This window comes from Pseudomonas sp. BGI-2, from assembly GCF_004310295.1.
Taxonomy (GTDB): Bacteria; Pseudomonadota; Gammaproteobacteria; order Pseudomonadales; family Pseudomonadaceae; genus Aquipseudomonas.
The window spans coordinates 1-57671 of the sequence record NZ_SISB01000023.1 but is presented as its reverse complement, the minus strand read 5'-3'; the positions used below and the strand labels follow the sequence as shown (position 1 = coordinate 57671).

49 protein-coding genes and 1 pseudogene (1 of these 50 running past the window's edge) are annotated in these 57671 nt (G+C 59.2%); 17 read left to right on the top strand and 33 right to left on the bottom strand.

The annotated features are described in order from the left end of the window. The 3 genes from mupP to EYC95_RS16780 all read left to right on the top strand — a co-directional run. Positions 1–540, top strand: partial view of an N-acetylmuramic acid 6-phosphate phosphatase MupP gene (mupP, locus tag EYC95_RS16790; RefSeq protein ID WP_131061360.1) — the 3' portion only. 132 nt of this gene lie to the left of the window's left edge; only the last 540 of its 672 coding nucleotides appear in the window; the start codon falls outside the window, past its left edge; the stop codon is at positions 538–540. A 215-nt stretch (positions 541–755) separates the two neighbouring features. After that, entirely contained in the window at positions 756–1496 is a 741-nt protein-coding gene (locus EYC95_RS16785) for a YciK family oxidoreductase (RefSeq protein WP_007899713.1), read from the top strand. 373 nt (positions 1497–1869) lie between these two features. Beyond that, positions 1870–2796, top strand: coding sequence for a GGDEF domain-containing protein (locus tag EYC95_RS16780; RefSeq protein ID WP_131061359.1), 927 nt, complete (start codon positions 1870–1872; stop codon positions 2794–2796). A gap of 74 nt (positions 2797–2870) precedes the next feature. Here EYC95_RS16780 and EYC95_RS16775 read toward each other — a convergent pair whose 3' ends face one another. The 7 genes from EYC95_RS16775 to EYC95_RS16745 all read right to left on the bottom strand — a co-directional run bounded on the left by EYC95_RS16775 (position 2871) and on the right by EYC95_RS16745 (position 10847). After that, positions 2871–3632, bottom strand: coding sequence for a TenA family transcriptional regulator (locus EYC95_RS16775; protein WP_371928422.1), 762 nt, complete (start codon positions 3630–3632; stop codon positions 2871–2873). A 78-nt stretch (positions 3633–3710) separates the two neighbouring features. Continuing rightward, on the bottom strand, positions 3711–6170 hold the full coding sequence (locus EYC95_RS16770; protein ID WP_131061357.1) for an EAL domain-containing protein: 2460 nt from the start codon (positions 6168–6170) through the stop codon (positions 3711–3713). Positions 6171–6305: 135 nt separating this feature from the next. Then, on the bottom strand, positions 6306–8123 hold the full coding sequence (locus EYC95_RS16765) for an ABC transporter ATP-binding protein (protein ID WP_131061356.1): 1818 nt from the start codon (positions 8121–8123) through the stop codon (positions 6306–6308). Further along, positions 8116–8718, bottom strand: coding sequence for a DsbA family protein (locus tag EYC95_RS16760; RefSeq protein ID WP_178083841.1), 603 nt, complete (start codon positions 8716–8718; stop codon positions 8116–8118). Before EYC95_RS16760 ends, EYC95_RS16765 begins: the two co-directional genes overlap by 8 nt. A 39-nt stretch (positions 8719–8757) precedes the next feature. Next, positions 8758–9699: a rhodanese-related sulfurtransferase gene (locus EYC95_RS16755; protein WP_131061354.1), complete on the bottom strand. Its 942-nt coding sequence runs from the start codon at positions 9697–9699 to the stop codon at positions 8758–8760. Positions 9700–10010: 311 nt separating this feature from the next. Then, positions 10011–10310, bottom strand: coding sequence for a BolA family transcriptional regulator (locus tag EYC95_RS16750; protein ID WP_008151216.1), 300 nt, complete (start codon positions 10308–10310; stop codon positions 10011–10013). Positions 10311–10322: 12 nt separating this feature from the next. Continuing rightward, positions 10323–10847: a DUF2059 domain-containing protein gene (locus EYC95_RS16745; protein ID WP_109633752.1), complete on the bottom strand. Its 525-nt coding sequence runs from the start codon at positions 10845–10847 to the stop codon at positions 10323–10325. Positions 10848–11038: 191 nt separating this feature from the next. On the opposite strand from EYC95_RS16745, the gene EYC95_RS16740 reads away from it, so the two are divergent. Beyond that, positions 11039–12433 carry a class II fumarate hydratase gene (locus tag EYC95_RS16740; RefSeq protein ID WP_131061353.1) on the top strand — a complete coding sequence of 465 codons (1395 nt, stop codon included), beginning with the start codon at positions 11039–11041 and terminating at the stop codon, positions 12431–12433. Positions 12434–12549: 116 nt separating this feature from the next. Here the strand turns inward: EYC95_RS16740 and EYC95_RS16735 are convergent, their stop codons facing one another. Then, a complete protein-coding gene (locus EYC95_RS16735; RefSeq protein WP_131061352.1) occupies positions 12550–13509 on the bottom strand; it encodes a DMT family transporter in 960 nt (319 codons plus the stop codon). Positions 13510–13719: 210 nt separating this feature from the next. Here EYC95_RS16735 and EYC95_RS16730 point away from each other — a divergent pair, with 210 nt between their 5' ends. Continuing rightward, entirely contained in the window at positions 13720–13914 is a 195-nt protein-coding gene (locus EYC95_RS16730; protein ID WP_131061351.1) for a DUF6316 family protein, read from the top strand. A gap of 126 nt (positions 13915–14040) precedes the next feature. On the opposite strand, the gene EYC95_RS16725 is transcribed toward EYC95_RS16730, so the two are convergent. Further along, positions 14041–15225 carry a thiolase family protein gene (locus EYC95_RS16725; protein WP_131061350.1) on the bottom strand — a complete coding sequence of 395 codons (1185 nt, stop codon included), beginning with the start codon at positions 15223–15225 and terminating at the stop codon, positions 14041–14043. A 102-nt stretch (positions 15226–15327) separates the two neighbouring features. Then, the gene (gene pap / locus EYC95_RS16720; RefSeq protein WP_131061349.1) at positions 15328–16851 is read right to left on the bottom strand and encodes a polyphosphate:AMP phosphotransferase; all 1524 of its coding nucleotides are present in this window, start codon (positions 16849–16851) and stop codon (positions 15328–15330) included. A 276-nt stretch (positions 16852–17127) separates the two neighbouring features. Between pap and mnmC the strand changes: the two genes are divergently transcribed. Then, entirely contained in the window at positions 17128–19110 is a 1983-nt protein-coding gene (mnmC, locus tag EYC95_RS16715; protein ID WP_131061348.1) for a bifunctional tRNA (5-methylaminomethyl-2-thiouridine)(34)-methyltransferase MnmD/FAD-dependent 5-carboxymethylaminomethyl-2-thiouridine(34) oxidoreductase MnmC, read from the top strand. 5 nt (positions 19111–19115) lie between these two features. On the opposite strand, the gene EYC95_RS16710 is transcribed toward mnmC, so the two are convergent. Beyond that, positions 19116–23930 (bottom strand): NEL-type E3 ubiquitin ligase domain-containing protein, encoded by a 4815-nt coding sequence (locus EYC95_RS16710; RefSeq protein ID WP_131061347.1) that lies wholly within the window; start codon positions 23928–23930, stop codon positions 19116–19118. A 296-nt stretch (positions 23931–24226) separates the two neighbouring features. Here EYC95_RS16710 and EYC95_RS16705 point away from each other — a divergent pair, with 296 nt between their 5' ends. From EYC95_RS16705 to EYC95_RS16690, 4 genes are all read left to right on the top strand, one after another. Then, positions 24227–25999, top strand: coding sequence for an N-acetylglutaminylglutamine amidotransferase (locus EYC95_RS16705; RefSeq protein WP_131061346.1), 1773 nt, complete (start codon positions 24227–24229; stop codon positions 25997–25999). Positions 26000–26002: 3 nt separating this feature from the next. Further along, positions 26003–27751: an N-acetylglutaminylglutamine synthetase gene (ngg, locus tag EYC95_RS16700; protein ID WP_131061345.1), complete on the top strand. Its 1749-nt coding sequence runs from the start codon at positions 26003–26005 to the stop codon at positions 27749–27751. Between the two features lie 177 nt (positions 27752–27928). Continuing rightward, positions 27929–29119, top strand: a complete 1191-nt coding sequence (locus EYC95_RS16695; RefSeq protein WP_131061344.1) for an osmoprotectant NAGGN system M42 family peptidase — start codon at positions 27929–27931, stop codon at positions 29117–29119. Between the two features lie 192 nt (positions 29120–29311). Beyond that, complete coding sequence (locus EYC95_RS16690) at positions 29312–29539, top strand: YheU family protein (RefSeq protein ID WP_010461751.1); 228 nt, start codon at positions 29312–29314, stop codon at positions 29537–29539. Positions 29540–29544: 5 nt separating this feature from the next. Here EYC95_RS16690 and csrA read toward each other — a convergent pair whose 3' ends face one another. From csrA to EYC95_RS16675, 3 genes are all read right to left on the bottom strand, one after another. After that, on the bottom strand, positions 29545–29730 hold the full coding sequence (gene csrA, locus EYC95_RS16685; protein ID WP_131061343.1) for a carbon storage regulator CsrA: 186 nt from the start codon (positions 29728–29730) through the stop codon (positions 29545–29547). A 145-nt stretch (positions 29731–29875) separates the two neighbouring features. Beyond that, positions 29876–30208 carry a YnfA family protein gene (locus EYC95_RS16680; protein WP_131061342.1) on the bottom strand — a complete coding sequence of 111 codons (333 nt, stop codon included), beginning with the start codon at positions 30206–30208 and terminating at the stop codon, positions 29876–29878. A 64-nt stretch (positions 30209–30272) separates the two neighbouring features. Beyond that, on the bottom strand, positions 30273–31088 hold the full coding sequence (locus EYC95_RS16675) for an SDR family oxidoreductase (RefSeq protein WP_131061341.1): 816 nt from the start codon (positions 31086–31088) through the stop codon (positions 30273–30275). A gap of 279 nt (positions 31089–31367) precedes the next feature. Between EYC95_RS16675 and EYC95_RS16670 the strand changes: the two genes are divergently transcribed. Further along, complete coding sequence (locus tag EYC95_RS16670) at positions 31368–31526, top strand: DUF3309 family protein (protein ID WP_169858239.1); 159 nt, start codon at positions 31368–31370, stop codon at positions 31524–31526. A 60-nt stretch (positions 31527–31586) separates the two neighbouring features. Here the strand turns inward: EYC95_RS16670 and EYC95_RS16665 are convergent, their stop codons facing one another. From EYC95_RS16665 to EYC95_RS16620, 10 genes are all read right to left on the bottom strand, one after another. Continuing rightward, positions 31587–33680: an LTA synthase family protein gene (locus EYC95_RS16665; RefSeq protein WP_131061340.1), complete on the bottom strand. Its 2094-nt coding sequence runs from the start codon at positions 33678–33680 to the stop codon at positions 31587–31589. A gap of 269 nt (positions 33681–33949) precedes the next feature. Further along, positions 33950–34555, bottom strand: a complete 606-nt coding sequence (locus tag EYC95_RS16660) for an START domain-containing protein (protein WP_131061339.1) — start codon at positions 34553–34555, stop codon at positions 33950–33952. Between the two features lie 41 nt (positions 34556–34596). Beyond that, the gene (locus EYC95_RS16655) at positions 34597–34851 is read right to left on the bottom strand and encodes a YkgJ family cysteine cluster protein (protein ID WP_131061338.1); all 255 of its coding nucleotides are present in this window, start codon (positions 34849–34851) and stop codon (positions 34597–34599) included. 165 nt (positions 34852–35016) lie between these two features. Beyond that, positions 35017–35508, bottom strand: a complete 492-nt coding sequence (locus tag EYC95_RS16650) for a translation initiation factor 2 (protein ID WP_131061337.1) — start codon at positions 35506–35508, stop codon at positions 35017–35019. A gap of 89 nt (positions 35509–35597) precedes the next feature. Beyond that, positions 35598–37037: a PLP-dependent aminotransferase family protein gene (locus tag EYC95_RS16645; protein ID WP_028620632.1), complete on the bottom strand. Its 1440-nt coding sequence runs from the start codon at positions 37035–37037 to the stop codon at positions 35598–35600. 321 nt (positions 37038–37358) lie between these two features. Continuing rightward, the gene (locus tag EYC95_RS16640; protein ID WP_131061336.1) at positions 37359–38171 is read right to left on the bottom strand and encodes an OmpA family protein; all 813 of its coding nucleotides are present in this window, start codon (positions 38169–38171) and stop codon (positions 37359–37361) included. After that, positions 38168–38524, bottom strand: coding sequence for a DUF4398 domain-containing protein (locus tag EYC95_RS16635; protein WP_131061335.1), 357 nt, complete (start codon positions 38522–38524; stop codon positions 38168–38170). Before EYC95_RS16635 ends, EYC95_RS16640 begins: the two co-directional genes overlap by 4 nt. Before the next feature lie 9 nt (positions 38525–38533). Next, the gene (locus EYC95_RS16630; RefSeq protein WP_131061334.1) at positions 38534–39382 is read right to left on the bottom strand and encodes an ABC transporter substrate-binding protein; all 849 of its coding nucleotides are present in this window, start codon (positions 39380–39382) and stop codon (positions 38534–38536) included. A gap of 81 nt (positions 39383–39463) precedes the next feature. Then, the gene (locus EYC95_RS16625; RefSeq protein ID WP_131061333.1) at positions 39464–40393 is read right to left on the bottom strand and encodes an electron transfer flavoprotein subunit alpha/FixB family protein; all 930 of its coding nucleotides are present in this window, start codon (positions 40391–40393) and stop codon (positions 39464–39466) included. Positions 40394–40395: 2 nt separating this feature from the next. Then, positions 40396–41145, bottom strand: a complete 750-nt coding sequence (locus EYC95_RS16620) for an electron transfer flavoprotein subunit beta/FixA family protein (RefSeq protein ID WP_064676439.1) — start codon at positions 41143–41145, stop codon at positions 40396–40398. Between the two features lie 548 nt (positions 41146–41693). Between EYC95_RS16620 and EYC95_RS16615 the strand changes: the two genes are divergently transcribed. Continuing rightward, positions 41694–43358 (top strand): electron transfer flavoprotein-ubiquinone oxidoreductase, encoded by a 1665-nt coding sequence (locus tag EYC95_RS16615; protein WP_131061332.1) that lies wholly within the window; start codon positions 41694–41696, stop codon positions 43356–43358. Between the two features lie 185 nt (positions 43359–43543). On the opposite strand, the gene EYC95_RS16610 is transcribed toward EYC95_RS16615, so the two are convergent. Next, a complete protein-coding gene (locus tag EYC95_RS16610) occupies positions 43544–44434 on the bottom strand; it encodes an AraC family transcriptional regulator (RefSeq protein ID WP_131061331.1) in 891 nt (296 codons plus the stop codon). Between the two features lie 190 nt (positions 44435–44624). Between EYC95_RS16610 and EYC95_RS16605 the strand changes: the two genes are divergently transcribed. Beyond that, on the top strand, positions 44625–45677 hold the full coding sequence (locus EYC95_RS16605; RefSeq protein WP_131061330.1) for an NAD(P)-dependent alcohol dehydrogenase: 1053 nt from the start codon (positions 44625–44627) through the stop codon (positions 45675–45677). On the opposite strand, the gene EYC95_RS16600 is transcribed toward EYC95_RS16605, so the two are convergent. The 6 genes and pseudogenes from EYC95_RS16600 to EYC95_RS16575 form a co-directional block, all read right to left on the bottom strand. Continuing rightward, positions 45674–46477 carry an IclR family transcriptional regulator gene (locus EYC95_RS16600; protein ID WP_131061329.1) on the bottom strand — a complete coding sequence of 268 codons (804 nt, stop codon included), beginning with the start codon at positions 46475–46477 and terminating at the stop codon, positions 45674–45676. The genes EYC95_RS16605 and EYC95_RS16600 overlap by 4 nt on opposite strands. Positions 46478–46537: 60 nt before the next feature. Beyond that, positions 46538–47848, bottom strand: a complete 1311-nt coding sequence (locus EYC95_RS16595; protein ID WP_131061328.1) for an MFS transporter — start codon at positions 47846–47848, stop codon at positions 46538–46540. A gap of 197 nt (positions 47849–48045) precedes the next feature. Further along, a complete protein-coding gene (gene dgoD / locus EYC95_RS16590; protein WP_131061327.1) occupies positions 48046–49194 on the bottom strand; it encodes a galactonate dehydratase in 1149 nt (382 codons plus the stop codon). A 63-nt stretch (positions 49195–49257) separates the two neighbouring features. After that, a complete protein-coding gene (locus EYC95_RS16585) occupies positions 49258–49878 on the bottom strand; it encodes a 2-dehydro-3-deoxy-6-phosphogalactonate aldolase (RefSeq protein ID WP_131061326.1) in 621 nt (206 codons plus the stop codon). A gap of 19 nt (positions 49879–49897) precedes the next feature. Further along, positions 49898–50890 carry a 2-dehydro-3-deoxygalactonokinase gene (locus tag EYC95_RS16580; protein ID WP_131061325.1) on the bottom strand — a complete coding sequence of 331 codons (993 nt, stop codon included), beginning with the start codon at positions 50888–50890 and terminating at the stop codon, positions 49898–49900. A 239-nt stretch (positions 50891–51129) separates the two neighbouring features. Next, a pseudogene (locus tag EYC95_RS16575) lies at positions 51130–51591 on the bottom strand (N-acetyltransferase family protein); the annotation flags it as partial. 321 nt (positions 51592–51912) lie between these two features. On the opposite strand from EYC95_RS16575, the gene EYC95_RS16570 reads away from it, so the two are divergent. From EYC95_RS16570 to EYC95_RS16555, 4 genes are all read left to right on the top strand, one after another. Then, the gene (locus tag EYC95_RS16570) at positions 51913–52566 is read left to right on the top strand and encodes an HD domain-containing protein (RefSeq protein ID WP_131061324.1); all 654 of its coding nucleotides are present in this window, start codon (positions 51913–51915) and stop codon (positions 52564–52566) included. 112 nt (positions 52567–52678) lie between these two features. Further along, positions 52679–53884: an MFS transporter gene (locus tag EYC95_RS16565; protein WP_131061323.1), complete on the top strand. Its 1206-nt coding sequence runs from the start codon at positions 52679–52681 to the stop codon at positions 53882–53884. Positions 53885–53968: 84 nt separating this feature from the next. After that, entirely contained in the window at positions 53969–54307 is a 339-nt protein-coding gene (locus EYC95_RS16560) for a hypothetical protein (protein WP_131061322.1), read from the top strand. A 46-nt stretch (positions 54308–54353) separates the two neighbouring features. Next, complete coding sequence (locus EYC95_RS16555) at positions 54354–54608, top strand: hypothetical protein (protein WP_131061321.1); 255 nt, start codon at positions 54354–54356, stop codon at positions 54606–54608. Positions 54609–54795: 187 nt separating this feature from the next. On the opposite strand, the gene EYC95_RS16550 is transcribed toward EYC95_RS16555, so the two are convergent. Both EYC95_RS16550 and EYC95_RS16540 read right to left on the bottom strand, forming a co-directional pair. After that, entirely contained in the window at positions 54796–55734 is a 939-nt protein-coding gene (locus tag EYC95_RS16550; protein WP_256656963.1) for a PfkB family carbohydrate kinase, read from the bottom strand. Between the two features lie 144 nt (positions 55735–55878). Then, on the bottom strand, positions 55879–57345 hold the full coding sequence (locus EYC95_RS16540) for a cytosine permease (protein ID WP_131061320.1): 1467 nt from the start codon (positions 57343–57345) through the stop codon (positions 55879–55881). Positions 57346–57671 lie beyond the last annotated feature (326 nt).

The window sequence follows — 57671 nt, the reverse complement described above, 5'->3', positions numbered from 1 at the left end:
GAGATTTCCGGCGGCGCCAAGGCGATGGTCGCCGTGACCTTCTCCATGGACCCGCAATCCCCAGGCTTTGAAGAGCTGCGCCTGGAGTTTCTCGAGCGCTACCTCAAAGATTGCGCGGTTCACAGCAAGCTGTTCGACGGCATGGGCGAACTGTTGGCCGATATCGAGAAAGCCAACCTGATCTGGGGTGTAGTGACCAACAAGCCTGTGCGCTTCGCCGAGCCGATCATGCAACGACTGGGGCTGGCTGAACGCTCGGCGCTGCTGATCTGTCCGGACCATGTGAAGAACAGCAAGCCGGACCCTGAGCCGTTGATCCTGGCGTGCAAGATGCTCAACCTGGACCCGGCCAGCGTGCTGTTTGTGGGCGATGACTTGCGCGATATCGAGTCGGGCCGCGATGCCGGCACCAAAACGGCTGCCGTGACCTATGGGTACATTCACCCAGACGACAACCCGCGGCATTGGGGGGCGGATGTGGTGGTCGATCATCCGCTGGAGTTGCGCAAGGTTTTGGATAGCGCCCTCTGTAGCTGCTGACCCTGACTGGTTGCTGGATGCTTTTGTGGCGAGGGGATTTATCCCCGCTGGGTCGCGAAGCGACCCCAAACCGGTATTTACGGTGGGTAAGATACGCCGCGTGCAATAATTTACGACTGCTTCGCAGCCGAACGGGGATAAATCCCCTCGCCACGGCAAGCTCCCTCGCCACAGGTTCGGTGTCCGCCTTTGTGTTGAATTGTTGTGAGGTTTTTATGTTTGATTATTCCGCCCGCCCTGAATTGCTCAAGGACCGGGTCATCCTGGTCACCGGCGCAGGTCGCGGCATTGGCGCTGCGGCTGCGAAAACCTACGCAGCCCATGGTGCAACTGTACTGCTGCTGGGCAAGACCGAGGCCAACCTGACTCAGGTCTATGACGAGATCGAAGCGGCCGGGCATCCACAACCCGCGGTGATCCCGTTCAACCTCGAAACCGCGCTTCCTCATCAGTACGACGAGCTGGCCGCGATGATCGAAACAGAGTTCGGCCACCTCGACGGTTTGCTGCATAACGCGTCGATCATTGGTCCGCGCACGCCGATCGAGCAGCTGTCTGGCGAGAACTTCATGCGCGTCATGCACGTCAACGTCAACGCCATGTTCATGCTCACCAGCACCTTGCTGCCCCTGCTCAAACTGTCCCAGGACGCTTCGGTGGTGTTCACCTCTAGCAGCGTCGGTCGCAAGGGTCGTGCGTATTGGGGCGCTTATGGCGTGTCCAAGTTCGCCACCGAAGGCCTGATGCAAACCTTGGCTGACGAAGTCGACACCGTGGCACCGGTGCGTTCCAACAGCATCAACCCGGGCGCCACCCGCACCAGCATGCGCGCCCAGGCCTATCCCGGCGAAAATCCACTGAACAACCCGACGCCCGAGGAGATCATGCCGGTCTACCTCTACCTGATGGGCCCGGACAGCACGGGCATCAACGGCCAGGCTTTTAACGCCCAGTAACAACCGCACGTCGCTTTTTGTGTCGCGTCGATTTCCCGGCGCGGCACTCAAAGTACCTTCTAACTACGTCCGTTTCAGTCAAATAGCCGTCGCCCTTCCGGGCAAAAAATCATCAAACCCTCTTAAAATATTGATTTGGAACGCTTTTTGTTAGAAGGAACTCATTGGCATGACTTTCGCTCTAAATTTGCTCAGACACGCCGTGTGAAAGCAATCGGGCAGACGCCTCAGTCGATAGGTTACTAATCTTCGATAAAGCGGACTAAACTTGCGCCAAATGTCCTACGGGACTGATGGACCAGTATGACGCGCAGCCCAAAGCCGCTCTCACCCAGCCTGTAAGACAGCCTTACTGCTTAGGGGCTCACGCCATATGAAATCACCATCCCAGACCAACGCAATTGACTTCGACAGCGCCAAATTGCAACGCCTGGGCTTTGGTCAGCAACCTCCCATTCTGGAGCGGCCATTCAGCCTTGCACAATTGCGCCAGCAACTCGGCCAGCAGCTGCAAACCAGTCTTGAGCCACAACGTATTCTCGGACTTTTCTTCCGTGAGATTCAGCGCCTTGTACCGCTGGACGCGCTGAATTTTCAGCACCCGGCCAGTGGCTTGCGCCTGGAGTTCGGTCAGCGCGGCCATCATTCAGTCACCTACAGCCTCAGCCATGAAGGCGAGAACCTGGGTGAACTGGTGTTCCGCCGTAATCAGCGATTCAGCGAATACGAACAGGGCAATCTGGAGTCGTTGCTGTCCACCCTCCTGTTCCCGATGCGTAACGCCCTGCTCTATCGGGCCGCGACTCAAAGTGCACTGCGCGATCCATTGACCGACACCGGCAACCGCGTCGCCATGGATCAGACCTTGCAACGTGAAATAGAGATGTCGCGTCGCCACTTGATGCCGTTGTCACTGTTGATGCTGGACATCGATCACTTCAAAAACGTGAACGATAATTTCGGCCACAGTGCGGGTGATGACGTACTCAAGGCTGTTGCCGCCTCGATCAAGAACCAACTGCGTAATGTGGACATGGTGTTCCGGTTTGGGGGCGAAGAGTTTCTTATCCTACTGTCCAACACCAGTCGGGAAGCCGCCGCCATGGTCGGCGAACGACTGCGGTTTGCCGCGCAGGCGCAGAACTATAAGGCCGATGGCAATATGGTCGAGCTGACAGTAAGCCTGGGTTGCTCAACCCTGCTGCCCGGCGAGTCTGCCGAGAGCTTGTTGCGACGGGCCGACAGCGCGCTGTATGTCGCCAAACGCGAAGGGCGTAACCGGTTGTCCATGGCGGGTTAAAACTTCAACCGCGCTACATAAACAATGTGGGAGCAAGCCCGCTCCCACATTTTTTGGTGTGTGTTGCCTATGGATCAGCTTTCGGCCAATGCCATGCGCTCACGCGCGACCGGTGCCTTTTCCGAGAGTTCCAGTTGCATGCAGCGCTCCAGAAACAGGTACATGTAGTCGTAGCTCTTGCAGACAGCCTCGCGCAACTCCACTTGCAGGGATTTGCTCGGGTTCATGCCGGCCAGCGTGCAGATGATTTCCAGCGCTTCCCATGGATGGGCATCGTCGTACTGGGCGTGCATCTTCAACCACTTCATCGCCCGCTTGCGATCCTCCTCCGGGAACGCTGCCGCGTAGACACCATTGGAACAGACCAGTGCCGACCACTCCCCGGTCGCGCCTTCGATGGCGTAGTTGGTCGCGGCGATGGCGACAATCAGCGAATCCGCCGAACTGGTGTGCCAGCACCAATGGCTTAACGCGTGTAACTCAGGGGCAACTTGTTGTGCTTGAAGATCTTCCAGGCTGACACCATGAGCCCGACTCCAGTGCACCCAGTAATCGGCATGGTTAAGTTCGACACGAATGTTACGCATCAACCAGCGACGCGCCATGTCTTCACCTGGATGGCGGGCAAAACGAGTCTTGGTCAGGTTTTGTGCCATGTACAACGCGAACTGTTCAACTACGGGCCAGCCACCAACAAGGTACTGACGCATGGTTTTTGCGCTGAGTTTATTGTCTCGCATGCGCTGATACAGTTCGTGTTCGACAACCCGGCGCTTACTCTCGCTGCAATCCTTGATGAGCTGTTGCGCCCATACGGGATAACTTGCAGCTTCCATGAGTGGTCCGGTTCGGTTGAATGTGTCGATCACTGTCGGGCTCCTTTTGATTGTGATTGTTAGGATCAGCAAGAGATTTCAACGGAACGTGCCAGGCGCCTTGAACAACAAAGGTTGAGGCCTGGCAGGACGACTTTGCAAACTATCACAGGTAAACAGATGCGGGCGTTCAATGACATACCCTTGAGCGAAATCCACCCCGATCTCCAGCAATGCCTGCTCGATTTGGGGTGTTTCTACAAACTCGGCAATCGTACGCTTACCCATGACATGGCCGATGTGGTTGATCACTTCGACCATGGCGCGGTTAATCGGGTCGTCCAGCATATCCTTTACGAAACTTCCATCGATCTTCAAGAAGTCTACAGGTAAATGTTTCAAGTAGGCGAATGAAGACATCCCGGCGCAGAAGTCATCCAATGAAAAATGGCAGCCTAAACCTTTGAGTTCATTGATAAATCTAATTGCACTTCCCAAATTTGAAATAGCACTGGTTTCTGTAATTTCAAAACAAATCATTTCAGGTGGAATAGACCATGCAACAAACTGTTCCCTCAGGAAGTCCAGAAACGCGTCATCTCCGATAGTAGTGCCTGACAGATTAATCGCACACATGGCCAAAGGACCTTTGCGCTCTTCGGCTATACATTGGGCAATGATCTTGAAGACGTTCTGCACTACCCAACGATCAAGTGCAGTCATCAGGCCATAACGTTCGGCGGCGGGAATAAAACTGTCAGGCAATATCATGCGACCGGCTTCATCATGTAGACGCAACAGGATTTCTATATGCCCGCCGCCGTGCTCGGTATGTCCAAGGGGCGCGATTTCCTGGGAGTACAGGCAAAAGCGGTCCTCTTCCAGTGCCATGTGCAGACGTTGTACCCACGCCATTTCACCGAAACGCAGGGACAGCTCCGAATCATCGGCGTTATACACCTGAACACGGTTACGCCCCTTTTCCTTGGCCATGTAACACGCCATATCAGCGGCACGCAGCGAAGCTTCGAGGGTGGTCGGGTTCTGTGCAACATGAACCATCCCGATACTCACGGTCGTGACGAATGGCCGGCCTTTCCAGACAAAGTGCAGGTTCTGCACCGTATGACGCAGGCTCTCTGCAATTTTCTCGGCCGCTTCCGACGGACAGTTTTCCAGCAAAATGCCGAACTCGTCGCCGCCCAGCCGGGCCAGGGTGTCACCTTCGCGCAGGCCTGATTGCAGCAGCGCACAGATATGCCGCAGCAGCTCGTCACCCGCCGCATGGCCGCAGGTATCGTTGACCAGTTTGAACTGGTCCAGATCAAGGAACATCAAGGCGTGGCGCCCGGGGTAACGCGTCAGGTTGTGCAGCGCCTGCTCCAGGCGATATTCGAACTCGCGACGATTGGCCAGCCCGGTCAAGGCGTCATGGGTCGCCTGCCAGGACAGATTGGCGATGTACTGCCGCTCCTGAGTCATGTCATGCAACACCAGCACGGCGCCACTGACCTTGCCGGCATTGCGGATCGGCGCCCCGACCAGGGTGACCGAAACGGTGCTGCCATCCAGGCGCTGGATCAGTTTGGAATGTTCGCTGCCGCCGCTGAGCTGACCGCTCAAAATATGCTCGATAAGGGTAAAACCATCAGCCTGAGCGTTTTCATCCAGCAGATTGAACAAGGCTGCCAGCGGTAAACCGATGGCTTGCTCGCCTTTCCAGTGAGTCAACGCTTCGGCAGCCGGGTTCATGTAGGCGATTGCACCGTCGACATCCGTGGTGATCACCCCATCGCCGATGGATTGCAGGGTGATCTGCGCTCGCTCTTTCTCCAACTGCAAGGCCTCGGCAAAGGCATGGCGCTGCTTGAGCAGTTTGTGGGTGCGCATAAGGGCCAATGCAATCAAGCCCAGGGCCGTGGCCAGGTTCGTCACCAGCAGCAGGCGAAGAATCAAGCGCGAGCCCTCGCCCAAGGCATCGCTGAAGGCTTTGGCGGCAGGCGTCACACCATCGTTGATCTCAAATATCTGGTCCTTCCAACGCTTGATGTCGGCGTCCGAAGCCTTACTTTCGGTAATACGCTGATGCATTTCCAGGGCGACGTTATCGAGCTGCACCAGGTACGCGTCACCCACCGTCCAGCGGTCGATGGCTTTTTCCAGGTAGCTGAAATGCCGGAAATTGAGGTACAGCCAGATCAGGCTGGAGACGTCGTCGGGGTGATTGCCACCCTTGAGAATTGCCACGCGCGCGGCTTCGATATTCGGTGGCTGGTGATCCAGCGCCACGCGCAACTCATGGCCACCCTGTGGTACGGCAATGGCGTTCTGGTACTTGTGGAAAATAGCCTTATCGCGACTGTCCGCGTAGAGATTGAGGTAATAGATGGCGTCCTTCTGGCCCTTGGACCACAGGCTTTCCCCGGCAACATAGCCGCGAACCGCCGAAAGTACATAAAGACTGACCCCGCCCAACAGCGCTTGAAATAGCACTACGGCAATAAATGGCCAGACGATGCCCAATAACCTTGGGGTTCCGAGAGTCCGCTTTTGCTTCATGAGGTCCCTTGCATTAGCACTGCCAGATCATCATCCAACGTGATCGCTACAGCTAGACTAGGGTGCGTATTCGATCCCGGCAAGCCAGCGCCCACATTTGTGCGCAATCTGGCGTCAACCTGGCATGAACTGTCATTAATGCTGCTGCAAATGCCCATAAAGTTTGGCGTACAAACCACCTTCGGCTATCAGTTGCTGATGGTCGCCATCCTCGGCAATTTGCCCGCCGTCGAACACCAGCACCCGATCGGCCTGCTTCACCGCCGACAACCGATGCGCAATGATCAGCGTAGTGCGGTGGCTCAGGAACTTCGCCAGCGCCTGGTGCAGGTTGTATTCGGTGGCAGCGTCCAGCGCCGAGGTCGCCTCGTCGAGAATCACCACCTTGGGTTCGGCCAGCACCATCCGCGCAATCGCCAGCCGTTGCCGCTGGCCACCGGACAAACGCACACCCGAACGTCCGACGATGCTGTCCAAACCATCAGGCAATGCTCGAACAGTTTGGTTCAGCTGGGCGATTTCCAGCGCTTGCCAACAAGCCTCGTCGCTGCGTACACGTCCCATCGTCAGGTTGGCGCGCACAGTGTCGTTGAACAGCGCGGGGTGTTGCAGGACCACGGCGACGTTTTCGCGCACGGTCTCCAGGCCGATCTCTTGCTGGGTCGAGCCACCGAAGCGGATGGTTCCGGCAAGGGGCGTGTACAACCCCAACAGCAACTGCACCAGCGTGCTTTTGCCACCGCCGCTGGCACCAACGATCGCCACTTTTTCACCGGGGGCGATGGACAGGTCCATCTGGTTCAACACCAACTCGTCGCCGTATCCGAAACTCAAGCCCTGGACTTCAATGCCCACGGTGTCCCGTCCCTGGAACGGATCGACACCGCCGGGGTATTGCGGCTCATCGGCGCGGGCCAGCAGCTCGTTGATCCGCGACAGCGCACCGCCAGCGGCGTAATAGGCGTACTGCAAATTGAGCAACTGCTCCACTGGACCGATCATGAACCACAGGTAGCTGAACACCGCCAGCATCTGGCCGATGGACAAGTCGGAGAACAATACGGTGAGCATCGCCGCAGCGCGGAAAATATCGATGCCGAACTGGAACAGCAAGCCACTGGCGCGGTTCGACGCATCGGTCTTCCACTGAGAGTTAACGGCGTAATCGCGCACTTCCCGGGCTCGATGCCCCAGACGCCCGAGGAAAAACCCCTGACGGTTGCCGGCACGCACTTCCTGAATCGAGTCGAGGGTTTCGGTCAGGGCCTGGGTAAAACGCGAGGTGCTGTCGTTCTCGAGCTTCTTCAGGTGTTTGACCCGCTTACCCAGTTGCACCGTGGCGTAGATCACCAGCGGATTGAACAGCATGATCAGCAGCGCCAGCTTCCAGTGCATCCAGATCAGAATGCTCGCGGTGCCGACCAGTGTCAGCATCGCCACGAGGAATCGACTGAGTGTCTCGCCGACAAATTTGTCCAGCGTGTCCAGGTCCGTGACCAGGTGCGTAGTCACCGTGCCGCTGCCCAGGCTTTCGTATTCGCCCAGGGAAATGCGCTTGAGCCGTTCGATCAGCCGTATACGGATGCGATACACGATGTCTTTGGCCAGCGCCGCGAACAATTTCGCCTGCACCACGTTGAACAGCAAGGCACCACAACGCAACAACAAGGTCACCAGCAGCATCAGGCCGATGTAACCCGCTGCTTTTTGCCAGTGTTCAGGCAACGCATGGTTCATGATTTTCAGTGCGGAATCGCCGTGACCCAGCAGCACTTCGTCTACCAGCAATGGCAGCAGCAAAGGAATCGGCACGCTGCACAGGGTGGCCAACACCGCCACGCCATTGGCGATCCACAGAGATTTTTTATGGTGAAGGGCCAAGCGACGGATTTCAGCCCAACTCAGCCGATCGACACGCTTGGGAGCTGGCGTGTCATCGGGCACGTCATGCACAGGCAGCGCGCTCCAGCCAACGGCCGAGCAATGGCGACAGTTCACTCAAGGGTTGATAGCCATTGGTCAACAGCGCCAGTTGCCCATTACGTTCGGCCAACAGCGTAGGGAATCCGGCGATGCCGAGGTCCTGGACCCAGGTGAAATCGGCAGCCGTCGCGGCGTGCTGATCGGCACGGTCGAACGCGGCAGCAAACTCGATGCGCGGCAGGCCGGCCTGCTCGGCCAACTCGACCAGAACACTGGCGTGGGTGACGTCTCGGCCTTCAGCGTAGAACGCGTGCTGAATCAGCCCGAGCAGCTTCCACGCGCAATCCGGCGCCAGGTTGCGCGCAGTGACCAGAGCCCTGCACGCAGGCTCGGTGTCGTAGACAAAACCTTCAGGCAACGCGCCTTCGGTCTTGAACGGTTGGCCGGTGGCCTCGTTGACGGCCTGCCAATGCTCAAGGATATAGCGCCGGGTGGTCGGCTCCAATGCGGAGCCGCTGCCGGTGCGCAAGCCACCCACCACCAGATGCACGTCCACCCCTGCCGCCTGCGCCTGCTCGACCAGCGCGTTGGCGACCGGCGCAAAGCCCCAGCACCAGGAACACATCGGGTCCATCACATAGAGCAGACGTTGGGCAGACATGGTTCAAGCCTCTGAAGGAGTTTGCTTGTAGTTGTAGCCGATCGGGTGAGGCAGGTTGCGCGCCTTGGCCAGTTCGATCTGCTTCTGCCGATCAATGGCGCTGCGGCGGGTTTTCTCGCTGAGCGTATCCCAGCAATGCGGGCAACTGATGCCGGCCACATAATGCTCGGATGTGCGGTCTTCGACGCTGATCGGCGTACGACAGGCATGACATTGATCGTAGTCGCCTTCGCTAAGGTCGTGACGAACGGTCACGCGGTTATCGAACACGAAGCAGTCGCCCTGCCATTTGGTTTCTTCCTGCGGCACCTCTTCGAGGTACTTCAGAATACCGCCCTTGAGGTGATAAACCTCGTCGAAGCCTTGACTGAGCATATAGCTCGAGGCCTTTTCACAACGAATGCCGCCGGTGCAGAACATCGCGACTTTCTTGTGCACGGCCGGGTCGAAGTGGGCTTTGATGTAGTCGGGAAATTCGCGAAAGCTGGTGGTTTTCGGATCGATGGCGCCTTCGAAGGTGCCGATTGAGACTTCATAGTCGTTACGGGTGTCGATCAACAGCACTTCAGGATCGCTGATCAGGGCGTTCCAGTTCTCTGGATCGACGTAAGTGCCGACCTTTTTGTTCGGGTCCACGCCTTCAACGCCGAGGGTGACGATTTCTTTCTTGAGTTTGACCTTGGTGCGGTAGAACGGCTGGTCGTCGCAGTACGACTCTTTGTGGTCGATATCGTCCATGCGCGGGTCGTTCTTGAGCCAGGCCATCAGCCCGTCAATACCTTCGCGGCTGCCGGACACAGTGCCGTTGATGCCTTCTTCGGCGATCAGCAGCGTGCCTTTGATGCCGTTGTCGACCATCGCTTGCAGCAGTGGCTCGCGCAGGGCGACGTAATCTTCCAGAGTGACGAACTTATACAGTGCCGCCACGACAATCTGTTGTGTCATGGGTGATTCTCCAGGTGGCTACCCTCGTAAGGGGTGAACCGGATGCGAAAAAAAACGCGCCGGGTGAGCGGCGCGTTGCGGATTCTAGCAAAAATGGTGTGGGTTTAGGACTGGGATCTAAAAGTCTGGTGAGAACCATTGTGGCGAGGGGATTTATCCCCGCTGGGCTGCGAAGCAGACCTGAAAATATCAGCCTCACTGAGGCGTTTCAGACAAACCGAGCTGCCGGTTTTACGACTGCTTCGCAGCCGAACGGGGATGAATCCCCTCGCCACAAAGCCCTCGCCACAACAGCTCTTCAACCCGTCACATCAATGCTTGCTACCGCCAGCACAGGTCGGCGAGGCCGGAGCCGCGTCGATCTGAGCCCATTCTTCCGGCGTGTAGGTATGCAGCGCCAACGCATGGAATTCGCCCATCAGCTCGCCGAGCGTGCCGTAGACTTTTTGGTGTCGCTTGACCCGGTTGAGCCCTTCGAACTGCTGGCTGACCACCACGGCCTTGAAGTGGGTCTGCAACCCACGGCTGTGCATGTGGCTTTCATCCAGCACTTGCAGATGCTGCGGCTGCAACAGGCCCAGCGTCGATTCGATGCGTTGTTGCATGGTCATACCCAACTCCGCTTAAGGCTTTTTCTTGGCTGGAGCGGCGGCGCCTTTAGGCTCCAGCTCGGCAGTCATGTCAGCCAGCAGTTTGTTGACCACAGGCACCGCGCTTTCCAGCTTGGCTTGAGTCATCTGGGCCGATTGCTGAGTCAGCTGCGGCATTTTTTCCAGGACTTTCTTGCCCAGTGGCGACTTGTAGAACGCGACCAGGTCTTTGAGCTCGGATTCGCTGAAGTTGGTGGTGTAGAGCTTGACCATGTCCGGCTTCAGCTTGTTCCAGCCAATGGCTTGGTCCAACGCGGCGTTGGCTTTGGCCTGGTAGGTTTCCAGCAAGGCTTTTTTCGACTCAGGGGCTTTGGTCTGTTCAAAGCGCTGAGCGAACATTTGCTGCACTTGCATGTACACCGGAGTGCCCAATTTGTCAGCGTGCGCCAGGGTCAGGAAAGCTTCGGCACTGGCGTTGTGGCTGGCGGTATCGGCAAAAACAGGGCCGCTGGCGCAAACCAGTGCAACCGCGGTACAGATGGCACGAAGACGAGTCATCGAGTTTCCTTTTCTAGCAGGCGAGGTAAAACCCCAAGGGCGTCCATTCTGCGCCTAAAAAAGTGTGTCACTCAACCCCAAGCCTTGTCGGGCCTGAATTAGAGGCGTTGAGCGGTCAAAATCCAGACTAATGGAACCACGGCCGGCGATCACGGCCTAAACTGCGCTATCGACTTACAGGAGTGTGCAAGATGAGCCGTATCGAAACCGACAGCCTTGGCCAGGTGGAAGTCCCGGATGAAGCCTACTGGGGCGCTCAGACGCAACGCTCGCTGATTAATTTCGCCATTGGCAACGAACGTATGCCGTTGGCCGTGCTGCACGCATTGGCCCTGATCAAGAAAGCCGCGGCGCGGGTCAATGACCGCAACGGTGATCTGCCTGCCGACATCGCCCGCCTGATCGAACAGGCCGCCGACGAAGTGCTCGACGGCAGCCACGACGACCAGTTCCCGCTGGTGGTCTGGCAGACCGGCAGCGGCACCCAGAGCAACATGAACGTCAACGAAGTGATCGCCGGACGCGCCAATGAACTGGCCGGTAACCCTCGCGGCGGCAAATCACCGGTTCACCCTAACGATCACGTCAACCGCTCCCAAAGCTCCAATGATTGCTTCCCGACCGCCATGCACATTGCCGCCGTTCAGGCGGTGCAGCAGCATTTGCTGCCGGCGATCAGTGAGCTCTCTGGCGGGTTGGCCGAGTTGTCGGCGCGACACATGAAACTGGTCAAGACCGGCCGTACCCATATGATGGACGCCACGCCGATCACCTTCGGCCAGGAACTCTCGGCGTTCATCGCGCAACTGGATTACGCCGAACGGGCGATCCGCAGCGCACTGCCGGCGGTCTGTGAACTGGCGCAGGGCGGCACGGCGGTCGGCACCGGGCTGAACTCACCCCACGGTTTTGGCGAGGCGATCGCTGCAGAGTTGGCCGCCCTTTCCGGCTTGCCGTTCGTCACCGCACCGAACAAGTTTGCCGCGCTGGCCGGCCATGAGCCGTTGACCACCCTGTCGGGGGCGCTGAAAACCCTTGCCGTGAGCCTGATGAAAATCGCCAACGACCTGCGTCTGCTGGGTTCCGGGCCGCGCGCAGGTTTCGCCGAAGTGAAGCTGCCAGCCAACGAACCGGGCAGCTCAATCATGCCGGGCAAGGTCAATCCGACCCAGTGCGAAGCGCTGTCGATGCTGGCGTGTCAGGTTTTGGGCAATGACGTCGCCATTGGTTTTGCGGCGAGTCAGGGGCACTTGCAGCTGAACGTGTTCAAACCGGTGATTATCCACAACTTGCTGCAATCGATCCGCCTGCTGGGCGATGGCTGCAGCAACTTCCAGCAGCACTGCATCGCAGGGCTTGAGCCAGATGCGCTGAAAATGGCTGAACACCTGGAGCGTGGGTTGATGCTGGTGACGGCGCTGAACCCGCACATCGGCTACGACAAATCGGCGGAGATTGCCAAGAAGGCCTACAACGAGGGACTGACACTGCGTGAGGCGGCGTTGCAGCTGGGGTATCTGACGGATGAGCAGTTTGATGCCTGGGTGAGGCCGGAGAATATGCTGGAAGCGGGCGCCAAGGGTTAAGATTTTCAGCGCCTGACAGTCAGTCTTCGCGGGCAAGCCTCGCTCCTACAGGGACTGAAGTGCGACATAGATCTTCTGTAGGAGCGAGGCTTGCCCGCGAAGAACGATAACGCGGTTTAACTGGCCGCCATCCGCACCTTGCGCGCCTTGAGCCCGGCAATCAGCGACGGCCCCAACGCCACCAACGCTGAACCCACCACCACCAACACCGCCCCGCCATACCCCAGACCATTGATCGTCTCGGCATGCACGTACTCCGGCCACGCCCACGCCGCCACGGCCACCGCGCCAAACGTCACCAACGGCGTAATCGCCAGCGTCGCACTCACCCGCGAAGCTTCCCAATGGGCCAGCGCTTCGGCAAATGCGCCATAGGCGATCAGGGTGTTCATGCAGCACGCCAGCAACAACCAGCCTTGCAGCGGGCTCAATTGCAGTGCCTCCAGCGGATGCACCCACGGCGTCAGCAACAGCGCGCAGAACAGGTAGATCACCATCATCACCTGCAACGAGTTCCATACCGTCAGCAATTGCTTCTGCCCCAGCGCGTAAAACGTCCAGACCGTCGACGCCAACAGCACCAGCAACACGCCTGCGGTGTAATCGGTCAACGAGGTCAACAACTCGGTCAAGCGTTGATTAAAGAAGAGTGCGAAGCCAATCAGCAGCACCAGCAGACCCATCCCCTGCCCCACACTGAACCGTTCCTTGAACACAAACAAACTGGCGATCAGCAACATGATCGGGCCCATCTGCACCACCAGTTGCGCGGTGCCGGGGCTGAGCAGGTTCAAGCCCATCAGGTACAACACGTAGTTGCCGACCAGACCAAGCACCGCCATCAACACCAGCCAGCCACCGCGCGGGCCGAGGACTTTGCGGCTCGGCAGGCGTTTGGTCGCCGCCAGATAGATGAACAGGCACCCACCGGACACCGTCAGGCGAAACCAGGTCACCGTCACCGGGTCCATCACCAGCAGGACTTGTTTGAGTTTGATCGGCAGGATTCCCCACAGCAGCGCGGTCAGCAAGGCCAGGGACAGACCGTAAACCCAGCGACCGGATGATATGTGCATGCGAACCCCAAAGCCAGATGGCAAGAAACACCATTCTAGGCGCAGACCCCGGCGCGACACAGGGACAGTTGGCGACTGACCGCGAATGAAACTGTGCAGGTCGCACCATTCATTTGGCGATGTGCCGTCGATCAGTTGGTCAGGCGCCGCAAGTGGTTCATGCATAAGCTCCTTGGATCCACCAACAGGAACATCCTTCAGGAGATAGCCATGTACGGCATGCGCGCCCAGGACACCGCCCCCGCCACGCACTTTCGCTGCGACCGAGTGTGCCGTGTGAACGGGGAATTGTTTTTCAGCACCCGGGAAAACACGCTGGAGGGGCCGTTTGATAATCCGCAGTCGGCAGAGCGGGAGATTCAGGCCTACATTGCGCGGATGCAGGTTTTGGGTGCCCACCGTTGACCGAGGTGCGGCCTTCGCGAGCAAGCCCGCTCCCACACTAGACCGAGTTCCCCATAGGAATGCGGTCAACTGTGGGAGCGGGCTTGCTCGCGAAGGCGATTAAACATTCAGCACATATTGAATGGCCTATCGCACCGCTTCAAACAACCCGGTCGCCCCCATCCCGCCACCCACGCACATGGTGACGACGCCGTAACGCAAGTTGCGCCGCTGCAACTCACGCACGATGTGCCCCACCTGACGCGAGCCGGTCATGCCGAACGGGTGGCCGATGGAAATCGAGCCGCCATTGACGTTGTACTTGTCGTTATCGATCTCCAGGCGGTTGCGGCTGTACAGGCACTGAGAGGCAAACGCTTCGTTGAGTTCCCAGAGATCAATGTCGGCCACCTGCAAGCCTTTGGCCTTGAGCAATTTCGGCACCGAGAACACCGGACCGATGCCCATCTCGTCCGGCTCGCACCCGGCCACCGCGAAACCACGGAAGAACGCCTTTGGCTTGAGTCCCAGTGCCAGGGCTTTTTCCAGGCTCATGACCAGCGTCATCGAAGCGCCATCAGACAGTTGCGACGAGTTACCCGCCGTCACCGAACCGTCCTCGGCAAACACCGGTTTCAACCCGGCCAGGCTTTCAAGGGTGGTGTCCGGGCGGTTGCAGTCGTCGCGATCGACGATCCCGTCGAGGATCTGGATCTGACCGGTGGCCTTGTCTTCAACCCGGTACTTCACCGCCATCGGCACGATTTCATCATCGAACAAGCCAGCGGCCTGAGCCTGGGCAGTACGTTGCTGACTTTGCAGGGCGTACAGATCCTGCTCCTGGCGACTGATGCTGTAACGACGTGCGACGATTTCGGCGGTCTGGCCCATCGGGAAATAGATGCCCGGCACCTGCTCTTTCAGGAGCGGGTTGATCAGGTTGTCGGTGTTGACGCTTTTCATGGTCAGGCTGATGGATTCGACGCCACCGGCCACGATGATGTCGCTGCAGCCCGAGGCGATCTGGTTGGCGGCGATGGCGATGGCCTGCAAGCCCGACGAGCAGAAACGGTTGAGGGTCATACCGGCGGTGCCGGTGCCCAGACGCGACAACACCGCGACGTTGCGACCGATGTTGTAACCTTGGGCGCCTTCGTTGGAGCCCGCGCCGACGATGCAATCCTCAACGCTGGCCGGGTCGATACCGGTGCGCGCCAACAAGGCATCGACACAATGCGCCGCCATGTCATCCGGACGGGTCTGGTTGAACTTGCCGCGAAAGGATTTGGCCAAGCCGGTCCGCACGCTGTCGACGATCACCACTTCACGCATGGCATACCTCATTGTTGTTGTGGGTTGAGAGTGGACCGAGCATAAGTCCACCCCATAACCGACCGCGACAATCATTCACCCCGCGTATGCGTAACCATCGGCTCACGACTTGTGTTTTTTACCCATCCTGTCGTGCTTGTCTGATTTCTCGAACGCTTCTTCCAGCGCATGGTTGATCGTGCGCAGGACCTTGACCCGGGCCCAGCGCTTGTCATTGGCCTCTACCAAGGTCCACGGCGAGATTTCGGTGCTGGTGCGGTCAACCATATCGCCGACGGCCGCACGGTAAGCGTCCCACTTGTCCCGGTTGCGCCAGTCGTCTTCAGTGATCTTGAAACGTTTGAAGGGAATTTCTTCCCGCGCCTCGAAACGCTCCAGTTGCGTCTGTTTGTCGATGGCCAGCCAGAACTTGACCACGATGAGGCCCGACTCGGAAATCTGCTCTTCGAAATCATTGATCTCGCTGTAGGCCCGCAGCCAGTCCGCCGGTGGACAGAAGCCTTCGACACGCTCCACCAGCACACGCCCGTACCAGGAACGATCGAACACCGTGAACTTGCCCTTGGCCGGAAGGTGCCGCCAGAAGCGCCACAAATACGGTTGCGCCCGTTCCTCCTCGGTGGGCGCGGCAATCGGCACGATGCTGTATTGGCGTGGATCGAGCGCCGCCGCGACGCGACGAATCGCCCCTCCCTTGCCGGCCGCATCATTGCCTTCGAACACCGCGACCAAGGCGTGTTGGCGCATGCGCTTGTCGCGCATCAGGCCCGAGAAGCGCGCCTGCTCGGTAATCAGTTGTTCTTCGTAATCGTCCTTGTCCAGGCGCTGGCTCAAGTCGAGGCTGTCGAGCAGGCTCAACTGATCGACATGGATCGGCAGCGGCGCAGCATTGACTTTGGCGGGATGAATCCTGGATCGCTTCAAGGCACTTTGCAGACCTTCGAGGAGGATTTTGCCCACCGCCAGGCTGCGGTAATGCGCATCCACGCCTTCAATCACATGCCAGGGCGCGTAGTCGCGGCTGGTGCGGCGCAACACCCGCTCGCCGTACTTCACGAATTTGTCGTAGGTCCGCGATTGTTGCCAGTCCAGCGGGCTGATACGCCAGCTGTGCAAGGGGTCGTCGGCGAGTGCCTTGAGACGCGCCTTCATTTGCTTCTTGGAGAGGTGAAACCAGAACTTGAAGATCAGCGCGCCCTCGTCGCAGAGCATTTTTTCAAAACGCTCGGACTGGTTGATCGCTTGATCCAGCACCGCGTCCTTGAACAACCCATGGACCCGGCCCTGCAGCATCTGGCTGTACCAGTTGCCGAAGAAAATACCCATGCGCCCCTTGGCCGGGAGCATCCGCCAATACCGCCAGGCCGGAGGGCGCGCCAGCTCCTCGTCGGTCTGCTGATCGAAGGTGCGGACTTCGATCAGGCGCGGGTCCATCCACTCGTTGAGCAACTTGACCGTCTCGCCCTTGCCGGCGCCTTCGATGCCGTTGATCAGGATGATCACCGGAAAGCGCTTTTGCTGCTGAAGCTCGAACTGCGCTTCGAGCAACGCTTCACGCAGCGCCGGTTCTTCAGCTTCATAGGTTTCTTTGTCGATGGCGTGACCGATTTCAGCAGATTCGAACATGAATGGCTCCCTTCCCAGATTGAGCAAGACTAGCGGATTGACCTCGTCAGCGTGGGAGAAATCCATTTCTTCACCGCAACCACAGTTCCCTGTAGCAGCTGCCGAGGCACGAGGCTGCGTTGGGCTGCGCAGCGCGCCCTCGAGGGCGGTCCTGCGGACACGCAACGCAGCCTCGTGCCTCGGCAGCAGCTACAGGATTTTCTGCGCGTCGGCGGTCGTGCAGGCACCGCCACGTCGATCAGCTAGAATGGCCGCCTTGCCGTTGCCGAGCCTGCCATGAAACCTGTATTGCCTCACGCCCAACTTGACTGGGACGACCAGGGTCGCCCGTATTCGCGGGTGTTCGACGACGTCTATTTTTCGGACAAGTCAGGCCTTGAAGAAACCCGTTACGTATTCCTCGAACAGAACGGTTTGCGTGAACGCTTTGCCGCGTTGCCGGACGGCGGTCGATTGGTCATTGGCGAAACCGGTTTCGGCACCGGGCTTAACTTCCTCTGCGCCTGGCAGTTGTTCGAGCAGCACGCGGTGACCGGTGCGCGACTGCATTTTGTCAGCGTCGAAAAGTACCCGCTGAGCCAACCAGACTTGCAGCGGGCCTTGGCCTTATGGCCAGAGCTCAAGCCGTTTGCCGATCAATTGCTGGCGCAATACGTGGCGATCCATCAAGGCTTCCAGCGACTGGTGCTGGACAACGGTCGCGTCACCCTGACACTGCTGATCGGTGATGCGCTGGAGCAATTGCCGCAACTGGACGCACAGATTGATGCCTGGTTTCTCGACGGCTTCGCCCCGGCAAAAAACCCCGACATGTGGACCGCCGAACTGTTCGCCGAACTGGCGCGTCTGGCCGCGCCCGGATCGACCCTCAGCACTTTCACCAGTACCGGTTGGGTACGCCGTCTGCTGAACGCGGCGGGTTTCAAGATGAAGCGCACGCCCGGCATCGGCCACAAATGGGAAATCCTGCGCGGTGTGTTTCTCGGCTGGCCTGAAGACGCCCCGACAGCCGCCGCCGCCAAACCCTGGTTTGCACGCCCGACACCCTTGACCGGCGAACGTCATGCGCTGGTGATCGGCGCAGGCCTGGCCGGTTGCGCCACCGCCGCCAGCCTGGCGGCGCGGGGTTGGCGCGTCAGTTTGCTGGAGCGGCACGATGCGTTGGCGCAGGAAGCCTCGGGTAATCCACAGGGTGTTCTGTACCTCAAGCTTTCGGCCCATGGCACAGCTTTGTCACAGTTGATTGTCAGTGGTTTCGGCCACACCCGGCGCCTGCTGGAGCATTTGCAGCGCAGCGTCGACTGGGACGATTGCGGCGTGCTGCAACTGGCCTTCAACGCCAAGGAAGCGGAACGACAGGCGCAATTGGCGCAAGCGTTCCCCGCAGACTTGCTGCACACACTCGATCGAGAACACGCCGAGATTCGCGCGGGTATCGCGTTGCAATCGGGCGGTCTGTTTTACCCCGAAGGCGGCTGGGTGCATCCGCCAGCCCTGTGCGCATGGCAAGCCACGCATCCGGATATCCAGCTCCTGCCCCATCACGATGTACTGGAATTGCGTCGTGTCGAGGGGCAATGGCAAGCGTGGGATGGCAACACGTTGCTGGCCAACGCGCCGGTGGTGGTGCTGGCCGGTGCGGCCGACATCAAGCGTTTCGACTTCAGCAGCGATTTGCCGCTCAAACGTATTCGCGGACAGATCACCCGCTTGCCCCAGACACCGGCGAGCCAAAACCTGAGCACCGTGGTGTGCGCCGAGGGTTATGTTGCGCCGGCCCGCCTGGGTGAACACACCCTGGGTGCGAGTTTCGATTTCAACAACGACGACCTGACGCCCACCACCGCCGAGCACGCCGGCAACCTGCAGATGCTCGAAGAAATTTCGGTGGATCTGGTCGCTCGACTCGGTGCTGACACCTTGCAACCCGATGCACTTGAAGGTCGCGCGGCATTTCGCTGCACCAGCCCGGATTACCTGCCGATCGTCGGCCCTTTGGCTGACAGCCAGGCCTTCGCCGACGCCTACATCGCCCTGAGCAAAGATGCCCGGCAAACGCCGGACATCCCTTGCCCATGGCTGGACGGCTTGTACGTCAACAGCGGCCACGGTTCGCGAGGGCTGATTACCGCGCCGTTGTCAGGCGAGTTGCTAGCAGCCTGGCTCGACAACGAGCCGCTGCCATTGCCCAGAGCCGTGGCCGAGGCGTGTCATCCGAATCGCTTTGCCTTGCGGCGACTGATTCGAGGCAAGGCCTGAGGCGTTCAGTCCAGTGCAAAGCAAGTCCTTGACTCGTCAGCCTTCATGGCCTTCTCGGTCAGAAGCTTCAACATAGCAGTCTCGGCTTTGTTCAATTCTTCGGCGATGCCGTCGACCTGCGTTCGGTAGTTTGCGCCAAGCGTCGCCTCGTTTTCAAAGGCTGTCTCCATCCGCACGTGAAAGGGCGCCGTCAGGTCGGTGAATTGTTTGCCATGATGCTGTCGCAAAAAGTCGCTCCAGAACGTGCGGCCACGGATGTAAGTCGATAGCTCAGGTGAGATTTCTGCGGTAATGACCTTGTTGTAGGCAGCATCCAGATCCTTTGCTGTTACGCCACTTAGTGATGCATAACGCATATGCCGGGGCTGACCGACCAGTTCGAGCCTGTCGGCCAGGCCAGTGCGATAAGCCAGCTCTACTTCCACTGCATCGAGTGCAGGATTGGCTTGGGCCTTTTCCCTAGCCATTCTGGAAAGATAATCCAGACGGAACAGGCTTCGCCCAAGTCTCAGTAGCCGAGCGGCCTGATCATGGGCGTTGGCGGACTGTCGAACCACCCTGTCGATCTCGACGGTGACCTCAAGATTACTGAAGAGCGTCGCCGCGTCATCAGCGCAATTGGCTTTCACTGCCATCGACAGCAATTGGGTGCATAACGCCGAGTCCGTCCGAGTCGCCTCAATGACACTCCAGACGCGCCGGGTCATGTCTTCGTTCACAAAGCGGCTATCCGCCGAGCTCCCGACTTCTGCCAGCAATTCAAAGAATTCTTTCGATCCGGGTTCGTTCTTCAGCGCCAGCCATGCACGATTACGACTGGCATAGGTCTCTTCAACCGGCTTTGGCATCCACAGGTCTCGAGCTCTTTGATCATCGAGCACCGCAGTATCATTTGGCAGCAGCCCCATCCCGACGCCCGTATTGTTACGGTAGGTAATTAGCCTTGTACGGCTCGCCGCGGATATGGGGTTATGGCGCAAGTTGATCGCCCGAGCGAATCGCTGAGGGAGTTGGAACAGCCATTGCGGCAACTCCCGAATCTGGTTTCCTCGCAGGTCCACCAAGTCCAGATACGGCAAGCGGGCAAGCCCGACAGGCAGTTCCGTAGCGTGGGTATCGCGCAGTAACAGCTCTTTCAGATCCAGCATTTTGCTGACATCAATTGTGGCCCCCAAGCGATTGCCGCTCAGCCCCAACGTGCGCAAATTGCGCATGTCGGCCAGTTTGCGCAAGGTGTGTTCAGTCAGTTGTATCTGATTGCCCTCCAGGCTCAAATACTCAAGATCAGGCATGTGCGACAACACTTCAGGCAATCGTGTGAGTTGATTGCGGTCCAGTTTCAGGGTGACAAGTCCTTTGAACGATTTGAGGAAATACGCCAGTTCATCACCCGCCTGCATGTCCTTGACTGAAAGGCTGCGCACATGGGCGACATCCTGTTCGGTCAGCGCTGGCAATGGGCCTACAGGGTTGCGCTCCAGCGTGAGCATTGCAGAAGGCTGATTTTGCCAGGCTATCCGGCGCCAGCAGTTTTCGATGGCATTGGCCACTTGACGACGGCTGACACGGATATCGTTGAGCGACCCCGGCAGCTTCTTCATTGCCACTTCATCGTCACGCCAGGTGTGCAACACGCCGATCAGGTTTTTCAGTTGCTGTTGCAGCTCCTTGATTCGATTCACCCGCTGCATCTGGGTGCTGCCGGCGTTGTCGAGAAACGTCGAAACCTGGGCATCGGTGAACAGCGGATAGAGCTTTCTGACTTTACGAATCATGCCCCTTGCATGAGAGCCCGCAGCGGGGGGATCCGCCAGGACACAGGCAGAAAGATGTTTGGGTGTGTCACTGCGCTCCCCCCGTAGCACCCGGCCGGCATGTGCCGGATCGCCGGTGGCGGCCCTCGACAGGCGTGACCGTAGCGTCGGGATATCCAGCCTGTCGGTGCCAGTGAATCCCATGCGGGTGCGCTGGGTGGCAGACAATGCATCCAGTATCGACTCAAGCAGCGTTTCGCTCACTGCTGTGCTAAACACACTGCCATTGGTTTGGGTGACCTGATAGCCGTTGGACGTCTTGACGATTATCCCGCGTGACGGCGCATCCGCGTCGCCCACGCTGTCCAGCAAGGTGCCGGTCACTGAACCCTGTCGCACTTCAAGTCGACCGCTGTCATCCCAGCCTTGCACCCTATCCATCAACCCGATCGTCAGCTTGTCGGTGTCGGCATTGGCCAGTTGCGGGAGATGCAACCCGGTGAGCGCACGGTCCAGCCTGATCACCGCCTGTGTCTCACTGACCTGCCCGGCGAGATCCACTCCGAGGATCTTGCGGTCACGCAGAAAGCTGCGATCCCAGCCAGAAGCGTTATCCAGCAATTCCTGACACACCTGTGTGGGAAGGTCAGCGGCGTGTTCGCGCAGTATCGCCACGTCACCGGCGGCAGTGCCGTCCCAGGTTTCATAGAGCCACTGAAACAGCGGCTGGCGATCACTCTTGAGGCTTGTCGCGATCTTCTTTGCCAACAGCTGCGATTTGGATTCAGTGGTCGTGCGACCGAGCATGCCCTCCACGTCTGTCGGATAAAGGCCACTGATCACGGTATCGAGCAATTTCCCCGAATCCAGATCCGCCTGAGGAACGTGCACGCTGTTTTCGTCATCGTCGTGTGGTGCTGTCTTGGGGAAGCGGGACACGACCAGGTCCTCCTCGTCGCGTACTTCAATGAAGCGCTCCGCCGGCCAGCCGGGCAGCCTCGGCAGTGTATGCAGTTGCTCCTGAATGAAGTCCTTGTTCGCGGTCTCTCCCCGCTCCATTGCCGCGACCATCGCGGTGATGCGTCGGTCAATCCTGATGCGCTCAATACAATCATTCAGCCGCTGCGGTAACTTGAGGTGGCTTTCATGGAGCTGGTGCAACGTGTCAGGCGTCATGTCGGTCATGTCGGCAATCGCTTCCAGATCACTGCCGAGATCGCTCAGGCGCGGGTCCGTTCGTCCCAGTGCATAAGCACCGCCGCGCCACTCGTGCGCGTGTTCATAAACATGCCGCCAGCCACCTTCCACATTTCGTTCCACGGCAGGCTGAAAGGCGTCAGTGCGCACAGGATGATTGAGGGTCCATGCCGATCCCGCAGCGTTGCGGGTGGCTCGATAAGGGGCTCCTTCCATGACGATCGACGTCTGTCCGGCATGTCGGTAAAGACCTTGCGCATCAGGTTGCAGGTCGACTGGCAGAGCCGTGGTCTGTTTATAGGGTTCGAGGTCGGGTTTCCATAACCTTGCTTTGCCATCAGCGCGAGTGACGGCCTCGAAACCGTCGAAGAATGCCGCCTGCTCCTTCGCACCCTTACTGATAGCTGTCGCGACGATTTTTCCTCCGATGGCAAACGCTGCCAGCTGAGCGACGTTTTCCACAACACCGAGCAAATGGGATAACGCCTCGGTCCGCTCGCCGTGCGTCCAGTCAACCACACCTTCATACACCTCACTGACGATGTCGACGACCGCCGCAGCCAGCATCAATTGGCCGATTACGGGTATGAAAAAAGCGGCTGCGTTTAGTAGAAGAAGACCGCCATCCAGCAATGTCTGAAGGTTTTTTTCCCGTTGTTGCTCATCGACATCTTCAGTCGGCACGGCAAGAGTTCGCGCGTCTTTTTGAGTCGTGCTGACAAAAGTACTGAAGAAAAAATCGGCCAGGCAAGTGTCGGCAGGAGCAGCAGCGAGCGTACCCAAGGACTTGCCCTTGTCAAACCGGGTAAAAAACCCGGTTTTATCGTGGCCGTGCAGGTACTGCTCGGCGAACGTTTTTCTGTAGCTTTTGCTTTGCAAGTGGAGGGTAAGGTAGACCTTGAACTCATCCAGCGAGGCGTATTCATACAGCGGTCGCCGGGGTTCGTTCGGCATGTAAACCACACATCGGGCCTTCGGCTCGGTATCGATGGAGGCTTTGGTAAATACCAGCGCCCCACAGAGGCAGGTGTCATGAATCATCAAGCCCTGCCACTGCACCGGCCCGCCATCAAAAAGAGCATCCTTGGTTTGAGCCGCAGGGAGATCCTGATCGATCACACTCAGCAGCATTGTGTAAGCAGCGGGCGTGATGGCCTTCTTCAGAGAGGCCATGTGGAGGGCGACTCGCATGTCCAGCACCTTCAACCGCCGGATATCCGCGACGCTGGCCCGATTATCGACAGGCGCATCATCTGCGGGTTTGGCCGGCAATGCCAAGGCCTCGTCGATATGGCGCTGATAGCGGGCCCCCAGATCGAGTTCACGACAGAGTGCGGCGAATTTTTCAGGGGTTGTTTCAGCGTCTGATTGGGCCTGTTCGTTGATTCGTATGACCGAGTCCGCTGGAAAACCGCCGCTCCTCGTTTCCTCAGAGGTGAAGTTTTCCATGGCCGCCTGGAGCAGGCTGCGTGAGGTGGTAGTTTCTTTATCCGTGGAGCCGATGACTGGGAGCACACCTGTTGAGGTGTAGGTTTTTTTTGTGATGTCCAGCGTGTCCCGATTGACGTCGAAATCGATCGTCCATTTACCCTTGAGGAACCCGGTCAGTTGCTCTTTGCAGAACGCGTCCAACGGCTTGAGCTTTTTGAGCGCCTCTGTGACCTTGCCCTGGGCAACAAAAGACTGCTCGAACGCAACCTTCAGAGCCTGTACCACGCTCAGATCTGCAGTCGCCAACCATTGTGGAATAGACGCTTGCAGCACTTGCGCCTTGTCCAGATCGCCAGTGTGTTCCAACAACGCTTCGAGACGTTGTGCCGATGTCATTGGCACCGCTACCGGGGCGGTTTTGGCAGTCGTAGCCAGCATGAGCAATATCCTTATTGCGATAAGAGACGCTCAGTTTAGGAAGCCCGGCAGGCAATTGATAATTCGAATACCGGGTCGAACTGCAGCGCATCCAAGCAGCAACTTCTATGCATCCCAGCAATAATTACCGCCACGGCCAAAGTCATTTCTGCCGTGCCTGCCAGCCGTCCAGCAATCCCTGCTTATAACCCATCGTTCTAAAACTCCCACAACCGAGGCGGGTCAGTTTCTGAGTACCCGCCGTTTTGGCCGGGTATCGATAAACCCTCCCCAACGGAAAAACCGGTAAGGACTTTATGTGCGGATTAGCTGGCGAGTTACGCTTTGATCAACAACCTGCGGACCTCGCGGCCGTTGAACGAATCACCCATCACTTGGCCCCTCGCGGTCCGGATGCGTGGGGCTTTCACAGCCAAGGGCCGATTGCCTTGGGCCACCGTCGCCTGAAAATCATGGACCTGTCGGACGGCTCGGCTCAGCCGATGGTCGACAACCCGTTGGGCTTGTCCCTGGCCTTCAACGGCGCGATTTACAACTTCCCGGAACTGCGCACCGAGCTTGAAAGCCTCGGCTATGCCTTCTATTCCGGTGGTGACACCGAGGTGCTGCTCAAGGGCTATCACGCCTGGGGTGAAGCGCTGCTGCCGAAACTCAATGGCATGTTCGCCTTCGCCATCTGGGAGCGTGACGCCAAGCGTCTGTTTATCGCTCGTGACCGTCTCGGCGTGAAGCCGCTGTACCTGTCGCGCACCGGCCAGCGCCTGCGCTTCGCCTCGGCGTTACCGGCGTTGCTCAAGGGCGGCGACATCAACCCGATCCTCGACCCGGTGGCGCTCAATCACTATCTGAATTTCCACGCGGTGGTTCCTGCCCCGCGCACCTTGCTGGCCGGCATCGAAAAACTGCCGCCTGCAACGTGGATGCGCATCGAAGCGGACGGCAGCACCGAGCAGAAAACCTGGTGGACCCTGCCCTACGGCCCACACGCCGACGAGATGAATCTGACACTCGAAGACTGGCGTGACCGCGTACTCGACAGCACCCGCGACGCGGTGGCGATTCGTCAACGTGCGGCCGTGGACGTCGGCGTACTGCTTTCGGGCGGTGTCGATTCGAGCATGTTGGTGGGCCTGTTACGTGAAGTCGGCGTGGAGAATCTGTCGACCTTCTCCATCGGTTTTCAGGATGCCGGCGGCGAACGTGGCGATGAGTTCCAGTATTCGGACTTGATCGCCAAGCACTACAACACGCAGCACCACCAACTGCGCATCGATGAGAAAGAGATCATCGAGCAACTGCCCGCGGCGTTCCGCGCCATGAGCGAGCCGATGGTCAGCCATGACTGCATCGCCTTTTACTTGCTGTCCCGGGAAGTGGCCAAGCATTGCAAAGTGGTGCAGAGCGGCCAGGGTGCGGACGAATTGTTCGCCGGTTATCACTGGTATCCGCAAGTCGATGGCGCCGCCGATCCGTACGCGGCCTATCGCGATGCGTTCTTCGACCGCAGCTACGAGGATTACGCCGCCACCGTGCAACCGAAATGGCTGACGGCGAATGACGCAGCCGGTGACTTCGTGAAGGAGCATTTCGCACAACCCGGCGCCGATGCGGCGGTGGACAAAGCCTTGCGTCTGGACAGCACGGTGATGCTGGTGGACGACCCGGTCAAACGCGTCGACAACATGACCATGGCCTGGGGCCTGGAAGCGCGTACGCCGTTTCTTGACTATCGCCTGGTGGAACTGTCAGCCCGGGTGCCCGGCAAATTCAAACTGCCGGATGGCGGCAAGCAAGTGTTGAAAGAAGCTGCGCGACGGGTGATTCCGAGTGAAGTGATTGACCGAAAAAAAGGTTACTTCCCGGTCCCTGGCCTGAAGCATTTGCAGGGCGACACGCTGAACTGGGTGCGCGAACTGCTGCTTGATCCAAGCCAGGATCGCGGCCTGTTCAACCCGGCCATGCTCGACCGCCTGCTGACCGATCCGCAAGGCCAGTTGACCCCGTTGCGCGGCTCCAAGCTGTGGCAATTGGCGGCCCTGAACCTGTGGTTCAGTGAACAAGGAATCTGATCGATGAAACCTCACGCCACGGCGTATAGCCAACGCCTGTTGCGCGGTCAGGCGCCCTCTTATGAACGCTTGCAGGCGCGCCTGGCCGAAGACGGCAGTGAACTGGGTGCGGCGCCAATCGTCGTGCATTGCGGCTGGGGCCGATTGCTGATCGGCCACACGTTCCCCGATCCGGCGAGCCTGGCCCAGGAGCTGCTCAACGAGCAGACCGGTGAGCGCGACATCGCCTTGTACGTTGCGGCGCCCCAGCAAGTGTTGGGGCTGGAGCCGGCGCAACTGTTTCTCGACCCCTCCGACACCTTGCGTTTGTGGTTCAGCGATTACCGTCAGTCAACCCGGGTGTTTCGCGGCTTTCGTATTCGCCGGGCGCAAAGCGAGACGGACTGGCAGGCGATCAATCAGTTGTACCAGGCGCGCGGCATGTTGCCGATCGATGCGAATCTGCTGACCCCGCGCCATCAGGGCGGCCCAGTGTATTGGCTGGCCGAAGATGAAGACAGCGGCGCGATCATCGGCAGCGTCATGGGCCTCAATCATCACAAGGCGTTCAACGACCCGGAGAACGGCAGCAGTTTGTGGTGCCTGGCAGTCGATCCGCACTGTTCGCGCCCCGGCGTCGGTGAAGTGCTGGTGCGGCACTTGATCGAGCACTTTATGAGCCGTGGGCTGAGCTATCTGGACTTGTCGGTATTGCACGACAACCGGCAGGCGAAAAGTCTTTACGCCAAGCTCGGCTTTCGCAACCTGTCGACCTTTGCCATCAAGCGTAAGAACGGCATCAATCAGCCGCTGTTCCTTGGCCCTGGCCCTGAAGCCGAGTTCAACCCGTATGCACGGATCATTGTCGAGGAAGCCCATCGACGTGGGATAGATGTGCACGTCGATGACGCCGACGCCGGGATGTTCACCCTCAGTCATGGCGGGCGCCGGGTGCGTTGCCGCGAATCCCTGAGCGACCTGACCAGCGCCATCAGCATGAGCCTGTGCCAGGACAAAAGCCTGACGCACAAAGTGCTCAAGGCCGCCGGTTTGAACCTGCCCTCGCAGCAACTTGCCGGCAACGCCGATGACAATCTGGCGTTTCTCGACGAGCACGAGCGGGTGGTGGTCAAGCCACTGGATGGCGAACAGGGCCAAGGTGTCGCGGTGGATTTGCGGAGCATCGAAGAGGTCCAGCAAGCGATCGAAGCCGCCCGACAATTCGACAGCCGCGTACTGCTGGAAAGCTTTCACGAAGGTCTTGATTTGCGGATTGTGGTGATCGGTTTCGAGGTGGTCGCCGCGGCGATCCGCCGGCCTGCCGAAGTGGTGGGCGATGGTCAGCATTCCATCGGCGCCTTGATCGAAGCGCAGAGCCGACGCCGGCAGGCTGCCACCAGCGGTGAAAGCAAAATCCCGCAGGACCACGAGACCGAGCGCACGTTGCAGGCGGCGGGCTATGACTACAGCAGCATTCTGCCGGCCGGTGAGCATCTGTTCGTACGGCGTACGGCGAATCTTCATACCGGAGGCGTTCTTGAAGATGTCACGGCGATTTTGCATCCGACCCTGGTCGATGCCGCCGTACGGGCTGCGCGGGCGCTGGATATTCCAATGGTCGGGCTCGACCTGATGGTGCCTGCCGCCGATCAACCGGAGTACGTGTTTATCGAAGCCAACGAACGCGCCGGGCTGGCCAACCATGAACCGCAGCCGACGGCCGAGCGGTTTGTAGATTTGTTGTTTCCGCATAGTCAGCCGGCGGTTTCCTAGTCATGTGTCGTCTGGACTGACGCCTTCGCGAGCAAGTCGAATCGTCGCACCGCCGCTCCCACAGGGGAATGCATTTCAAAATGTGGGAGCGGGCTTGCTCGCGAAGGCGTCAGGTAAGGCACCCAATCCTTTCTCCTCATCGAAACCATCGATGCCCTCAACTCATCAGGAGTTTCCATGACCAGCAAAATCCCGGAACCCGATCTCAACTACCTGCAAAAAGTCCTGCTGGAAATGCTCGCCATTCCCAGCCCGACCGGGTTTACCGACACCATCGTGCGTTACGTCGCCGAACGCCTTGGAGAGCTGGGCATTCCTTTTGAGATGACCCGGCGCGGCACGATCCGCGCGACCCTCAAGGGCAAGAAAAACAGCCCGGACCGTGCGGTCTCCGCTCACCTCGACACCATCGGCGCGGCGGTTCGCGCGGTGAAAGACAACGGACGCCTGACTCTCGCCCCGGTCGGTTGCTGGTCCAGCCGTTTTGCCGAGGGCAGCCGCGTCAGCCTGTTCACCGACAACGGGGTGATTCGCGGCAGCGTGTTGCCGTTGATGGCCTCGGGGCACGCGTTCAACACCGCCGTGGATGAAATGCCAATCAGCTGGGATCACGTCGAATTGCGTCTTGACGCTTACTGCGCCACCCGCGCCGACTGCGATTCCCTGGGGATCAGCGTTGGCGATTTCGTCGCCTTTGACCCGTTGCCGGAGTTCACTGAAAGCGGTCACATCAGCGCCCGTCACCTTGACGACAAAGCCGGTGTTGCGGCGCTGCTGGCGGCAATGAAAGCGATCGTCGACAGCGGTGAAGAGTTGATGATCGATTGTCATCCCCTGTTCACCATCACCGAGGAAACCGGCAGCGGCGCGGCGGCCGCCTTACCTTGGGACGTCAGCGAATTCGTCGGCATCGACATCGCGCCGGTTGCGCCCGGCCAGCATTCCAGCGAACACGCGGTGAGCGTGGCAATGCAGGATTCCGGCGGTCCTTACGACTATCACCTATCGCGGCACCTGCTGAGATTGGCCAGTGACAACGAGTTGCCGGTGCGCCGCGATCTGTTTCGCTATTACTTCAGCGATGCGCATTCGGCGGTCACTGCCGGGCACGACATTCGCACCGCCCTGCTCGCCTTCGGCTGCGATGCCACTCACGGTTACGAACGTACGCACATCGACAGCCTGGCGGCCTTGAGCCGTCTGCTCGGCGCCTACATTCTGAGCCCGCCGGTGTTTGCCAGTGATGCTCAGCCTGCGAAGGGCTCGCTGGACCGGTTCAGTCATCAGATCGAACATGACACGCAGATGGAAAGCGATACGCGGGTGCCGTCGGTGGATAGTCTGGTTGGGCAGCGAACAGATAGCTGACCATGGCTTTTTCATCGTTTGAGGGATCGCCTTCGCGGGCAAGCCTCGCTCCTACAGGTTTCGCGTATTAACACATAACTGTAGGAGCGAGGCTTGCCCGCGAAGGCGGCAGATCAGGCAACACATCAGGTCCGGGCTAGCCGCAACCGATCATTCGCCGTAGCATCGCGACATTGTTTAGCCGAGGTGCCTATGCTGATTCCGTACGACCAACTTGAAGTCGACACCCTGACCCGCCTGATCGAGGATTTCGTGACCCGCGACGGTACGGACAACGGTGATGACACGCCGCTGGAAACCCGCGTACTGCGTGTTCGCCAGGCATTGACCAAGGGGCAGGCGCTGATTGTTTTCGATCCGGACAGCGAGCAGTGCCAGTTGATGCTCAAGCATGATGTGCCCAAGCACCTGTTCGACTGAGGCGCTCAGCGACCTTTGGTTTTGGCCAGTTTGATCTGAATGCGATCATAGACCTCGGCCCGATGCACATTGACGTTTTGTGGCGCTTCGACGCCGAAGCGCACGCTGCCTCCGTTGACGGCGATGATGCGCACTGAAATGTTGTCACCGATGGAAATCATCTCGCCCACAACGCGACTGAGTACAAGCATGGCATTCATCCTTCAGGGTTAACGGCCCTTGAAGATGCCTGTCGCACAGCCGCTCTTCAATGCAACGACGGCAAATCAGTCCCGCCCTACAGCGCAGGACGATCACTCCTGACGGAAACGTCTGACAAACCCTTTGAATGCCACTTCAGGACGCGGAGAAACGCGGGCCGAACAGAATCACGCTGGCCCCGATCACGCACAGCGCCACCCCCAGCCAGTCCGAACCCAGGGGACGAATGCGCTCGACCACCGCCAGCCAACCGATCGACGCAACGATATAAATGCCCCCATAGGCGGCATAGGCACGACCGGCGTAAGTCGCCTCGACACGGGTCAGTAACAGTGCGAACAACGTCAGGCTGAGCAGCGCCGGCACAACCCACCAAACGCTTTTACCTTGACGCAGCCACATCCAGAAGGCGAAGCAGCCGGCGATTTCGAACAGCGCCGCGAGGAAAAACCACAGGTAATTGAGCATGCAGACGTCTCGTGAGGATGGCCGGTTGCGGCCACCCTAACGACGGTGTTGCGCACGGGCAAGTTCAGCCTGCGTTTTTTTTGGCCTTGGCGCGCATTTTGTCGGCCATGGTGGTCATTTCGTTGTAGAGCAGTTGCGGGTTTTTCTGCTTGAGCGCCCAGGCCATGCGGCCCTGTTCGTGGGGCAGGATCATGAATTCACCAGCAGCGACGTGCTCATAGATGTAATCGGCAATGTCGGTCGCGGTGATCGGCGAGCTTTCCAGCAACTTACCGACCTGGGCTTTCATGGCCGGCGTCGGGCCGCGGAAGGAGTCCAGCAAGTTGGTCTGGAAAAACGACGGGCAAACCACGTGCACGCCCACTTCCTGCTGCGCCAGTTCGACCAGCAGGCTTTCGGACAACGCCACCACGCCGGCCTTGGCCACGTTGTAGTTGCTCATGGCCGGGCCTTGCATCAGGGCGGCCATCGACGCGATGTTGATGATCTTGCCTTTGCTTTTTTCCAGCAGCGGCAGGAAGGCCTTGCAGCCCTTGACCACGCCCATCAGGTTGATTGCGATCTGCCAGTCCCAGTCTTCCAGGGACAGTTCACTGAAGAACCCGCCCGAGGCCACGCCAGCGTTATTTACGATGACATCGATGCCGCCAAGTTTCTCTTCGCACGCTTGGGCGAAGGCCGTCAGCTGGCTGTAATCGCGTACATCGCAACGCTGGATAAAACCGTCGCCGCCCGCTTCACGAACCAGCTTCAGGGTTTCCTGCAGACCAGGCTCGCTGACATCCGACAAGGCCAGCTGCCAGCCTTCACGCGCCCAGCGCAGCGCAATTTCGCGACCCAAGCCTGAGCCCGCGCCAGTGATCATCATGCGATTTTGCATAGCAAACAGCCTTGTTGTTCCGGGAAAGATGCGCTGAGTGTAGCGAAGGACATTGCGCGACCCACGCTCCATCAGATTGCTGAATGGTCCGAGCAAACCGCGGGAGCGCCTGAATCAACTAACGCTGCAAAAACGAAATAAGGCTTTCTTCGAAAAACATTAAAAAAACTTGGAATTTTCTGACACTCGCGAGAGTCGGATTTTGTAAGCAGCTCGGGATTACTACAGTCCAGCTGACAGTTAAAAGCTAGGTCATTCCAGAACACTTCCAACAAGGAAATAGACATGGGCACAATTCTTATCGTAATTCTGATTCTCCTGCTGGTAGGTGGTTTGCCGGTCTTTCCACACTCAAGAAGTTGGGGTTATGGCCCGTCGGGTATCATCGGCGTGGTGTTGGTGGTGCTGTTGATTCTGCTGTTACTTGGCAAGATATAAAAATCCAGGTCAAAAAAAGAGGCCCTTGAAAAAGGGCCTCTTTTTTATTGCGCCGAAAACTTAGTCCGGCTTGCCGTCAACCACACCGGCGGTGTTGTCGATCAGGCTCTTGGTGGCCGTCTGGATGAACGACTCAAGCTTTTGCTTCAGTGCCGCTTCGTCAGCCGACGCCGGAATCACTTCACCTTTCGGATTGACGCCCAGTTCGTACTGATACAGCTTGGGCGGCATTTCCTTAGGCAGCACCAACACGCGATCCGCGGTCAGCAACGCTACGGTTTGATCGCTACCCGATGGCTTGATCACGCCAAAGCCCTTGTCGCCTTCCGGCAGGTTCAGCAAGTCACGACCCCAGCACTGGTGAAGCACGTCGCCGCCGATGCGACCCATGATGGTCGGCACGATGTCGATCTGCGTGCCCACAGTGTGGTCGACCTGACCGAATTTTTCCTGAACGCCCGGCCCGATCAGCAACATCGGTACGTTGAAACGGCCCAGGTCCATTTCGGTGATCTGCTGCTCGTTGCCGAAACCATGGTCGCCGACCACCACGAACAGGGTTTCCTTGAAGTACGGCTCTTTACGCGCCTTCTCGAAGAACTGACCCAGCGCCCAGTCAGAGTAACGCATGGCGGTCAAATGTTCGTTGAGGCTGCCACGGTCGGTCACGCGCTCGACCGGCAAAGGCGTCGGCAAGGCGTACGGCGTGTGGTTGGACAGGGTTTGCAGCAAGGCATAAAACGGTTTTTTGTCCTTGCCATCGCGGGCTTTCAACTCTTCCAGACCGCGGTTGAACATGTCCTGGTCGGACACGCCCCAAGTCGGGTCGGAGAATACCGGGTTAACGAAGTCCTTACGCCCGATGAAGTTGGTCATGCCCTGGTTGCTGAAGAAACCCGACTGGTTGTCCCAGGCGAAGTCACCGTTGTAAACGTACACATCGTCGTAGTCACGGGCGCTGAGCAACTGTGGCAGGCCGGACAGTTTGTGGCTGCCTTCCGGGGTCTGCATCAGGTATTCGAAACCTGGCAGGTTCGGGAAGCAGGCCATGGTGGCAAACATACCCTGGTGGGTGTGAGTACCGTTGGAGAAGAAACGGTCGAACAGCAGACCTTCTTTCGACAGTTTGTCGAAGTACGGTGTGACATTACCCGGACGACCCAGCGCGCCCACCGAGTGTCCGGCGAAGCTTTCCATCAGGATCACGACGACGTTCTTGATCGGCAGGGTCTTGTCAGCGGCCGGGGAGTAGTTACGACGCACGGCCGCGGTTTCACCATCCACCAGTTTGTCGCTTGGGGTCAGCAACATATCGCGCACGGTCTGCTGAGCCAGTGGCTGTTCCACTGTGGCTTTCCAGATGTTGTCGCGATCTTCGGACATCCGGCTCTTGGCCGCCGCGATCAGCGACAGGGTGCCGTTGAGGCCCAACTGGTTGGCGAAGTTCGAATCGGTGGTGTAAACGTCACCCCAACGCATTGGCGGGCCCTGCCGCAGGGGGCCACGAGCGGCGACCACGCAGACCAGCAGGCAGACTACGAATACGACGCTGCGCGCATACCACGGGGCGATCTGGCGCGTGCCGATGCTGCCGCCGCTGAACGGACCGCGTGGACGGGTCGCACGGTCGGCGCCCTTGAATGCGAGAGTCAGGATCAACGTGCCGAACGCCCAGGCCAGCAGGTAGCGAACCACTGGAAAACCGTACCAGAGCATGCTCATCACGGTTTTCGGGTCTTCCTTCACGTACTGGAAGACCAGGCCGTTGAGGCGCTGGTGGAACTCGCGGTAGAAATCCATCTCCATCAGGCCGAGGAACAGCGCGATGCTCGAGGCTATGGTCAGCCAGAAGCGGAAGAACCCGCGAGCGGCCATGGCCCGGGCGCTGAACAACGCCAGAATCAACGGAATGCTGAGGTAGACCACCAGGCGCAGGTCGAAACGCAGGCCATTGGCGAACGCCTCAAAAAAGGTCGAGGCCGGTGTGTCGAGGATCATCTCGCGGTTGTAGACCAGCAGCGCGACGCGCAGCAGGCTGAACATGACCATCATGACCAAGGCGCACAAGAGCGTGTAGGCCAGATGCGATTTGACGGTCGGTTGCAGCAGGCGACTAGAAGCTCGCTGCTGATTCAGGGCGTCCGGGATTGCCATGTCGTTTTAGGACCCATTGGAAGTTGAAGTTTCAAAAGTAAAGCGGCGCCCTGCCCTCTGTTGGCCAGTTCTCGGCCCCGGGGCTTGCGCGGTGAGCAAATGTTGCACGATCACCCGCTGCATTGCCATTGATTAGTGCCCGCAATGCTGACGCGGGCGAATTGTCTTGGAGGCATTGTGAAAATTTCGTGCAACGTATATCCAGAAACAAAATAATCGCAAAAACAAACGCCCCGAAAGGTCGGGGCGTTTCATGAAACAGCGCGCGGTTACTTCTCGGCGCGTTCTTTCAGGGCTTTGAGCGTGTTGAATGGCGCATCGACCACGAACTTGTTGGCGACCATCGATGGAATGCTGCCACCTGGCTCGGTGTGCACTTGGTAGGTCACTTCGATCTGGTCACCCTTGGGGACGAACTTCCAGAAACCGTCGACCTTGGTGACCCGCACGAAGCCCTTTTCCTCAGGAATGTACTTCGGCACGCCTTCGAGCTTGCGGGTCAGGCTGCCATCGGCGCCTTCGGTGGTGGTGATATGCAGCACCGAATCACGAGGTGTGACGGGCCACGGGGTATTGAATTGGGTGTAGGTCCAGCTCTGATCGCCTTCGTGCTTGAGCAATTTCTGCGTTTTGCACTCGTGAATCCAGGCACAAGCGCCTGCTACGTCTTCCTGCAGCGCGCGCAATTTGGCCATGGTGGTCTTCATCAGGGTAACGCCCTGGTAGGCCTTGTAATCGGAACCGGCCACTTCACTCAGGGACACCTTGATGCCGTCTTCATTCTTGGCAACTTTCCAGTCCTCGGCCTGTGCGGCCGTGGTGGCCAGCACAACCGTCAAACCACACAGCACAGCCATACGATGCAGCGAACCCATAGTCTTATTCCTTATTGGTGAAGTTCCGTTCGTAGAACACATCACGCAGCCGTCATTTGCTCCCACCAACCCAACAGTTTGATCGCTTCGTCACTGCTGCTTCCGCAGACTTCAACATCGGCTTCAAACGCCGAACACACAGCAGGACGTTTTGGATCGCCGAAAATGCTGCACAGGTTATCGACAGACAGTTGTATGCAACGTTCGCCAGCAGCTTTGCCATTGGGCATGCCGGGAATCGGTGAACTGATGGAGGGGGCAATGCAACAGGCGCCACAGCCTTCACGGCATTTCATGACGACAAGCTCCTCGCGACGGGCAATGTGTTAATAGACGGGGCACAGAGTAACCGCTAAAACAGTTGTTTAAAATTACCTGCACCGGGGTTTTTTCGCTCAAACGGACATGACTGACCAGTCTCCGACAAAGCGTCTGGCCAGCAGGTGACAGATGGGAAGGAATTACCGCTTGAACTCGAATTCCAGCGCCGCGCCTTCGACTTCACGGCGCTCTTCGTTTCGCAGTTGCAACTGCATTTCGTTGCTGATCAGCCTTCCGTTGAGCTGAAACGGCGCGCTCTTGTCACCGAACATTTGTGGCAACACAGCGTCGCGCCGTGGCAATGGGACCGTACCGATCGGTTTTAGCTCCTCCGCCATGTCCTGGGGCAGGCTCAAATCCAGGTCGACCGAAGGAAGCTTGGTTTTCACGACCTCACTGTCGGGTTTGGACTTGGAGGCAATCGGCGGTCGTTTTTTCACCACTGCCGCCTTCTTTTTTACCGGCGCGGCGTTCTTTTTGACCGCAGCGGCTTTCTTGACGGGCGCCGATTTTTTCGAGGTTTCGCTGCTGGCTGCCGGTTTTTCCTGAGTCGAAGCCGCCATGACGCCTTGGGCATGAACGGTCATGAAGAGACAGATCGACAGGCAGACGGCAGGAAAAATCGGTTTCATGGACCCAACGACGCTAACGGCAGAGGGCCATATGCTCGCCTGTTGTACGCAACATGACAAGCACGTGGACGAAACGACCAGCCGTTCTGTCAGAAACCGCCAGCCATCTCCTGGCAGAGCTGCGTGGCCAACATCCCCAACGTCATCAATGCCCGCTCGGCTTCACGGTTCCAGGGCGTGCCGCAGTTCAGGCGAATGCAGTGATTGAACTGCTCGGTGTTACTGAAAATCAGTCCCGGCGCGATACTGATGCCCTGCTGCAACGCACGTACGTGCAGTTCCTGAGTGTTGACCCTTCCCGGCAGACTGACCCAGAGAATGAAGCCTCCCGTGGGCCGGGTCATCTGCGTGCCTTCCGGGAAATATTGCTGCACGGCCAGTTGGAAGGCGCTGAGGTTCTTGCGGTATTCCTGTCGGATGTAGCGCAGGTGACGGTCGTAACCGCCATTCTCCAGGTAGGCGGCGATGCCCATTTGCGTAACGCTGCACGCCGAATGCGTGCTGAACGTCTGCAAACGCTGAATCTCTTGCTGGTATTTGCCGGCGATCATCCAGCCAATCCGCACGCCGGGTGACAGGGTTTTGGAGAAGCTTGAGCAATAGATCACCCGATCCAGCCTGTCGTAGGCTTTAAGCGATTTGGTCCGGCCCTGTTCGAACATCAACTCGCCGTAGATATCGTCTTCAACAATCTGGATATCGAAATCCGAGGCCAGGCGCAGCAGTTGTTTCTGCCGCTCTTCAGGCATGGTGCCGCCCAGTGGATTACTCAGACGAGTGGTCAGTACCAGCGCCTTTATCGACCACTGGTTGGCAGCCAATTGCAGGGCTTCGAGGCTCATGCCGGTCGCCGGGTCGCTCGGGATCTCGATGACTTTGAGGCCTAGCAGGTCGGCCAATTGCAGCAAACCATAATAAGTCGGCGACTCGGCGGCGATCAGGTCGCCCGGCCGGGTCAGCACGCGAAGAGACATCTGCAAAGCATCGACACAGCCGTGGGTGATCACCACTTCGGACGGATCAACCACCACGCCGGCATCACGCATGCGGATTGCCACCTGTCGGCGCAACGGTTCAAAACCGGGGCTGAACATGTAGCTGAAGGCACGCGGGCTATGGAAACGGGTGACCTTGGCCAATTGCTGATGCAAGGCGCGGACCGGCAGATAGTCGACGCTCGGTACCGCTGCGCCCAAGGGAAAAACGCCCTCGCGACGGGATTCGACCAGCACTTGCTGAATGATGCTGCTGCGGGTGACCAGACCGGGTCGCTCGACCCGGGCGATGTCCGGCGTTGGCGCCGTCAGGGCTGGCGTCTGGTGCACGTAGTAACCCGACTGCGGCCGGGCACGGATCAGCCCCTGATCTTCAAGATTGGCGTAGGCCTGCAAAACGGTCGCGTGGCTGACGTTGAGCTGCGAGCTCATCTTGCGCACCGAAGGCACACGTTCCCCCGGTTGATAGACACCACGTCGGATGTCTTCGGCCAGTTGCTGAGCAATACGTTGGTAGAGCAAGAGATTGGTCATGACGCAGCACTCGATTTCACGGGCATTTTATTCTTGTGTGAAACAATACCGGAACAGTTTAGAAGTGTACTGGGACAGTTGCCACAATAGTCGACCGTACAGTGCAGTGTCAGCAAAAACTGTACTGTTTTGAGAGGCAATTGGCAGGCACAAAAAAACCCGGCGCTGACGGGCAGGCCGGGTTTTGTAGCAGCTGTCGAGTGAAACGAGGCTGCGATATTACAGTTCCACCTGAGTTCAGAGCGAAAGAAGATCGCAGCCTCGTTTCACTCGACAGCTGCTACAGGAGCTCCGGCGCCAGCAATTATCGTAGCGCGACCCTTAGCGGGTGGCGCCGAGCTGGCCTTTTTCGTCGGAGAACACAATTTCCACCCGACGGTTCTGCGCGCGACCACGCTCGGAAGCGTTCGCGTCCACCGGGTATTCATCGCCGTAGCCTTCGACTTTGATACGTTTGTCGTCGATCCCCAGGTCCATCAGCACGTCTGCCACCGATTGCGCACGGTCACGGGACAGCTTGAGGTTGTCCTGCTTGCCGCCCGTGCTGTCGGTGTAGCCCTCGATGCGGACCACGCGTTTGGGATTGAGCTGCAGGAATTGCACGATTTTCAGCACCACGCGGTTCGCCGAATTCTTCAGCTCCGCTTCGCCGGTGTCGAACAGCACATCGCCCAGGGTCATCACCAGACCACGATCGGTCTGCGTGGTTGCCAGTGCAACAATCTGTTCTTCGAGCCATTTGCCCTGTTGCTGCACGCTGAGCAACTTGGATTCGCGCAGGGCCAACTGCAGGCGCTGACGTTCCAGTTCGAGCTTCGCCGCGCGCTCTTCGTTGAGCACCTGATTGGTGTGCTCACGGGCGATTTCGCTATAGCGCTGGCTCAAGTAAGCGTAATGCACCACATCCGAGCCGCTGCCCCAATAGCTGGAAAGACGATCGGCGCGGGCCAGGGATTCACCGGCACGGATCACGTCCTTGGGCGCTATTCGCAGCACGTTGGAGTCTTCCTTGACCTTCTGGAAGTCCGTTCCGGCCTGCAGCAACACGGCCTCGCTGTGTTGGCCGGCGCAGCCGTAAAGGCTCGCGCAACCTGCCAGGATCAAACCGCCGATTGCTTTGGACTTGAGACTCATTGGGCATCTCCCAGTTGCTTGCGCAGGCGAGTGATGCGGGTATTGAGCACGTTCAGCTGCTCCTCGCTCTTGAGGGTCAGCACCTTGGCTTCGGCCAGGCGCGCATCCAGTTCGGCTTGTTCGGCACGCATGCGCGCATGCTTGTAGGACTGATCGGTCATGTCGCCCTGGGCACGGGAAAACTTGTCTTCGGCCAGTTTCATTTCCGGCACGTCGTCGGCGGTGGCACCCACGGCTTTGGCTTGCACGAGTGCCTGTTCGGTCAAGCGTATTTGTTCATTCGGCGCCGGATCGGCTGCACAACCCGCCAGAGCCAGAAGGGCCAGGGCAGCGAAAAGAGGTCGAATACTCACTAAAAATCCCTACTGTTTTGGGGTACTGGCGGGTTGCTGCGGCTGCTGCGTTTGCCTTTGAGAAAGTTGAACCTTCCAGCGCTCGATGTTGCGCAGCAGCACGGCTTCCGTCAGTCCGGACGCGGGCAATTCTGTCATCTTTTTGGCCAGCTGTCCGCGCAACCACGGATCGTTGCAGGCGGAGTTATGGGAAACCGCGAGGAACAGGCCGGGTTTGTCGACCGGTTGGGGGCGAGCGATCAAGTCGTTGGCCATGCTCAGGGTTTGCGCGGCGGCCATGCCCGAGTAGCGTCCCGCGAGGACAAATTCCACCTCGCCCAACAGCAATTTCTGAAAGGCCTGGGTCAGGTTCGGCGTACGCACGAGGGTCAATTGCTGCTCTGCGAAGGCGCCAAATGCCTGGGTCATTCGAGACTTTTCCGACACGGCACCTGGATGGCCGTGAAGGTCTTGCGCTTCGTTGTAGACCAATGCCGAGTCTTTTCGAGTCCAGACGAGATAGTCATTTTCCAGCAGCGGCGGATGGATGTAATCCAGGGTGTCCAGCTCGCTCACTGTCAACGGCGCATCGGCCAGCATGTCCATGCGTCCACTTCGCACTTCGTCCAGGGCCTGGGAGCGCTTGCCGGCGTAAAGCAATTCGACCTTGATACCCAACTCCCCTGCCACGTGTTGCAACAGGTCAGCACTGGCGCCGATCAAATGCTTGGGGTTTTGCGGGTCTTGCCACAAGTACGGCGGTGCGTCCGGGCTGCCGGTCACCACCAGGCGTTCGCACTTGCCGGCAGCCACGGCCAATGCCGGCAGCACCGTCAGCCCCAGCAGTAATGACCAGCCACACACGCGGCGCAAATCCATGGCGATACTCTCCCACCCAAATCCGGAACAAAAAAAAAGCCCGACCAAAAGGTCGGGCTCTTTATAAGTCAAGCGGCTGGATTAGACCAGCTTCTCGAACTCGGGGATGGCTTCGAACAGGTCTGCCACCAGGCCGTAATCGGCCACCTGGAAGATCGGCGCTTCTTCGTCCTTGTTGATCGCAACGATCACTTTGGAGTCTTTCATGCCGGCCAGGTGCTGGATCGCGCCGGAGATACCGACGGCGATGTACAGCTGTGGAGCAACGATCTTGCCGGTCTGACCGACCTGCATGTCGTTGGGTACAAAACCTGCGTCGACCGCAGCGCGGGAAGCACCGACGGCAGCACCCAACTTGTCGGCCAGGGCGTACAGGTGTTTGAAGTTGTCGCCGTTCTGCATGCCGCGACCGCCGGAAACGACGATTTTGGCAGCGGTCAGTTCCGGACGATCGGACTTGGCCAGTTCTTCGCCAACGAAGCTCGAAGTGCCAGCGTCGTGAGCAGCAGCGACCGCTTCAACAGCGGCCGAACCACCTTCGGCAGCAACCGGGTCGAAACCGGTGGCACGCACGGTGATCACTTTGACTGCTGCGTTCGATTGAACGGTAGCGATCGCGTTACCGGCGTAGATCGGGCGTTTGAAAGTGTCAGCGCTTTCGACCGAGATGATCTCGGAGATCTGGTCAACGTCCAGCTGAGCGGCAACGCGCGGCAGGATGTTTTTGCCGTTGGAGGTAGCGGCAGCCAGGATGTGGCTGAAGCCCTTGCCCAACTCTGCAACCAGCAGCGCGACGTTTTCCGGCAGTTGGTGAGCGTAGGCGGCGTTGTCGGCCACCAGCACTTTAGTCACGCCAGCGATTTTCGCAGCGGCTTCAGCCACGGCGCCAACGCCCTGGCCTGCAACCAGAACGTGGATCTCACCGCCGATTTTCGCAGCGGCAGCCACGGTGTTCAGGGTGGCCGGGGCCACTACCTTGTTGTCGTGTTCTGCGATTACCAAGATAGTCATGATTAGATTACCTTCGCTTCGTTTTTCAGTTTCTCGACCAGTTCAGCCACCGACTTGACCTTGATACCCGCGCTGCGTGCAGCAGGCGCTTCGACTTTCACGGTCTTGTTGGTGGAGGCGGTGGAAACGCCCAAAGCATCCGGAGTCAGCACTTCGAGAGGCTTCTTCTTGGCTTTCATGATGTTTGGCAGGGACGCGTAGCGCGGCTCGTTCAAACGCAGGTCGGTGGTGACGATGGCCGGCAGTTTCAGGGAAACCGTCTGCGCGCCGCCGTCGACTTCGCGAGTCACGGCAACGCTGTCGCCGCTGATTTCGACTTTGGACGCGAATGTGCCCTGACCGTAGCCGCTCAATGCAGCGAGCATCTGGCCAGTCTGGTTGTTGTCGCTGTCGATGGCTTGTTTGCCAAGGATCACCAGCTGCGGCTGTTCCTTGTCGACAACAGCTTTCAACAGCTTGGCAACGGCCAGCGACGTCAGGTCTTCGGCGGATTCGACGAGGATGGCGCGGTCAGCACCCAGAGCCAGCGCGGTGCGCAGTTGCTCTTGAGCGGTGGTCGGGCCGATGGAGACGACGACGATTTCAGTCGCTACGCCTTTCTCTTTCAGCCGTACGGCTTCTTCCACTGCGATTTCGCAGAACGGGTTCATCGACATCTTGACGTTGGCGAGGTCTACGCCGGAATTGTCCGCCTTGACGCGAACCTTGACGTTGTAATCCACAACGCGTTTGACAGCTACAAGAACCTTCATGGATTCCTCGTTACTCTCCGGTGAAAAGAAAGTCGCCTAGGCGAACCTGGCGGTTTGATGCTCATCGGCGCAAGGGCACCTCTAAAAACGCTGGCAGGTGTATCGGGTGAACCTTGCTCACGAGGCAGATGACCGTTCGTCAGTGGTGACCGACAAGTCATTCATGATCGCGGCGTGTAAACTGCGCGCCAAACCTGCGCGGCGCATCACCTTGTACTGCCATCGCCCTGTCTTTAGAGGTGCTCTTGAACCCAACAGTCAGCCTACGGCGAGCGCAAAACCGACCGTATATTGACCGGAACGCCTATTCCGGTCAATACGGCAAAATAGCCGTTCATAAGCCGCGTGACTTTGATTTCTCTGGCTTTGAGCCAATTCAAACAAACGTTTGTATTGGACGCTAGGAGTGGTGTAGATATAATGCGCCACCCAGAGAGAAAGGTGGTCTATCGATTGTCCTGTTCCGCGCATTGCGAAGGAATTCATGGATGCGACACCAAACCTCCAATTAGAAAAAAAACTGTTGAGCCTTGAGTAGGAGATAACCTGTGGAACGCGAATACATGGAATTCGACGTGGTCATCGTCGGTGCCGGCCCCGCGGGTCTTTCCGCCGCCTGCCGATTGAAGCAGAAGGCCGCCGAAGCCGGTAAGGAAATCAGCGTCTGCGTGGTCGAAAAAGGCTCCGAAGTCGGCGCACATATCCTGTCCGGCGCGATCTTCGAACCCCGCGCCCTGAACGAATTGTTCCCTGACTGGAAAGAACTTGGCGCCCCGCTGAACACGCCGGTTACCCGCGATGACATCTTCGTACTGAAAAACGCCGACAGCGCGCAAAAAATTCCTGACTTCTTTGTGCCCAAGACCATGCACAACGATGGCAACTACATCATCTCCCTGGGCAACCTGTGCCGTTGGCTGGCCCAACAGGCCGAGAACCTGGGCGTAGAAATCTACCCAGGCTTCGCCGCCCAGGAAGCACTGTTCGACGAGAGCGGCGTGGTTCGCGGGATCATCACGGGTGATCTGGGCGTTGACCGCGAAGGCCATCCGAAAGAAGGCCTGTACACCCCGGGCATGGAACTGCGGGGCAAGTACACGCTGTTCGCCGAAGGTTGCCGCGGCCATATCGGCAAGCAGCTGATCAAGCGCTTCAACCTCGACAGCGAGGCCGACGCCCAGCACTACGGCATCGGCCTGAAAGAAATCTGGGAAATCGATCCGGCCAAGCACCAGCCAGGTCTGGTAGTCCACACCGCCGGTTGGCCGCTGGACATCATGGGCACCGAGAACACCGGTGGCTCGTTCCTTTATCACCTGGAAAACAACCAGGTGGTAGTGGGTCTGATCGTCGACCTGTCCTACAGCAACACTTACTTGTCGCCATTCGACGAGTTCCAGCGCCTCAAGCATCACCCGGTGCTCAAGCAGTACCTGGAAGGCGGTAAGCGCATCAGCTACGGTGCTCGCGCCATCTCCAAGGGCGGCCTGAACTCGCTGCCGAAAATGGTCTTCAAGGGCGGCGCGCTGATCGGTTGCGATCTCGGCACCCTGAACTTCGCCAAGATCAAAGGCAGCCACACCGCGATGAAGTCCGGCATGCTCGCCGCTGAATCCGTGGCCGAGGCGCTGTTCGCTGAAAAGGACGGCACCGAAGAGCTGACTACTTACGTCGACGCCTTCAAGAAGAGCTGGCTTTACGACGAGCTGTTCGCCAGCCGCAACTTCGGCCCGGCGATCCACAAGTTCGGCGCCATCGTCGGCGGCGGTTTCAACTGGCTCGACCAGAACATCTTCGGCGGCAAACTACCGTTCACCTTGCACGACAACAAACCGGACTACGCGTGCCTGAAACTCGCGGCCGACTGCAAGAAGATCGACTACCCGAAACCGGACGGCAAGATCAGCTTCGACAAACTCAGCTCGGTGTTCATCTCCGGTACCAACCACGAAGAAGAACAGCCGTGCCACCTGAAGCTGACCGATCCGAGCATCCCGATCGCCAAGAACCTGCCTATGTACGATGAGCCTGCCCAGCGTTACTGCCCGGCTGGCGTGTACGAAGTGGTGACCAAGGAAGACGGCGAGAAGCGCTTCCAGATCAACGCCCAGAACTGTGTTCACTGCAAGACCTGCGACATCAAGGACCCAGCACAGAACATCACCTGGGTGGCGCCGGAAGGTGCTGGCGGCCCGACTTACCCGAACATGTAAGCCGAACGCTTGAACATTGAGGCTCCCGAAATGGGGGCCTTTTTGTTGCCCGCAATTTGACCCACACCACAATCCCCCTGTAGGAGTGAGCCTGCTCGCGATTGCGGTGGATCATCCAGATTAGATGTCGACTGACCCACCGCAATCGCGAGCAGGCTCACTCCTACAGGGGGCCCATTGCCAACTCAGGCCGCGCGCTCATCACCGGGACTACGTTCGAAGTAGCGCTTGTACTCGCGACTGAACTGCGACGTGCTCTGATACCCGACCCGATGCGCCACCTGCGCCACGCCCAAGCCCTCGGCTAGCAACAACTGCTGCGCCTTGAGCAAGCGTAAACGCTTCAAATACTGCACTGGCGACAACAACGTGCTGCGCTTGAAATGCTCATGGAACGTCGACGCGCTCATGTTTGCGCAACTGGCCAGGATTTCCACATTCAACGGCTCAGTGAAATGCCCGTGCAAATGGTTGAGCGAAGCGGCAATCCGGGCGAACTGCCCCTGCTGTTCCACCAGCGCACGCAACACATCAGCTTGCGGACCGCGCAACGCAACGAACAACAATTCCCGAAGCCGTGCCGGCCCCATGATCTGGCACTCCATCGGATCGCGCAGGCAACGCAACAGCCTCTCCACGCAACCGCGCATCGCATCGTCGAGCACCGCTGACGTCATGGATTCCGGCGTTTGCGCAGGAATCGTGCGCCCCGGCACCAGCCCCATGGCCAACACCAGCTCCCCGAGCAGCACTCGGTCGATGGCGATGGACACTCCAAGCATTGGCCCACCCGGCGCCGAAAACGTTTCGCACTCAAACGGCACCGGCAATGCTTGAATCAGGTAGTGGCCGGCGCCGTACTCCAGCGTTCGCGGCCCCAGATACGCCAGTTTGCTACCTTGGGCGATGATGACCAGGCTCGGTTCGTAAATCTGCGGACCACGGGCCACATCGCAACTGGCCCGTAAAACCTGCACGCCCGGCAACGCCGTAGGGGCGAAACCATCGCGAGTGGTCAGAGGCTCAATCAGCGAAACCAGCGTGGCATTGGCATCGAGATGTCGGGTCAACAACATGAGAGTTCTTCACAAAAAAGTCGCGGAAAATGGGATGAAAGCATCATCGCAGGTCTGATCGCCCATTTGATCAATCGAACGCTGTTGCCGGAGGATTAGGCATGACACCCGGAGGAATCGCCATGGCCGGTGGCGGATACGGCGCCCAAAATGCGCAGCCTCACTTGTCACTGCTTCTGCGAGGTTCATCATGTACACCGCCATCGGATACGCCGCCCAGTCGGCCACCACTCCCCTCGCCCCCGTGAAATTCGAACGCCGCAGCCCTCGTGCCGACGACGTTGCGATCGATATTCTCTACTGCGGCGTTTGCCATTCCGACATCCACCAGGCCCGTAACGAATGGGGCATTGCCGTTTATCCGCTGATGCCGGGCCATGAGATCGTAGGTAAAGTGACCGCCATCGGTGCGAACGTCACCCAGCACAAGGTCGGCGATCTGGTCGGTGTCGGCTGCATGGTCGATTCCTGCCGCAGCTGCGAAGCCTGCCAGTCCAACCTCGAGCAATACTGCCTCGAAGGTCCGACCATGACGTACGCCACCCCGGACCGGGTCGATGGCAGCAACACCATGGGCGGCTATTCCGACAGCATCGTGGTCAGCGAGCACTTCGTGGTGCGCATTCCGGAAAAACTCGACCTGGCCAGCGCCGCGCCGATCCTCTGCGCCGGCATCACCACCTACTCGCCGCTCAAGCACTACGGCGTGAAGGCGGGCGATAAGGTCGGGATTCTCGGCATGGGCGGCCTCGGCCACATGGGCATCAAGTTCGCCAAAGCGATGGGCGCCGAAGTCACGCTGTTCACCCGTTCGGCGAGCAAGGCTGAAGAAGGTCGTCGTCAGGGCGCGGACCACGTGATCGTGTCTACCGACGCCGAGCAGATGAAAGCTGCGGCGGGCTATTTCGACTTCCTGCTGGACACCATTCCGGTGCAGCACGATCTCAATCCCTACCTCGATACGCTGCGTTTCGACGGCGTGCACATTCTGGTCGGGCTGATCGAGCCGGTAGATCCACCGGTCCACGCTGGCAAACTGGTGATGAGCCGTCGCGTATTGGCCGGCTCGCTGATCGGTGGCATCGCCGAAACCCAGGAAGTGCTGGATTTCTGCGCCGAGCACAACATCACCTGCGACATCGAAATGCTCGACATCCGCCAGATCAACGAGGCTTACACCCGCATGATCGCCGGGGACGTGAAGTACCGCTTCGTGATCGACATGGCGACTTTGAAGGTTTAAACCTTAAGTCCCAGTTCCGCCGATAGCCGGGCTGTGACCCCTTTGATCAGGGGAATCAGCTCGGCCATTTTCTCCAGCGGCATGTATGGCACAGTGCTGGCGATGCTGATGCCGGCAACGATGCGCTTGCTGGCATCACGGATCGGCGCCGCCACGCAGCGGATCGACGGTTCATTGTCTTCCAGGTCGAAGGCGTAACCGCCGGCCACGTACTCGATCATGCGCTGCTGGAACTGCTCCCAGGACTGCTCCGGGTGCAGCGGCCAAAACTGATTTTTCCCTCCCGCCGGCAGGCTGACTTCGTACAGCCTCTGCCATTCTTCCTGTGTGTCATCGAGCATCAGCGCCTTGCCGATCCCGGTGCGCGCCAACGGCATGCGATGGCCGACCCGCGAGCGCATTTCCGGGCCATTGCGCCCCGGATTCTTGTGCAGGTACAGCACTTCGTCGCCTTCACGAATCGCCAGGTGAATCGTGTCGCCGGTCAACGCCGACAACTCATCCAGATACGGCCCGGCCAATGTGACCAGCGGCAATTCTTCACGCGCCTGGAAGCCCAGCTCGATCAGCTTCGGCCCCAACAGATACCCGACTTGCGGCACCACGCGCAGATAGCGCTCGTCCACCAGGCAACTGGCCAGACGATGGGTGGTGCTGCGTGTGGTGCCGATCAGCCGGGCGATTTCCTTGAGATCGCGGGCGCCACTGGCCACGGCCTGAACCACACCCAGGCCACGAAGCAGTGTCTGGGTGCCGGTCGGTGCGGCGTCCTTGGCGATTTTTGGGGCGTCTTCCTGCATATCCAGCCTTTACCGTTGAGCGAGTGAACGGGCGGCATTATGGTCGCCCGACGGCTGCTACTACAACTTGATACGCTCGACCTTGCCGACCAGCAAGATGTAGGAAAGCGCACCGATCAACGCCAGAACCGAGATGTAGGTGATCGCCGGGGCAAACGAATCACCGGTCGCCAGGAAACCGATGACAATCGGTGTGGTAATCGCCGACAGGTTGCCAATGAAGTTGAACACCCCACCGGTCAATCCCAACAACCGCGCCGGGGCCAGGGTTGATACCAGCGACCAGGTGATCGAAGCCAGTCCGTTACCGAAGAACGCCAATGCGAGGAAGGCAATCACCAGCGGCGTCGATTCAACGAAATTGGCGCCGATGATCGACGTGGAAATCAGCAAGCCGCCAATGATCGGCAATTTGCGCGCGAAGCCCACCGTGTAGCCGCGACGGATCAGGAAATCGGAGAAGAAGCCAGAACACAGCACGCCGATGAAGGCGGCGAGAAACGGCAGCGACGCCAACAGGCCGGACTTGATGAAGTCCATGCCGCGGTATTTCACCAAGTAGGTGGGGAACCACGTCAGGAAAAACCACAGCGTCGAGTTGAGGCAGAACTGACCGAGGTAGATGCCCCACAACTTGCGTTTGGTCAGAACGATGCCGAGGTCGGTCCAGCTGAATTTGGCTTTGACTTTGGCTTGTTCAGCCTGGATATCCACCAGCCCGCCACCTTCGCGGATCAGTTCGATTTCGGCATCATTGGCACCTTTGAAATCCCGTGGCTCGCGGTAAACCGCGTACCAGATCACCGCCCAGAGAATGCCCACCGCACCGGTGCTGACAAACACCATGTGCCAACCATATTGATGCTGCAGCCAGGCCAATACCGGCGTCAGAAACGCCAGGCCGACGAACTGCCCGGACGTGTAGAAACCGATGGCCGTGGCGCGTTCGCGTTCCGGGAACCAGGTGGTCACTACCCGGCTGTTGATCGGATACGCCGGCGCTTCCAGGGCACCGACCGCCATGCGCAAGACGAACAGTGCAATGAAACTGGCGGCAAAACCGAGCATTACCGTGGCGATCGACCACAGCAACAAGGCGACGCTATAAAGGATGCGCGGCGGGACGCGATCCACCAGCCAGCCGCCGGGAATTTGCATGGCGGCGTAGGTCCAGCCGAACGCCGAGAAAATCAGCCCGACGTGAATCGGGTCGATGCCCAACTCGCTGGTCAGCGCCGGGGCGGCAATGGAGAGGTTGCTGCGGTCGAGGTAGTTGATGACCACGGTGATGAACAGCAGCACCATGATGAAAAAACGCTTGCGGCTGGGCGCCACCAACGACGCCTGCCCGGTGAGGGTTTGCGGTTGCATGGGGAATGCCTCTTCTTATGTTTATTGAGGTCGATGAAAAGCTTGGATTGACGCAGATCTTCTGGTCAATGGAGATCAAATGTGGGAGCGGGCTTGCTCGCGAAAGCGGTGGTTCATTCAACATTGATGTCGGCTGACACCCCGCTTTCGCGAGCAAGCCCGCTCCCACAAGGGGATTGTGTTGAGTCAGTGAGAACTCACCACTCGGCAAAACTGCCATCGGCATGGCGCCAGATCGGGTTGCGCCAGCGGTGACCGACAGCGGCGCGTTCGATCACGTATTCCTCGTTGATCTCGATGCCCAGGCCCGGGCCGTTCGGGATTTTCACGAAGCCTTTGTCGTAGTCGAACACCCGCGGATCCTTGATGTAATCCAGCAGGTCGTTGCTCTCGTTGTAGTGGATGCCCAGGCTCTGCTCCTGGATGAACGCGTTGTAGCAAACCGCGTCCAGTTGCAGGCACGCCGCCAACGCAATCGGGCCCAGCGGGCAATGCAGCGCCAGCGCCACGTCATAGGCTTCGGCCATGTTGGCGATCTTGCGGGTTTCGGTGATCCCGCCGGCGTGGGAAGCATCCGGCTGAATGATGTCGACGTAACCTTCGCTGAGCACACGCTTGAAATCCCAACGCGAGAACAACCGCTCACCCAAGGCAATCGGGGTGCTGGTCAGCGGCGCGAGTTCCTTTAGCGCTTCGTAGTTTTCGCTGAGCACTGGCTCTTCGATGAACATCAGTTTGTACGGATCGAGTTCTTTCATCAGTACCTTGGCCATGGGCTTGTGCACCCGGCCATGGAAATCCACGCCGATGCCGACGTTCGGGCCCACCGCGTCACGCACGGCGGCGACGTTGGCCAGGGCCAGGTCGACTTTCTCGAAGGAGTCGAGGAATTGCAGTTCTTCGGTGCCGTTCATTTTCACCGCAGTGAAACCACGTTCGACCGCCTCTTTCGCAGCGCGAGCGGTGTCCGCCGGCCGGTCGCCGCCGATCCACGAATACACGCGAATCTTGTCCCGCACCTGGCCGCCCAGCAAGTCGCTGACCGATACACCCAAGGCCTTACCCTTGATGTCCCACAACGCCTGATCGATACCGGCCAACGCGCTCATGTGGATTGCGCCACCCCGGTAGAAGCCGCCGCGGTAGAGCACGGTCCAAATGTCTTCAATGTTGCGTGGGTCTTTGCCGATCAGGTAGTCGGACAATTCTTCAACGGCGGCGGCAACCGTGTGCGCGCGACCTTCGACCACGGGTTCGCCCCAGCCGGTCACGCCCTCGTCGGTTTCGACTTTGAGGAAGCACCAGCGCGGTGGAACGATGAAGGTGGTCAGTTTGGTGATTTTCATCTTTTGCTCTCTTTTTATAAGTGCAGCTCTTATAGATGCAGCGCTCGTAGCGCCAAAAAAGTCTTAGCGAAGGGCTTTCCAGGCAGTCACGTAGGCCTTGGCGTTTACGGCCACTTCCTCAGGCGTCATGCCTGGTTTGAACAACCCGGAACCCAGTCCGAACCCTTTGACGCCAGCGTCAATAAACACCTGCATGTTGTCCGGCGTGATCCCGCCGACCGGCGCCAAAATGGTTCCGGCCGGCAGCACCGCGAGCCAGGCTTTGACGACTGCCGGGCCCATCTGCTCGGCTGGGAACATCTTCAGCACATCCGCGCCTTCGGCCAGTGCGGCAAAGGCTTCGGTCGGCGTCGCAACACCCGGCGACAGGTATAACCCCGCCGCTTTTGCTGCACGCAACACCTTGGCATCGCTGTGGGGCATGACGATCACCTGGCCGCCCGCAGCTTTCACTTGCTCGACCTGTTCCGGCGTCAGCACCGTGCCGGCGCCGATCAGGCAATCGGCGGGCAAGGTACTGCGCAGGATGCGGATGCTTTCGTACGGCTCGGGGGAATTGAGCGGCACTTCGATGACGCGAAATCCGGCGGCGTAAAGGACTTCACCGATGGCGGCCGCTTCCTGCGGGCGCAGGCCACGCAGGATCGCGATCAGACCGTTTTGCGTCAGTGCTTGCTTGAGCATGTCAGACCTCCAGTCAGGTTTAACGGGGTGGGTGTGCGGCGATCAGTCCGGCCGCAACCGCCAACTGCCACAACCCGCGTTCGGTGGCTTGTTCGGCCAGGGTCACGCGGGCAAAACCGCAGGCGTCGAGGGCCCGGCTGTAGCGGGTACAGAGTTGGGAGTTGCCTATGAGGATGATCGACGGCAGATGAACGCTGTTGCGTCGGCGTCGCTGAACATTCGCCAGCGCTGACAGCTCATGGCCGATCAGCAGGCCGGATAAATAATCCGGTTGTGCGGTCGCACTGAGTTCGCCGGTCAACCCGAGGCTGCGGGCGCTGAACAACGTCGACAGCGGCCCGATCTCGCCCTCCGTCGACAGCGCCACCTGCACGCCACGATCAAAGGCTTGGCCATCGAAGGACGCGCCCTTTTGCTGGGTGCGCCCCAGAATGCTGTGTTCGCTGAGCACGGCGAAGATCTCGCCGGTCATGAAAGTATCGAAATGCACGATGCAACCGCCGGCCACTTCCACCCATTTCGAATGGCTGCCCGGCAGGCCGATCAACAGATCACGGCCCTGCTCGATCGGTAGACTTTGCAAGACTCCCAGCACCTGGGTTTCTTCGCCGCGCATCACGTTTGGCAAGCGCGAACGCTGAATCACACCCGGCACGATGTGCACATCGACACCGCGAAGACTGCGAATGGTTTGTAGGGAAGTTCCGAGATTGGCGACGTTGGCCGGCGTGTCGCAGTAAGCCGCTTCGCGCCAGCCCTGGGCGCTGCCGACCATGCCACAGGCAATCACCGGCAAATCCGGCTGCGCGTCGAGCCAGTCACCGCACGCCTCATCGAACGCCAGTTCAAAACCGTCTGCGCATTCCTGACCGTTGATGATTCGCGGCGTCCGGGGCAACTGCATGATCCCGGACGACAGTGAACGCTGTTCCAGCACCTGGCCACCCGCGGCGAGTTTGTAAGCACGTAATGAGGTCGTCCCCCAATCGAGCGCGATCAATTGCGCCAGCATCGCTTCACCTGTTCTGTTTATTGGCAGTGAGTGAGCTGGACTATAGACCTTTTACAGGAAAGATCTCAATATGTAATTTGATCTCCCACATATTGGGACATATCAACTTGCGGCGTCCACCGCTCTCTGGCACCGCCCCCCTCCCCGGCTTCAATCCCCAGCGTCTCGCACTCCAGTGAGCCCGCGCGGTGGGTATCACCATTTTTGGCAGAGATACCGGGTTCGCGACGACCATCGCCTCGTATAAGGGTGTACTCCGTCCGGTACCGAACCCACTCCTCCTGGGGCTGCGCACCCAAGGATTTATAAAACTCGATCGCCGGTTTGTTCCAGTCCAGCACGCTCCACTCGAAGCGTCCGCAGTCATTGGCGCAGGCGATTTTCGCCAGGTGGCGCAGCAACGTTTTACCTGCGCCGCCGCCGCGCTGTTCGGGGGTGATGTAGAGGTCTTCGAGGTAAAGGCAGTTGCTGCCGAGCCAGGTGGAATAGCTGAAGAAGAACACCGCGAAGCCGATCGGCAAGCCGTCGCGCAGGCAGATCAGGCCGTGGGCGGTGGCGCCTTCGCTGAACAGGCTGCGTTCGATGTCGGCGACGCTAGCGATGACTTCGTGACGGGCACGTTCGTAGTCGGCCAGTTCGGTGATGAACCCGAGGATTTGCGGCGCATCGCTGGGGGTCGCCGGGCGGATGTCGATCGTCATGGACGGGCCTTTGTCGAAAGTTGAAAACGCCATACTAAGTCGGCGCGTGGCGCTCGTCACACTGGAAATTCAAAGCTGATCCATGGAGCATGTGTAGCAGCGGGCGAACTGTGGTGAGGGGATTTAGCGAAACGTCGCACCGCCCCGTTGGGCTGCGAAGCGGCCCCAGCAGTTTGTTTGCAACACGCGTGTACAGGATTGACGACTGCTGCGCAGCCGAACGGGGCGGTGCGACGTTTCGCTAAATCCCCTCACCACAGTTCGCCAGCTGCTACAGGGTTGTGTCGCTGACAAGTACGTTTTTCACTTAACAGGAAGTTTATGCCTACTGATGCTTTTGCGCCGCTGCAAACTCTCGCTGCGGAGCTGCTGCCCCACGCACTGGAACCCTCGGAAGATGGCGCCCACGATCTGTCGCATTTGCAGCGCGTCTGGCACAACGTGCGCACACTTCATGCTGTAGAAGGCGGCGATCTTGAAGTGTTGCTGGCGGCGGTGCTTTTGCATGATTGCGTGGCGGTGGAGAAGAATTCGCCGTTGCGCTCGCAAGCGTCAAGACTGGCCGCCGAGAAGGCGTCTGCCGTGTTGGCTGACTTGGATTGGCCAAGCGCAAAAATCAGTGCGGTCGCCCACGCCACTGAAGCCCACAGTTTTTCCGCCAACATCACCCCGACCTCGCTCGAAGCTAAGATCATGCAGGACGCCGACCGTCTCGACTCTCTCGGCATGCTCGGCGTAGCGCGGACTTTCTACATCGCAGGACGCATGGGCAGCGCGCTGTACGACCCGCAAGACCCGGAAGCGAAAGCGCGGGACTATGATGACAAGCGCTTTTGCCTTGATCACTTTCAGACCAAGCTGCTGCACCTGGCGGACGGTTTCCAGACGCCAACCGGCCAACGACTGGCGCGGATCAGGCATGAGCGTTTGAAGGGTTTCATGGAGCTGTTCAAGGAAGAAATCGGCATCAGCTGACCCCATTACTCCGGCCGGCGGTAACCCTGGCATCGATAACCTCGGACCTAACGTTGACGACTCGCATGGTAGATAGACGGATAGCGACTTTTTCGGGTCAAGGAACCGCGTCATGTCTACCGCAACGCCCCACGTCTCAAGCAGGTTGTTCGGCCTGTTTTGCCTCGCCAGTTATTTGCTGTCGCTGTCCTACGGCTCAACGTTTTTGTTGTCGCTGCTGATCGGTTCACGGGGCGGCAACGAACACGATGCCGGCAGCGTGATTTCAGCGGCGATGCTCAGTACGTTTGCGGCGGTGATTGTCTCCGGACACCTGTCCGATCTGCTCGGCGCGGCGCGTTCGATTGCACTGTTTGGTCTACTGTTGGTGGCGGCCAGCCTGGGCTTCGCGCTGACGCCGGGATTCGGCAATCTGTTGCTGTTTTTCGGACTGCTGCTGGGCCTGGGTTGGGGGGTGTTTTACACCTTGGGGCCGATTATCGTCGCGAGTCTGGTAACGCCCGCGCAACGCGCCAAGTACTTCGCGCTGCTGTCCGGCAGCATGATGACCGGGATCGGCACCGGGCCATTGTTGGGCCGCGCGGCCAGTGCGCTGGGCTATCCGGTGACCACCGCGTTTTACCTCGCGGCGCTGGCCAGTCTGATCGGCGTGTTGCTGTTTTGGCGGCTGGATTCGCAGCTGAAAAAAGCGCCCTCGCCCACCACCACAGTCGCGCGCATTTCCTGGCGCGCCACCGCTCAGGTGCTGTCGTCCAAAGCGCTGTTCCCGATCGTCATGGTCGGCCTCGGCGGGTGCGTATTCGGCGGCCTGTCGAGCTTTCAAACCAGTTACGCGGCGTCTCGCTCACTGGACTACTCACTGTTCTTTTTCGGCTTCATGGGCGCGGCGATCAGCAGCCGAATGTTGATTGCCGGCTTCGTGGTCAAGCGCGATCCGTTCCGCGCATCCTGCCTGCTGTCGGCGCTGATGATGGGCTCGATTGTGCTGTTCGGTTTCGTGGTCGACAACGGGTTCAGCTACGTGCTGGCGGCGATGATGCTCGGGGTCGGTTACGGGCTGACGTATTCGGTGATCAATGGACTGGCGGCGAACGAAGCGCCGCACGGCACTACCTCGCAATCGTTGTTGCTGTTCAGCTTGTCGTACTTCATCGGCGTGTTCGGTTTTCCGTTGCTGGCCGGGAAGATCATCGTCGAACACGGGATGACGACACTTCTGCTCACCGTTCTCGCCGTAGCGCTGTTGAACTGGCTGATCACCGTGGGCCGATTGATCTGGCGCCGGGTCGTCGACGCCAGGTCGTTGCAACAGGCCTAGACCGTTCGTCGTTCATCAGGCACCAATCCAAATCGGGGGCGGACCAACATCAGGTAAGGACTCTAATTGAATGGAGACGACACCATGATCACGTCCCGCTTGACTGCCCTCGCTCTCGCCACGCTGTTGTCCTCTGCCGCTTTCGCGGCGACCTCCACCACCGGTACCGGCCCGACCAACCCGGTCGAAGGTCCAAAATCCCCGACCACCCAAGGCTCGCCCGGCATGAACACCAATGGCACGGGCGTTGACAGCAGCGTGCCTGCGTCCACGGGCACCGACCCACGGACTCAGGGCAACGACGCGGGCCGTCAAGGTGGAATGAACCTGCCGGACACCCAGACACCCGATAACGCCGGCGCCGGCATGGGCTCGAAAACCACCACCGGTGGCTCGGGTTCCGAAGGCGGTGCCAGCCAATAGTTCGCCCACGCGAGTTGCACCTATCCACATCCATGAAGAGGTAACCATGAACGTCGATAAAAACCTTGAGAAAGAAGTCCTGACCCGTCTGCTGCACGCTCATCCAAATGGCTTGGGCAAAGAGGTCCTGGACAATTACCGGGGGGAGAAAGTCGTGGCCAGCACCCTCGCCACGCTGCAGGATCGCGGACTGATTCAGCACGGGCATGTGACCTGTAACGAGGCCGGCGAACACTCGCTGCAACTGCCGATCAAACTCAGCGCGGCAGGGGTCGAGGCCGCGCGAAAGCTGGACGTTTAACAAGATGAATCAGGTCGCAGTCGTGCGCGGCTGCGACCGTTTGAGCGTCTATAAAAGCTGCCGGAGAAATCCGTTCAGGATCTCTAGTGAATTTAGTGGCCCCTTCGCGAGCAAGCCCGCTCCCACAGGGGATATGTGTCGTTCACAAATCCCCTGTGGGAGCGGGCTTGCTCGCGAAGACGGCAGCTCAGACGCTAGATGTCTTCCTGATCAACTCATCCACCTCATCCACCCCAGGCGAAGTCGCCGGCCCCCACCGAGTGACCGCCAGCGCCGCAGCCGCATTCGCCCGCCGCGCCGCCTCACCCGCCGACAACCCCTGCGCCAACCCGGCCAGAAACACTCCGGCATGCGCATCGCCGGCACCATTGCTGTCCACCGCTTCAACCTTGAAACCGGGCACATGCTGTCGGTCGCCGCGCTGGCTGATCCAGCACCCTTGCGGGCCATCGCGCACCACCATCAACACTTCGGTCGGCAGATGATCGGTCAGCCGGTCCAGCGCCTCGGCAATGTCCGACGCCCCGGTAAATCGTAGCGCCTCAACGCTGTTGCTGGTCCACAGATCAATGCGCGGTAGCAACGCCTGCATCAGTGGCTGATCCGGCGAATCCACCAACGGTCCCGGATCGAACACCACGTTGACCGCTTTCGGCAAACCCAGCACCCACTCCACCAGCGCCTGGGCCTTGCCGGCGTGCAGCAGGCTGTAGCCGCTGACGTAAACGTAGTCGCCCGCCTCGGCTGGCACGCTCGCCAGGTCCTCGGCCGTCAATTCGCCCTCGGCGCCGATGTAGGAAATGAAACTGCGCTCGGCCGACGCATCGGTTACCGCAACGCACAACCCGGTATCCCGTTCGGCCTTGTGTGCGATGCCGATCCGAATGCCTTCAGCCTTCATCGCCTCACGGGCCAGGTCGCCGAAACGACCGGTGCCGTGACGGCCGAGATAGACTACCGGCAGCCCGTTACGCGCAGCGGCGGCCATCACGTTAAAACCGCCGCCGGCTTCGAAACGGGCGGACTGCGCCAGCACGTCGCCGCCCGGTTGAGGCAATTTATCCACGGCCATGACCAGGTCGATAATGACCTGGCCGGTGTGCAGCAACCTGGTGCCCTGTCTCACAAATACGTTCCTCTTTTGGCGAGTGGTTGTTGCCGTCAGGCAAGGCGCCGCGACGAGTCATAGCTCGCTATGGCGAGGAGCGGCAACGCAGCATGGCGACAACAAACACCGTCAAAAAGGAACAGTACTTGTGAGACTGGGCACCTAAGCATGAGCGTTCTCGGTGATTGCGGCGCGACGATCCTTGGCCCCACCGAGTACCCAATAGATCCCGCCGGCCACCAGGAACGTCACGATCCAGCCGAGGCCGTTGTGACCCAGCCAAGAATCAGACAGGAAACCGCGGAACCAGACGTTTTGTTCGGTGGTGCCAATGGTGGTGAAGCTGAAGCCCAGCACGATCGCCAGCGCCCACGCACCAAACGCACGCCACTCGATACCGCCGTTGTACCAGTAGGCGCTGCTCGGACTGACATCCAGCAAGTCTTTGGGGCTGTAGTAATGACGATGAATCAGGTCAACGACGAAGATCCCGACCCACGCCGTGATCGGCACCGCCAGCAGCGAAATGAAGGTAATGAACGGGCCGTAGAAACTGTCGGCGATCAGCATGAAATAAATCGAACCGGCGAAGATCGCGACGATGTCGACCACCACGGCATAGACGCGCTTGACCTTGAGGCCGAGGGTCAGCGTGGTCAAACCGGCGGAATACACCGACAGGTTGTTCGACAGCAGCAACCCGCCGAACGCGGTGATCAGGTACGGCACGGCCATCCAGGTCGGCAGCATGTCGCGGATCGCGATGATCGGGTCAGTGGCCGACGCCAGTTCGTTGTTGCCCACCGACAACAAGCCGCCGAGGGTGATCAGCAGCACCAGCGGAATCCCCGCACCGAATGCCGCCGATGCCACCAGACGCACGGCTTTGACGCTGCGGTGCTGATAGCGCGACATGTCGGCACCCGCGTTGGCCCAGCCGATCCCGGTGCCGGCGGCCATGGTGCCGACGCCGATAATCATCGCGCTCAGCGGCGCGGGCGTGGCGTTGAACACCGCGTTCCAGTCGATGGTGGCGCAGAGGAAGCCGCCGACCAGAATGTTCAGCGCACCGAACACGTAAGTCGCCCACTTCTGGATCACCAGCAATGTGGCGTGACCGAGGCCGGACACCGACAAGGTCAGCAGCACGAAAATCGCGATGAAGATCAGGGTCAATACCGGCGCGCTTTTCGCTTCCACCGGCGAACCGAACAGGATTGAGCACAGCGACAGCAGCACGAAGGCGGCGGTGGTAGTGTTGACGGTTTCCCAGCCCAGCCGCGACATCAGCGAGACCAGGGTCGGGCCGATGTTGCCGCGCACACCGAAGATCGCTCGCGACAGTGTCAGGCTTGGCGCCCGACCACGGCGACCGGCGATGGAGATGATCCCGACCACCGCGAAGGAACCCGCGGCGCCGAGGATCGCGACGATGATTGCCTGCCAGATCGCCAACCCGCGAAACGCCACCAGCGTGGCACCCAGCGGCAGGCCGAGGATGGAAATGTTGGCCGCGAACCAGACCCAGAACAGTTGCAGCGGATGACCGTTGCACTCCGCTTCCGGCACCGGTTCGATGCCGCGGGTTTCCAGTTGCCCGGCGTTTTGCCCGGCGTTCGATGAACTCATGAAAAATGCTCCTGTTGCCTTTGTTGTGGTTGTGGGCAATGACGGAAGACGAAAACAACAGCCCGGCTGTCCTGGCCAAATCCGTGCGATCCATTGCGGGTGAAAAAGTTAAATTTGTGGCGCGGCCATCGCGAGCAGGCTCACTCCCATAGGTACGACGTGGAACCTGAGGCTTGCACTATCCCTGTGGGAGCGAGCCTGCTCGCGATATAGGTAGTCCGTTCCTTTCTCTTCCATACTGATATCGCTGGAAGTCAGTTGTCGGCGAGGAAGGAACATGCACCTGTGGGCTACGAATATGCTCGCGCAGCACTCGATGATTACGC

What these genes read in the sequence shown, in the direction of transcription:
- EYC95_RS16785 (WP_007899713.1), top strand. Translation starts at nt 756, where the DNA reads ATGTTTGATTATTCCGCCCGCCCTGAATTGCTCAAGGACCGGGTCATC.
- EYC95_RS16780 (WP_131061359.1), top strand. Translation starts at nt 1,870, where the DNA reads ATGAAATCACCATCCCAGACCAACGCAATTGACTTCGACAGCGCCAAA.
- EYC95_RS16775 (WP_371928422.1), bottom strand. Translation starts at nt 3,632, where the DNA reads ATGGAAGCTGCAAGTTATCCCGTATGGGCGCAACAGCTCATCAAGGAT.
- EYC95_RS16770 (WP_131061357.1), bottom strand. Translation starts at nt 6,170, where the DNA reads ATGAAGCAAAAGCGGACTCTCGGAACCCCAAGGTTATTGGGCATCGTC.
- EYC95_RS16760 (WP_178083841.1), bottom strand. Translation starts at nt 8,718, where the DNA reads ATGTGTTCCTGGTGCTGGGGCTTTGCGCCGGTCGCCAACGCGCTGGTC.
- EYC95_RS16755 (WP_131061354.1), bottom strand. Translation starts at nt 9,699, where the DNA reads ATGACACAACAGATTGTCGTGGCGGCACTGTATAAGTTCGTCACTCTG.
- EYC95_RS16750 (WP_008151216.1), bottom strand. Translation starts at nt 10,310, where the DNA reads ATGACCATGCAACAACGCATCGAATCGACGCTGGGCCTGTTGCAGCCG.
- EYC95_RS16745 (WP_109633752.1), bottom strand. Translation starts at nt 10,847, where the DNA reads ATGACTCGTCTTCGTGCCATCTGTACCGCGGTTGCACTGGTTTGCGCC.
- EYC95_RS16740 (WP_131061353.1), top strand. Translation starts at nt 11,039, where the DNA reads ATGAGCCGTATCGAAACCGACAGCCTTGGCCAGGTGGAAGTCCCGGAT.
- EYC95_RS16735 (WP_131061352.1), bottom strand. Translation starts at nt 13,509, where the DNA reads ATGCACATATCATCCGGTCGCTGGGTTTACGGTCTGTCCCTGGCCTTG.
- EYC95_RS16730 (WP_131061351.1), top strand. Translation starts at nt 13,720, where the DNA reads ATGTACGGCATGCGCGCCCAGGACACCGCCCCCGCCACGCACTTTCGC.
- EYC95_RS16725 (WP_131061350.1), bottom strand. Translation starts at nt 15,225, where the DNA reads ATGCGTGAAGTGGTGATCGTCGACAGCGTGCGGACCGGCTTGGCCAAA.
- pap (WP_131061349.1), bottom strand. Translation starts at nt 16,851, where the DNA reads ATGTTCGAATCTGCTGAAATCGGTCACGCCATCGACAAAGAAACCTAT.
- mnmC (WP_131061348.1), top strand. Translation starts at nt 17,128, where the DNA reads ATGAAACCTGTATTGCCTCACGCCCAACTTGACTGGGACGACCAGGGT.
- EYC95_RS16710 (WP_131061347.1), bottom strand. Translation starts at nt 23,930, where the DNA reads ATGCTGGCTACGACTGCCAAAACCGCCCCGGTAGCGGTGCCAATGACA.
- EYC95_RS16705 (WP_131061346.1), top strand. Translation starts at nt 24,227, where the DNA reads ATGTGCGGATTAGCTGGCGAGTTACGCTTTGATCAACAACCTGCGGAC.
- ngg (WP_131061345.1), top strand. Translation starts at nt 26,003, where the DNA reads ATGAAACCTCACGCCACGGCGTATAGCCAACGCCTGTTGCGCGGTCAG.
- EYC95_RS16695 (WP_131061344.1), top strand. Translation starts at nt 27,929, where the DNA reads ATGACCAGCAAAATCCCGGAACCCGATCTCAACTACCTGCAAAAAGTC.
- EYC95_RS16690 (WP_010461751.1), top strand. Translation starts at nt 29,312, where the DNA reads ATGCTGATTCCGTACGACCAACTTGAAGTCGACACCCTGACCCGCCTG.
- csrA (WP_131061343.1), bottom strand. Translation starts at nt 29,730, where the DNA reads ATGCTTGTACTCAGTCGCGTTGTGGGCGAGATGATTTCCATCGGTGAC.
- EYC95_RS16680 (WP_131061342.1), bottom strand. Translation starts at nt 30,208, where the DNA reads ATGCTCAATTACCTGTGGTTTTTCCTCGCGGCGCTGTTCGAAATCGCC.
- EYC95_RS16675 (WP_131061341.1), bottom strand. Translation starts at nt 31,088, where the DNA reads ATGCAAAATCGCATGATGATCACTGGCGCGGGCTCAGGCTTGGGTCGC.
- EYC95_RS16665 (WP_131061340.1), bottom strand. Translation starts at nt 33,680, where the DNA reads ATGGCAATCCCGGACGCCCTGAATCAGCAGCGAGCTTCTAGTCGCCTG.
- EYC95_RS16660 (WP_131061339.1), bottom strand. Translation starts at nt 34,555, where the DNA reads ATGGGTTCGCTGCATCGTATGGCTGTGCTGTGTGGTTTGACGGTTGTG.
- EYC95_RS16655 (WP_131061338.1), bottom strand. Translation starts at nt 34,851, where the DNA reads ATGAAATGCCGTGAAGGCTGTGGCGCCTGTTGCATTGCCCCCTCCATC.
- EYC95_RS16650 (WP_131061337.1), bottom strand. Translation starts at nt 35,508, where the DNA reads ATGAAACCGATTTTTCCTGCCGTCTGCCTGTCGATCTGTCTCTTCATG.
- EYC95_RS16645 (WP_028620632.1), bottom strand. Translation starts at nt 37,037, where the DNA reads ATGACCAATCTCTTGCTCTACCAACGTATTGCTCAGCAACTGGCCGAA.
- EYC95_RS16640 (WP_131061336.1), bottom strand. Translation starts at nt 38,171, where the DNA reads ATGAGTCTCAAGTCCAAAGCAATCGGCGGTTTGATCCTGGCAGGTTGC.
- EYC95_RS16630 (WP_131061334.1), bottom strand. Translation starts at nt 39,382, where the DNA reads ATGGATTTGCGCCGCGTGTGTGGCTGGTCATTACTGCTGGGGCTGACG.
- EYC95_RS16625 (WP_131061333.1), bottom strand. Translation starts at nt 40,393, where the DNA reads ATGACTATCTTGGTAATCGCAGAACACGACAACAAGGTAGTGGCCCCG.
- EYC95_RS16620 (WP_064676439.1), bottom strand. Translation starts at nt 41,145, where the DNA reads ATGAAGGTTCTTGTAGCTGTCAAACGCGTTGTGGATTACAACGTCAAG.
- EYC95_RS16610 (WP_131061331.1), bottom strand. Translation starts at nt 44,434, where the DNA reads ATGTTGTTGACCCGACATCTCGATGCCAATGCCACGCTGGTTTCGCTG.
- EYC95_RS16605 (WP_131061330.1), top strand. Translation starts at nt 44,625, where the DNA reads ATGTACACCGCCATCGGATACGCCGCCCAGTCGGCCACCACTCCCCTC.
- EYC95_RS16600 (WP_131061329.1), bottom strand. Translation starts at nt 46,477, where the DNA reads ATGCAGGAAGACGCCCCAAAAATCGCCAAGGACGCCGCACCGACCGGC.
- EYC95_RS16595 (WP_131061328.1), bottom strand. Translation starts at nt 47,848, where the DNA reads ATGCAACCGCAAACCCTCACCGGGCAGGCGTCGTTGGTGGCGCCCAGC.
- dgoD (WP_131061327.1), bottom strand. Translation starts at nt 49,194, where the DNA reads ATGAAAATCACCAAACTGACCACCTTCATCGTTCCACCGCGCTGGTGC.
- EYC95_RS16585 (WP_131061326.1), bottom strand. Translation starts at nt 49,878, where the DNA reads ATGCTCAAGCAAGCACTGACGCAAAACGGTCTGATCGCGATCCTGCGT.
- EYC95_RS16580 (WP_131061325.1), bottom strand. Translation starts at nt 50,890, where the DNA reads ATGCTGGCGCAATTGATCGCGCTCGATTGGGGGACGACCTCATTACGT.
- EYC95_RS16570 (WP_131061324.1), top strand. Translation starts at nt 51,913, where the DNA reads ATGCCTACTGATGCTTTTGCGCCGCTGCAAACTCTCGCTGCGGAGCTG.
- EYC95_RS16565 (WP_131061323.1), top strand. Translation starts at nt 52,679, where the DNA reads ATGTCTACCGCAACGCCCCACGTCTCAAGCAGGTTGTTCGGCCTGTTT.
- EYC95_RS16560 (WP_131061322.1), top strand. Translation starts at nt 53,969, where the DNA reads ATGATCACGTCCCGCTTGACTGCCCTCGCTCTCGCCACGCTGTTGTCC.
- EYC95_RS16555 (WP_131061321.1), top strand. Translation starts at nt 54,354, where the DNA reads ATGAACGTCGATAAAAACCTTGAGAAAGAAGTCCTGACCCGTCTGCTG.
- EYC95_RS16540 (WP_131061320.1), bottom strand. Translation starts at nt 57,345, where the DNA reads ATGAGTTCATCGAACGCCGGGCAAAACGCCGGGCAACTGGAAACCCGC.